57 protein-coding genes and 2 riboswitches (2 of these 59 only partly in view) are annotated in these 56,142 nt (G+C 62.6%); of the genes, 25 read left to right on the top strand and 32 right to left on the bottom strand.

Translation table 11 applies throughout. The features are described from left to right. On the top strand, positions 1 to 187 hold the final stretch of the coding sequence (gene cobJ / locus NCR93_RS17945) for a precorrin-3B C(17)-methyltransferase (protein ID WP_175979437.1). It extends 1,466 nt beyond the left edge of the window; the window shows 187 of its 1,653 coding nt (coding positions 1,467-1,653); the start codon falls outside the window, past its left edge; it ends in the stop codon at positions 185 to 187. A gap of 14 nt (positions 188 to 201) precedes the next feature. Here cobJ and NCR93_RS17950 read toward each other — a convergent pair whose 3' ends face one another. The 6 genes from NCR93_RS17950 to cobW form a co-directional block, all read right to left on the bottom strand. After that, positions 202 to 657 carry a type VI secretion system amidase immunity protein Tai4 gene (locus NCR93_RS17950; RefSeq protein WP_008353114.1) on the bottom strand — a complete coding sequence of 152 codons (456 nt, stop codon included), beginning with the start codon at positions 655 to 657 and terminating at the stop codon, positions 202 to 204. Between the two features lie 170 nt (positions 658 to 827). Beyond that, on the bottom strand, positions 828 to 1,154 hold the full coding sequence (locus NCR93_RS17955) for a T6SS effector amidase Tae4 family protein (protein WP_481968743.1): 327 nt from the start codon (positions 1,152 to 1,154) through the stop codon (positions 828 to 830). A 145-nt stretch (positions 1,155 to 1,299) separates the two neighbouring features. Then, the gene (locus NCR93_RS17960) at positions 1,300 to 1,869 is read right to left on the bottom strand and encodes a vWA domain-containing protein (RefSeq protein WP_175979438.1); all 570 of its coding nucleotides are present in this window, start codon (positions 1,867 to 1,869) and stop codon (positions 1,300 to 1,302) included. A 119-nt stretch (positions 1,870 to 1,988) separates the two neighbouring features. After that, positions 1,989 to 2,996, bottom strand: a complete 1,008-nt coding sequence (locus tag NCR93_RS17965) for a magnesium chelatase ATPase subunit I (RefSeq protein ID WP_175979439.1) — start codon at positions 2,994 to 2,996, stop codon at positions 1,989 to 1,991. Further along, a complete protein-coding gene (gene cobN, locus NCR93_RS17970; RefSeq protein WP_175979440.1) occupies positions 2,993 to 6,769 on the bottom strand; it encodes a cobaltochelatase subunit CobN in 3,777 nt (1,258 codons plus the stop codon). The genes NCR93_RS17965 and cobN overlap by 4 nt, the downstream gene beginning before the upstream one ends. A 5-nt stretch (positions 6,770 to 6,774) precedes the next feature. Then, positions 6,775 to 7,860, bottom strand: coding sequence for a cobalamin biosynthesis protein CobW (gene cobW / locus NCR93_RS17975; RefSeq protein ID WP_175979441.1), 1,086 nt, complete (start codon positions 7,858 to 7,860; stop codon positions 6,775 to 6,777). A gap of 121 nt (positions 7,861 to 7,981) precedes the next feature. Beyond that, a riboswitch (cobalamin riboswitch) is annotated at positions 7,982 to 8,239 on the bottom strand. A gap of 67 nt (positions 8,240 to 8,306) precedes the next feature. Here cobW and NCR93_RS17980 point away from each other — a divergent pair. From NCR93_RS17980 to NCR93_RS17995, 4 genes are all read left to right on the top strand, one after another. Beyond that, positions 8,307 to 8,711, top strand: coding sequence for a cobalamin biosynthesis protein (locus NCR93_RS17980; RefSeq protein ID WP_239294399.1), 405 nt, complete (start codon positions 8,307 to 8,309; stop codon positions 8,709 to 8,711). Positions 8,712 to 8,960: 249 nt separating this feature from the next. Continuing rightward, positions 8,961 to 9,563: a cob(I)yrinic acid a,c-diamide adenosyltransferase gene (gene cobO / locus NCR93_RS17985; protein WP_175979443.1), complete on the top strand. Its 603-nt coding sequence runs from the start codon at positions 8,961 to 8,963 to the stop codon at positions 9,561 to 9,563. Between the two features lie 3 nt (positions 9,564 to 9,566). Next, positions 9,567 to 10,865, top strand: a complete 1,299-nt coding sequence (locus NCR93_RS17990) for a cobyrinic acid a,c-diamide synthase CobB (RefSeq protein WP_175979444.1) — start codon at positions 9,567 to 9,569, stop codon at positions 10,863 to 10,865. Then, positions 10,862 to 11,107: a DUF1289 domain-containing protein gene (locus NCR93_RS17995; RefSeq protein ID WP_008353096.1), complete on the top strand. Its 246-nt coding sequence runs from the start codon at positions 10,862 to 10,864 to the stop codon at positions 11,105 to 11,107. The genes NCR93_RS17990 and NCR93_RS17995 overlap by 4 nt, the downstream gene beginning before the upstream one ends. 34 nt (positions 11,108 to 11,141) lie before the next feature. On the opposite strand, the gene NCR93_RS18000 is transcribed toward NCR93_RS17995, so the two are convergent. Together NCR93_RS18000 and NCR93_RS18005 are read right to left on the bottom strand one after the other, a co-directional pair. Continuing rightward, positions 11,142 to 11,924 (bottom strand): CbtA family protein, encoded by a 783-nt coding sequence (locus NCR93_RS18000; RefSeq protein ID WP_175979445.1) that lies wholly within the window; start codon positions 11,922 to 11,924, stop codon positions 11,142 to 11,144. 9 nt (positions 11,925 to 11,933) lie between these two features. After that, positions 11,934 to 12,167 (bottom strand): CbtB domain-containing protein, encoded by a 234-nt coding sequence (locus NCR93_RS18005; RefSeq protein ID WP_034471940.1) that lies wholly within the window; start codon positions 12,165 to 12,167, stop codon positions 11,934 to 11,936. 29 nt (positions 12,168 to 12,196) lie between these two features. Then, positions 12,197 to 12,323, bottom strand: a riboswitch (cobalamin riboswitch). A gap of 48 nt (positions 12,324 to 12,371) precedes the next feature. Here NCR93_RS18005 and NCR93_RS18010 point away from each other — a divergent pair. The 3 genes from NCR93_RS18010 to hmuQ are packed head-to-tail and all read left to right on the top strand — an operon-like array spanning position 12,372 to position 13,734. Continuing rightward, positions 12,372 to 12,938: a histidine phosphatase family protein gene (locus NCR93_RS18010; protein ID WP_175979446.1), complete on the top strand. Its 567-nt coding sequence runs from the start codon at positions 12,372 to 12,374 to the stop codon at positions 12,936 to 12,938. Positions 12,939 to 12,997: 59 nt separating this feature from the next. Further along, positions 12,998 to 13,369, top strand: a complete 372-nt coding sequence (locus NCR93_RS18015; protein ID WP_034471935.1) for a DUF1428 domain-containing protein — start codon at positions 12,998 to 13,000, stop codon at positions 13,367 to 13,369. 50 nt (positions 13,370 to 13,419) lie between these two features. Next, the gene (gene hmuQ, locus NCR93_RS18020) at positions 13,420 to 13,734 is read left to right on the top strand and encodes a heme-degrading protein HmuQ (RefSeq protein ID WP_175979447.1); all 315 of its coding nucleotides are present in this window, start codon (positions 13,420 to 13,422) and stop codon (positions 13,732 to 13,734) included. A 106-nt stretch (positions 13,735 to 13,840) separates the two neighbouring features. On the opposite strand, the gene NCR93_RS18025 is transcribed toward hmuQ, so the two are convergent. Further along, a complete protein-coding gene (locus NCR93_RS18025; protein ID WP_008353089.1) occupies positions 13,841 to 14,164 on the bottom strand; it encodes a hypothetical protein in 324 nt (107 codons plus the stop codon). 129 nt (positions 14,165 to 14,293) lie between these two features. Continuing rightward, on the bottom strand, positions 14,294 to 15,235 hold the full coding sequence (gene lhpI / locus NCR93_RS18030; protein ID WP_175979448.1) for a bifunctional Delta(1)-pyrroline-2-carboxylate/Delta(1)-piperideine-2-carboxylate reductase: 942 nt from the start codon (positions 15,233 to 15,235) through the stop codon (positions 14,294 to 14,296). A gap of 231 nt (positions 15,236 to 15,466) precedes the next feature. Between lhpI and ppk2 the strand changes: the two genes are divergently transcribed. Further along, a complete protein-coding gene (gene ppk2 / locus NCR93_RS18035) occupies positions 15,467 to 16,363 on the top strand; it encodes a polyphosphate kinase 2 (protein WP_008353084.1) in 897 nt (298 codons plus the stop codon). A gap of 20 nt (positions 16,364 to 16,383) precedes the next feature. On the opposite strand, the gene NCR93_RS32045 is transcribed toward ppk2, so the two are convergent. From NCR93_RS32045 to NCR93_RS18060, 5 genes are all read right to left on the bottom strand, one after another. Then, positions 16,384 to 16,767, bottom strand: a complete 384-nt coding sequence (locus NCR93_RS32045) for a hypothetical protein (protein ID WP_308196618.1) — start codon at positions 16,765 to 16,767, stop codon at positions 16,384 to 16,386. 1 nt (position 16,768) lies between these two features. Then, on the bottom strand, positions 16,769 to 18,268 hold the full coding sequence (locus NCR93_RS18045; protein ID WP_033537058.1) for an efflux transporter outer membrane subunit: 1,500 nt from the start codon (positions 18,266 to 18,268) through the stop codon (positions 16,769 to 16,771). A 5-nt stretch (positions 18,269 to 18,273) separates the two neighbouring features. Further along, positions 18,274 to 21,474: an efflux RND transporter permease subunit gene (locus NCR93_RS18050; RefSeq protein WP_008353078.1), complete on the bottom strand. Its 3,201-nt coding sequence runs from the start codon at positions 21,472 to 21,474 to the stop codon at positions 18,274 to 18,276. A gap of 31 nt (positions 21,475 to 21,505) precedes the next feature. Further along, entirely contained in the window at positions 21,506 to 22,702 is a 1,197-nt protein-coding gene (locus NCR93_RS18055; RefSeq protein WP_175979449.1) for an efflux RND transporter periplasmic adaptor subunit, read from the bottom strand. Between the two features lie 81 nt (positions 22,703 to 22,783). Further along, positions 22,784 to 23,602 carry an alpha/beta hydrolase gene (locus NCR93_RS18060; RefSeq protein WP_008353075.1) on the bottom strand — a complete coding sequence of 273 codons (819 nt, stop codon included), beginning with the start codon at positions 23,600 to 23,602 and terminating at the stop codon, positions 22,784 to 22,786. 217 nt (positions 23,603 to 23,819) lie between these two features. On the opposite strand from NCR93_RS18060, the gene NCR93_RS18065 reads away from it, so the two are divergent. From NCR93_RS18065 to NCR93_RS18080, 4 genes are all read left to right on the top strand, one after another. Continuing rightward, a complete protein-coding gene (locus NCR93_RS18065) occupies positions 23,820 to 24,830 on the top strand; it encodes a LysR family transcriptional regulator (RefSeq protein ID WP_008353073.1) in 1,011 nt (336 codons plus the stop codon). Between the two features lie 38 nt (positions 24,831 to 24,868). Next, on the top strand, positions 24,869 to 25,399 hold the full coding sequence (locus tag NCR93_RS18070; protein ID WP_008353072.1) for a GNAT family N-acetyltransferase: 531 nt from the start codon (positions 24,869 to 24,871) through the stop codon (positions 25,397 to 25,399). A 188-nt stretch (positions 25,400 to 25,587) separates the two neighbouring features. Continuing rightward, positions 25,588 to 25,959, top strand: coding sequence for a DUF4148 domain-containing protein (locus NCR93_RS18075; protein ID WP_008353071.1), 372 nt, complete (start codon positions 25,588 to 25,590; stop codon positions 25,957 to 25,959). 33 nt (positions 25,960 to 25,992) lie between these two features. Next, positions 25,993 to 26,142, top strand: coding sequence for a hypothetical protein (locus tag NCR93_RS18080; RefSeq protein ID WP_239294398.1), 150 nt, complete (start codon positions 25,993 to 25,995; stop codon positions 26,140 to 26,142). A 45-nt stretch (positions 26,143 to 26,187) separates the two neighbouring features. Here NCR93_RS18080 and NCR93_RS18085 read toward each other — a convergent pair whose 3' ends face one another. Further along, entirely contained in the window at positions 26,188 to 28,710 is a 2,523-nt protein-coding gene (locus NCR93_RS18085) for an adenosylcobalamin-dependent ribonucleoside-diphosphate reductase (protein ID WP_175979451.1), read from the bottom strand. A 181-nt stretch (positions 28,711 to 28,891) separates the two neighbouring features. Between NCR93_RS18085 and mobB the strand changes: the two genes are divergently transcribed. Beyond that, positions 28,892 to 29,416, top strand: a complete 525-nt coding sequence (mobB, locus tag NCR93_RS18090) for a molybdopterin-guanine dinucleotide biosynthesis protein B (RefSeq protein ID WP_175979574.1) — start codon at positions 28,892 to 28,894, stop codon at positions 29,414 to 29,416. Here the strand turns inward: mobB and NCR93_RS18095 are convergent. From NCR93_RS18095 to NCR93_RS18110, 4 genes are all read right to left on the bottom strand, one after another. After that, the gene (locus NCR93_RS18095) at positions 29,413 to 29,613 is read right to left on the bottom strand and encodes a DUF2783 domain-containing protein (RefSeq protein ID WP_175979452.1); all 201 of its coding nucleotides are present in this window, start codon (positions 29,611 to 29,613) and stop codon (positions 29,413 to 29,415) included. The genes mobB and NCR93_RS18095 overlap by 4 nt on opposite strands. 8 nt (positions 29,614 to 29,621) lie before the next feature. Beyond that, a complete protein-coding gene (locus NCR93_RS18100; RefSeq protein ID WP_175979453.1) occupies positions 29,622 to 31,301 on the bottom strand; it encodes an FAD-dependent oxidoreductase in 1,680 nt (559 codons plus the stop codon). Positions 31,302 to 31,589: 288 nt separating this feature from the next. Next, positions 31,590 to 32,372, bottom strand: coding sequence for an IclR family transcriptional regulator (locus NCR93_RS18105; protein ID WP_008353065.1), 783 nt, complete (start codon positions 32,370 to 32,372; stop codon positions 31,590 to 31,592). 61 nt (positions 32,373 to 32,433) lie between these two features. Beyond that, positions 32,434 to 32,943, bottom strand: a complete 510-nt coding sequence (locus NCR93_RS18110; RefSeq protein WP_175979454.1) for a cupin domain-containing protein — start codon at positions 32,941 to 32,943, stop codon at positions 32,434 to 32,436. An 88-nt stretch (positions 32,944 to 33,031) separates the two neighbouring features. Between NCR93_RS18110 and NCR93_RS18115 the strand changes: the two genes are divergently transcribed. Both NCR93_RS18115 and NCR93_RS18120 read left to right on the top strand, forming a co-directional pair. Further along, positions 33,032 to 33,763 carry an ABC transporter substrate-binding protein gene (locus NCR93_RS18115; RefSeq protein ID WP_175979455.1) on the top strand — a complete coding sequence of 244 codons (732 nt, stop codon included), beginning with the start codon at positions 33,032 to 33,034 and terminating at the stop codon, positions 33,761 to 33,763. 14 nt (positions 33,764 to 33,777) lie between these two features. After that, complete coding sequence (locus NCR93_RS18120; RefSeq protein ID WP_008353060.1) at positions 33,778 to 34,200, top strand: GNAT family N-acetyltransferase; 423 nt, start codon at positions 33,778 to 33,780, stop codon at positions 34,198 to 34,200. A gap of 50 nt (positions 34,201 to 34,250) precedes the next feature. Here the strand turns inward: NCR93_RS18120 and NCR93_RS18125 are convergent, their stop codons facing one another. Then, a complete protein-coding gene (locus NCR93_RS18125) occupies positions 34,251 to 34,940 on the bottom strand; it encodes a DJ-1/PfpI family protein (RefSeq protein ID WP_175979456.1) in 690 nt (229 codons plus the stop codon). 120 nt (positions 34,941 to 35,060) lie between these two features. Between NCR93_RS18125 and NCR93_RS18130 the strand changes: the two genes are divergently transcribed. Continuing rightward, positions 35,061 to 36,047 (top strand): GlxA family transcriptional regulator, encoded by a 987-nt coding sequence (locus tag NCR93_RS18130; protein WP_175979457.1) that lies wholly within the window; start codon positions 35,061 to 35,063, stop codon positions 36,045 to 36,047. Between the two features lie 176 nt (positions 36,048 to 36,223). Further along, on the top strand, positions 36,224 to 39,145 hold the full coding sequence (locus NCR93_RS18135) for a bifunctional diguanylate cyclase/phosphodiesterase (RefSeq protein ID WP_175979458.1): 2,922 nt from the start codon (positions 36,224 to 36,226) through the stop codon (positions 39,143 to 39,145). Between the two features lie 9 nt (positions 39,146 to 39,154). Here NCR93_RS18135 and NCR93_RS18140 read toward each other — a convergent pair whose 3' ends face one another. Then, positions 39,155 to 39,391: a hypothetical protein gene (locus NCR93_RS18140; RefSeq protein WP_008353052.1), complete on the bottom strand. Its 237-nt coding sequence runs from the start codon at positions 39,389 to 39,391 to the stop codon at positions 39,155 to 39,157. Positions 39,392 to 39,512: 121 nt separating this feature from the next. Here NCR93_RS18140 and NCR93_RS18145 point away from each other — a divergent pair, with 121 nt between their 5' ends. Both NCR93_RS18145 and pqqA read left to right on the top strand, forming a co-directional pair. Beyond that, positions 39,513 to 39,746, top strand: a complete 234-nt coding sequence (locus NCR93_RS18145) for a DUF2795 domain-containing protein (protein ID WP_008353051.1) — start codon at positions 39,513 to 39,515, stop codon at positions 39,744 to 39,746. Positions 39,747 to 40,214: 468 nt separating this feature from the next. Next, a complete protein-coding gene (pqqA, locus tag NCR93_RS18150; RefSeq protein WP_008353049.1) occupies positions 40,215 to 40,289 on the top strand; it encodes a pyrroloquinoline quinone precursor peptide PqqA in 75 nt (24 codons plus the stop codon). Positions 40,290 to 40,353: 64 nt separating this feature from the next. Here pqqA and NCR93_RS18155 read toward each other — a convergent pair whose 3' ends face one another. The 9 genes from NCR93_RS18155 to ehuR all read right to left on the bottom strand — a co-directional run bounded on the left by NCR93_RS18155 (position 40,354) and on the right by ehuR (position 50,050). Next, a complete protein-coding gene (locus NCR93_RS18155; protein ID WP_008353048.1) occupies positions 40,354 to 40,587 on the bottom strand; it encodes a hypothetical protein in 234 nt (77 codons plus the stop codon). A 121-nt stretch (positions 40,588 to 40,708) separates the two neighbouring features. Further along, entirely contained in the window at positions 40,709 to 42,127 is a 1,419-nt protein-coding gene (locus NCR93_RS18160; RefSeq protein ID WP_175979459.1) for an aspartate aminotransferase family protein, read from the bottom strand. 47 nt (positions 42,128 to 42,174) lie between these two features. After that, positions 42,175 to 43,653 (bottom strand): NAD-dependent succinate-semialdehyde dehydrogenase, encoded by a 1,479-nt coding sequence (locus NCR93_RS18165; RefSeq protein WP_250532269.1) that lies wholly within the window; start codon positions 43,651 to 43,653, stop codon positions 42,175 to 42,177. A 195-nt stretch (positions 43,654 to 43,848) separates the two neighbouring features. Then, complete coding sequence (locus NCR93_RS18170; RefSeq protein ID WP_175979575.1) at positions 43,849 to 44,328, bottom strand: Lrp/AsnC family transcriptional regulator; 480 nt, start codon at positions 44,326 to 44,328, stop codon at positions 43,849 to 43,851. A 4-nt stretch (positions 44,329 to 44,332) separates the two neighbouring features. Beyond that, positions 44,333 to 45,355: a N(2)-acetyl-L-2,4-diaminobutanoate deacetylase DoeB gene (gene doeB, locus NCR93_RS18175; RefSeq protein ID WP_175979461.1), complete on the bottom strand. Its 1,023-nt coding sequence runs from the start codon at positions 45,353 to 45,355 to the stop codon at positions 44,333 to 44,335. A 4-nt stretch (positions 45,356 to 45,359) separates the two neighbouring features. Next, positions 45,360 to 46,586, bottom strand: coding sequence for an ectoine hydrolase DoeA (doeA, locus tag NCR93_RS18180; protein WP_175979462.1), 1,227 nt, complete (start codon positions 46,584 to 46,586; stop codon positions 45,360 to 45,362). An 11-nt stretch (positions 46,587 to 46,597) separates the two neighbouring features. Beyond that, positions 46,598 to 47,602 carry a cyclodeaminase gene (locus NCR93_RS18185; protein WP_175979463.1) on the bottom strand — a complete coding sequence of 335 codons (1,005 nt, stop codon included), beginning with the start codon at positions 47,600 to 47,602 and terminating at the stop codon, positions 46,598 to 46,600. 4 nt (positions 47,603 to 47,606) lie between these two features. Beyond that, positions 47,607 to 48,572: a hydroxyectoine utilization dehydratase EutB gene (eutB, locus tag NCR93_RS18190; RefSeq protein WP_175979464.1), complete on the bottom strand. Its 966-nt coding sequence runs from the start codon at positions 48,570 to 48,572 to the stop codon at positions 47,607 to 47,609. Between the two features lie 80 nt (positions 48,573 to 48,652). Beyond that, complete coding sequence (gene ehuR / locus NCR93_RS18195; protein WP_175979465.1) at positions 48,653 to 50,050, bottom strand: MocR-like ectoine utilization transcription factor EhuR; 1,398 nt, start codon at positions 50,048 to 50,050, stop codon at positions 48,653 to 48,655. 226 nt (positions 50,051 to 50,276) lie between these two features. On the opposite strand from ehuR, the gene ehuB reads away from it, so the two are divergent. Genes ehuB through ehuA form a run of 4 tightly spaced genes read left to right on the top strand, consistent with a single transcriptional unit; the run spans position 50,277 to position 53,389 of the window. Next, positions 50,277 to 51,131, top strand: a complete 855-nt coding sequence (ehuB, locus tag NCR93_RS18200) for an ectoine/hydroxyectoine ABC transporter substrate-binding protein EhuB (RefSeq protein WP_175979466.1) — start codon at positions 50,277 to 50,279, stop codon at positions 51,129 to 51,131. A gap of 49 nt (positions 51,132 to 51,180) precedes the next feature. Next, positions 51,181 to 51,873, top strand: a complete 693-nt coding sequence (gene ehuC, locus NCR93_RS18205; RefSeq protein ID WP_008353030.1) for an ectoine/hydroxyectoine ABC transporter permease subunit EhuC — start codon at positions 51,181 to 51,183, stop codon at positions 51,871 to 51,873. 5 nt (positions 51,874 to 51,878) lie between these two features. Continuing rightward, positions 51,879 to 52,538, top strand: coding sequence for an ectoine/hydroxyectoine ABC transporter permease subunit EhuD (gene ehuD, locus NCR93_RS18210; protein ID WP_208456975.1), 660 nt, complete (start codon positions 51,879 to 51,881; stop codon positions 52,536 to 52,538). Positions 52,539 to 52,564: 26 nt separating this feature from the next. After that, positions 52,565 to 53,389, top strand: coding sequence for an ectoine/hydroxyectoine ABC transporter ATP-binding protein EhuA (gene ehuA / locus NCR93_RS18215; RefSeq protein ID WP_275445878.1), 825 nt, complete (start codon positions 52,565 to 52,567; stop codon positions 53,387 to 53,389). Positions 53,390 to 53,418: 29 nt separating this feature from the next. Here the strand turns inward: ehuA and NCR93_RS18220 are convergent, their stop codons facing one another. Beyond that, complete coding sequence (locus NCR93_RS18220; RefSeq protein WP_175979468.1) at positions 53,419 to 54,825, bottom strand: cytochrome c peroxidase; 1,407 nt, start codon at positions 54,823 to 54,825, stop codon at positions 53,419 to 53,421. Positions 54,826 to 55,026: 201 nt separating this feature from the next. On the opposite strand from NCR93_RS18220, the gene NCR93_RS18225 reads away from it, so the two are divergent. Continuing rightward, on the top strand, positions 55,027 to 56,142 hold the 5' portion of the coding sequence (locus tag NCR93_RS18225) for an FAD-dependent oxidoreductase (RefSeq protein ID WP_250532270.1). It continues 447 nt past the right edge of the window; only the first 1,116 of its 1,563 coding nucleotides appear in the window; its start codon is at positions 55,027 to 55,029; the stop codon falls past the right edge of the window.

Below are 56,142 nucleotides of genomic sequence, written 5' to 3' on the forward strand. Positions count from 1 at the left end.
ATATCGGGACTCGGACACGCCGGTCGTGCTGGGAAGAGATATCGGACGTCCGGCGGAGGCTTTGCGCGTCATTGAGCTCGGTGAACTGAAGAGCGAGCTCGTCGACATGAGGACGATGGTCATCGTCGGATCATCGATGACGCGTGTCGTCGGGGATTGGGTTTATACGCCGCGGTGGTATGACTGAGGATGCGTCGAGAGTCAATGCTTGCCCGCTTTTGAACGCGAACGTACCGTCCAGTCAGGGTGCGCTACCCGTCGTTTGACCAGCCGCTCCAATTCCTTGCTGTGGTACAGGTCGAGGCACTTGAGAAAATCGAAGCGAATGTCCGCTCCCTTCGCTTCGGCCTCGACAAGCGGATTATAGTAATCGCGCCGTAGATACTTGCGCACTAGCGCCTCCACTTCCGCGGGACTTTTATCGAGGTCGTAATAAGTCCAGTCTCTCAGTGCGCTCGCGCTACTTCCGGCATCGACGGCTGCGTCGTTACTGCCTTTGTACGCTGTGGCGACGCATATGGCCAAGACCATGTCCTTGTAATTCTGGGCGTAGGTGCGCGATGGCGCTTCCGGCGAGTTTTCGTTGGGGGGAATGGTCTGTCCGCTTGCCGTAGCGCACGCCAGCGCGAGAATCACCAGGCTCGTCCATCGCTTCATGACAGGCTCCAAAAATGCGCCTGGTCGGTCCTGTATCGAACCCCAGGTTCGTTGAAGTAACAACTGTCGTAGCAAACGATACCGTTGTACAAGGTGGCATGGCCTTGTGCGTCTCGCCATCCCGACGTTTCAAAGAGAATCACACCTTTTTTGCCTGCGAGCCTGCCGCCTCACGAGGGCGGATATTCAATCGTTTCCGGCTTGCCCCAACGCTGTTTGAGAAATTCGATGAGGTCCACCACGCGAAAGAAGTAGCGTCGACGATCAGCGCCTGAAACCGTCTTCCCATCGATGGCTGGAATGGTCACGCCCGAGTGATTCAAGATATAGCTCATTCGAACCGCGCATGTATTCTTCCACCTCGCTTCCGCACCCACCTCGTTGATGTTGGCGGCTACCTTCCCACCGATCACCGTCGCGACCTTCCCCTCGGAATTCGATGGATCGAAGATTTCCATGGATGCCGACCACGCGGCCGCAAAGCTTGGTCTGTACATTTGTTATCCTAATTATTCATAGCCAAACAACTCCGAAATATGCAGGCGATTATAAAGTCGATATGGCTCGCTGAATCGGCTGCAAGCCTGATCGCGCAAAATTCGGACAATCACCGTGGCAGTCGGCAATATTCGAATCGATTGCTCAACAATCCGAGATTCTTATCAGCGCATCCGCAAGCACATATCTCGCGCTCCACTCGCGCGCGAGCGCCTCGCCGCGCCCGACCCGAATCGCACCTTCCTCGAAATCGACGACGACGATCTCATCCGCTGCGTGAGGTGCTTGCGGTTGCTCGTTCGTTCGCCCGTCGGTGAGCACCCACAAGCAGCGCCGTTGCACTGGTCTGCGCCGAGCCGCTCTTTCGAGCACCGTTCCCGCGCTCGCCAGCCCAAGCGCGAGGGGCGTGCCGCCACCGCCGCCGATCGGCGCGACCCACCGCTCATTGAACCAATGCGCCGCGCCCGGCTGACGACGCACTTCCGCGCGTGCACCGCCGAAACATATCAGCGCAATCTCCGCCCGCTCACGATAAGCGCGATCGAACAGCGCGACGAGCATGCCCTTCGCGCGCGCAAGGCGCTCGCCGGCGAGCATCGAGCCGGAGCAATCGAGCAGAACACAATGCAGCACCGCACCGTCGCCCTGCGTGCGCCGATATCGCAAATGCTCCGTAGCAAAACGCGCGGAACGCTTTGCGCGCAATGTCGCCATCCAGTCGATCGACGCGCTGACTTCGCCCTCGCGCGTCGCGCTGCGGCCTTTCGCGAACGCTTCGTTCCATCGAAGACGATGCCTTGTGTCGAAGGCATTCGCGTCGCGCCTTCGATGGTTCAGGCTTTTTTTGCGGCGAGCGGCCTCACTTGCTTGACCTTCGCGGTTCCCGTCGGCTCCGGCGGCATGTAGCCCCAATCCGCTTGGTTCGAGCCTGCATCGGACGACGTCGACTCGCGGCCTGCCGGTTCGCGTGAAGGCGCTTCCCCTTCTCTTCGCCGATGCTTAAGCACCGCATCGGCGACGCGTTCGACGTGCGTGACGTTCACGCCCGCTGCTTCCTCCAACGCAGCCAGCGCACGCGCCGCGCGCAGCATGACGATGTCCGCACGCAAGCCGTCGACATGCGCCTCGATGCAAAGCTCGCTCACGCGCGCATGAACCGCATCATCGAAATCGAATGACGACAATGCCGCGCGCGCCGCGTGAATGCGCGATTCCAGCGAAGCCTGCTCGTCGCGATGCCGCGCGCGAAACGCATCAGGATCGGCATCGAATGCAAGACGCGCCTTGACGATACGTTGCCGCACGAGCGCATCGAAGCAATTGTTCATCTCCACGGCAAGACCGAAACGATCGAGCAATTGCGGCCGCAACTCGCCCTCTTCCGGATTCATCGTGCCGATCAGCACGAAGCGCGCGTCGTGCCGATGCGAAATGCCATCGCGCTCGACGATGTTCACGCCGCTCGCCGCGACATCGAGCAACTGATCGACGAGCGGATTCGGCAGGAGATTCACTTCATCGACATACAGCACGCCCCGATGCGCCTTCGCAAGCAGGCCCGGAGAAAACTTCACACCGCCGTCGCGCAATGCGCTTTGGATGTCGAGCGTGCCGATCAACTGTTCCTCGCTCGCGCCGAGCGGCAAGGTCACGAGCTTCCCTTCGGGCAGCAACTCCGCGAGTGCGCGCGTCGCGGTGGATTTCGCGGTGCCGCGCGGCCCGCTCACGAGCACGCCGCCGATCGAAGGATCGACGGCCGCGAGCAAAAGCGCCTGCTGCAAGGGCGCTTGTGCGACGAGCGCCGAAAAAGGAAACACGGCAGATGTGATGGATTCGTTCAAGAATGTCGGCCTTCGATGTGCTGTTCGACATCGAGCAGATGCCGTTCGACCTGCTCGCGATAGCCAGCGGGTTGCTGCCACAGACCGCGTTGCATCGCTTCGAGCAGACGCTCGCAGATCGATTGCAACGCGTGCGGATTGTGCTGCGCAATGAACTCGCGCGTGTCGGCATCGTTCACATAGGCATCGGTGACCAGCGCGTACTGATGATCCGACACGACGCGCGCGGTGGCGTCGTAGCCGAACAGGTAATCGACGGTCGCCGCGAGTTCGGACGCGCCCTTGTAACCGTGCCGCTTCACGCCATCGATCCACTTCGGATTGACCGCGCGTGAACGCACCACGCGCGCAATCTCTTCGTTCAGCGTGCGAACGCGCGGCGCAGCGGGATTGCTGTGATCGGCGTTATACGTCTGCGGCTGCACGCCCGACAGATAGCGCACGGCCGCGACCATGCCGCCCTGGAACTGGTGATAGTCGTTCGAATCGAGCAGATCGTGTTCGCGATTGTCCTGGTTCTGCACGACGACATCGAGCGTCGATAGCCGCGCGCCGAAGCTCGCGCGTGCTTCGACGCCGTCGCCCGATTGCGAATACGCGTAGCCGCCCGCGCTTTGATACGCGGCGGAAAGATCCGCATCGGTCTGCCATTGCTTTGCGTCGATCAGTTCCTGCAGACCCGCGCCGTATGCGCCCGGCTTCGTGCTGAACACGCGCCAGCCCGCTCGACGCCGCGCGTCCTTCGTCTCGATGCCGCGCGCGATCAGCTCGTCGCGCTCACGAAGGATGCGCGCGCGGATCGGGTTGACATCGGCGGGCTCGTCGTCCAATTCGGCGACGGCCTGCACCGCCGCATCGAAGAGATGAATGAGATTCGCGAACGCATCGCGGAAGAAGCCCGATACGCGCAATGTCACGTCGATGCGCGGCCGGTTGAAGATCGAGATCGGCAGAATCTCGAAGTCGGTCACGCGATGACTGCCCGCCGCCCACTTGGGCCGCACGCCGATCAACGCGAACGCCTGCGCGATATCGTCGCCGCCGGTCCGCATCGTCGCCGTGCCCCACACCGACAAGCCGATTGCCCGCGGAAAATCGCCGTGATCCTGCACATGGCGTTCGACCAATGCGTTCGCCGACTTTACGCCGAGCGACCATGCGGCTTGCGTCGGCAATGCGCGCGTATCGACGGAATAGAAGTTGCGGCCGGTGGGCAGCACGTCCGGTCTGCCGCGCGAAGGCGAGCCGCTCGGACCCGGCGGCACGAAACGGCCTTCGAGACCTCGCTTCAGTTGCGTCAGCTCTTGCGGGCCGCACGCATCGAGCCGCGCGAGCACATCGCCACGCAGACGTTCGAGCACGAGCGATGCACGCGGTCCGGGCGCGGCTGCGTCAGCATCGGACAATAGTTGCATCGCTAACGATTCGAGGCGCTCGCGCGTATCGCCTTGATGACGCCACGGCGCTTCACTCACATCGGCAAGTGCTTGCGGACGCGGGCCGGTCCACGGCGCGGCCCAATCCGCATCGAGCGGATCGAAGATATCGGGCAATTGCAGATCCCGTGTGATCGCGACGATCAGGCTCGCGTTCGCGCCCTGGCCGTCGCCGATCGGAAAGCGGCCGAGCGCGAGCAGCGTGTCGCGTCGTTGCACGCCTTGCGGCGAGACACCGAATACATGCAGGCCGTCGCGAATCTGCGCTTCCTTCAGTTCGCAGAGATAGGCATCGGCGCGCGTGAGCAACGCGTCTTCACCCACGGCATCGCGTGGCGCATCCAGCCCGAGTTCCTCGTGCAGCCGGTTCTCGACGATGTTCGCGAGAATCGTCTTGCGCAGCAGCTTCGCGCGGCGCACATCGACCATCAACGCTTCGTAGTATTCGTCGACCTGACGCTCGAGATCCTGCAATGGCCCATAGTTCTCGGCGCGCGTGAGCGGCGGCATCAGATGATCGATGATCACGGCCTGCGCGCGGCGCTTCGCCTGACTGCCTTCGCCCGGATCGTTGACGATGAACGGATAGAGATGCGGCATCGGTCCGAGAATCGCATCCGGCCAGCACGATGACGACAACGCGACGCTCTTTCCCGGCAGCCATTCGAGATTGCCGTGCTTGCCGACATGCACGAGCGCATCCGCCTGAAAGCGCAGACGCAGCCAGAAGTAGAACGCGAGATAGGAATGCGGCGGCACGAGTTCGGCATCGTGATAGCTCGCGTAATCGTTGCGCTGCCGCGAACGCGAGGGCTGGATGCCGATGAACACTTCCCCGCAGCGATAGCCCGCGATCATGAAACGGCCGCGTCTGATCGTCGGGTCGTCTTCGGGTGCGCCCCAGGTTTTTTCGAGCGCGGCGCGCGCATCGGCGGGCAGCGTGCGATACGCGTCGAGATAGTCATCGAGCGAAAGACTCTGCAACGCAGGGCGCATATCGCGGACGACGGGATCGTTGGTCACGCCTTCCGTCAACGCGGCGATGAGCGCATCGCCGTTCGCCGGCATGGTGCCGACGCGATAGCCTTCTCGCGCGAGCATCGACAGAATGTTGATCGCGGATGCAGGCGTATCGAGTCCCACGCCATTGCCGATGCGCCCTTCGCTCGCCGGGTAGTTCGCCAGCACGAGCGCGATGCGCTTCTGCGCGTTCGGCGTATGACGCAGCTTGGACCAACGCCGGCTCAGTTCGGCGACGAAGCGCACGCGCTCCGCGTCGGCCTGATAGCGCACGACATCCACCTGCGTATGCTTGCAGTGATATGCGAGCCCCTTGAAACTCACGGCGCGCGTGATGATGCGGCCATCGACTTCGGGAAGCGCGACATGCATGGCGACGTCGCGCGAATTCAGGCCGTGATTGTCCTTCTGCCAGTCATCGCGATTGCCGCCGCTCAGGATGACTTGCAGCACGGGCGCATCGCCCGCGAATTCGAATGCTTCGTCCTCGCCGATCACGCTCGCCGCAAAAGCCGTCGTGTTCAATACGAGCGATGCGCGATGCTGCGCGCACAAACGCTCGACCACTTCGCGGCTCACGCTTTCCTTGAGCGACGAAATCGCGATCGGCAACGGATTCATGCCTTCTTTTTCGAGCGCTTCGATGAGCGCATCGAACACGGCCGTATTGCCCGATTGCAAATGCGCGCGGTAAAACAGAATCGCGGCGACGCTCGCGCCTTCGGTCCAGCGCGCCTGCCAGTCGTCGATGACCGCGATATCGCGCTCGGGATGATAGATCGCGACGGCGGGCAGCGGACTCGGCGGCTGCGGCTCGCGCCCGAAGCCGAACGCGCGATGCGCGATCGCGCGTAGAAACTCCTCGGCATTGCGCGCGCCGCCTTCGCGCAGATAGCGCGACAGCTCGCGGCAAAACGCTGCATCGGCCGTGCTCTTGCCGATAAGATTCGGGTCCTCGGTGAGATCGCCCGAAAACATCGCGAGCATCTGCTTGCGCTCTTTCGCGAGCGCGACGAGCCGCTCGATGCCGTACGGCCAGTACGATTCGCCGCCGAGATGATCGACGATCACGACCTTCGCGTGACGCAATACATCGTCGACATAGAAATCGACCGATGCGGGCTGACGCAGAAACGATTGATTCGCGAGCCGCACGTCGGGAAAGCCCGGCTCGAGACGCGGAAACGCGCTCGCGAGCAACGCGAGCGTCGTATCGGCGGAGCTGAGCACGACGACCGGCGCGCTCGTCTGATCGATACGCATGACGCCCTGCGCGTCGTCGACGAAGCCTCCCGGCGTCGTGCGGAGCAGATGCATCGCGGTTACGCCTGCACGGGCGCGCTCGCGAGCGCGGCGTCGAACGCGCGTTGCAGCGTCGCGCGTTCGAGGTCTTCGCCGATCAGCACGAAGCGGCTTTGGGTATTCGCTTCGCCCGCTTCCCAGCGGCGGTCGAAGTAACTGTCGAAGCGTCGTCCGACGCCTTGCACGACGAGCCGCATCGCCGCGCCCGGCAACGCAGCGAAACCCTTCACGCGATAGATCGTGTGCTGCTCGACGAGCGCATGCAGCGCGGCCAGCGCCTGCTCGCGCGATTCGACGTTGCCATGCACGACGACCGAATCGAACTCGTCATGATGATGATCGGCGTGGCCTGCTTCATCGGGCGAACCGTGATGATCGTGCCGCAAATGAATCGTCTCTTCCGATGCCGATTCGAGACCGAGCAATGTATGCACATCGAGCCTGCCCATCTGCGCGGGCACGATCTTCACTTCGGGCGGAATCTCGGGCCGCACGAGCGCTTCGACCTTTCGCAGCGCTTCATCATCCATGAGATCGGTCTTGTTGACGATGACGAGGTCGGCAGACGAAAGCTGGTCCTCGAACAATTCATGCAGCGGCGATTCGTGATCGAGATTGGGATCGGCCTTGCGTTGCGCATCGACGGCGACGGGATTCGCCGCGAACTGACCGCTCGCGGCAGCGGGTCCATCGACCACGGTCACGACGGCATCGACGGTGAATGCGTTCTTGATCGACGGCCAGTTGAACGCCTGCACGAGCGGCTTCGGCAAAGCGAGACCGGACGTTTCGATCAGCACGTGATCGATGCTCTCGCGCCGCTCGACGAGTTGTTCCATGACCGGATAGAACTCTTCCTGCACGGTGCAGCAGAGACAACCGTTCGCGAGCTCGTACAGATTGCGGTCTTTGGAGCCGGCTTCATCGTCGCAACCGATGCCGCAACCCTTCAAGATCTCCCCGTCGATGCCGAGCTCGCCGAACTCGTTGACGATCACCGCGATGCGCTGGCCTTGCGCATTGGAGAGGATATGCCGCATCAGTGTGGTCTTGCCGCTGCCGAGAAAGCCGGTCACGACCGTGACGGGAATCTTGCGGGTTTGCATCGTCGCTCCGTGGCTTCGGTTGCATGCGCTTCATGTCGCGCGATGCCTGGCAACGCGGCTGGATGAAAGGGAAACGCACGCTTTTATGGATCATGGGCCGCGCCGCATCCCCGCGACAGCAAGCCCCGCTCAAAGTCTGGCCGGTATCCGGGCTGACGACGACGCCGCTTCGCCTTCCCGCGCGTTTCTCACGCGCAGTGGCTTCGAAGCCGGCTTCCCGTACACGCGATGAAAATGCCGTGCGCGGTGAATCGCTTACCGTTGCGGGGGCAGCGCAGGTTGACGTGCGTTCGACGAATCGAAAGGAACGCGCCCTGCTTCCCGTTTAACTGCGCACGAGAGAATCCGCGCGCGAGCACCAAAACTGCGTGAAAGTCTAGGCCCGGCGGGCGCGAGCGTCAAGAAAGGTGGTAAGGTCGGCGCACATGGAATCCGTCATCGCTCACATGAATCAGCCCGCTGTCACGCGTCTTGCCGTGGGGATCGGCTGCACGCGGGGCGCGAGCGCCGACGCAATCGAGCACGCCGTGCGCGGCGCTTTGGGCACGCTTGCGTTCGGCGACATCGCCATCATCGCGAGCATCGACGCGAAACGGCACGAGGCGGGACTGCTCGCGTTCTGCGAGCGTCATCGTCTGACATTGCGCTTCTACGGCGCCGATGAAATCGCGCAAGCGCCGCGCACGGCGATATCGCATCATGCAATGGCGCATATGAACGTCGATGGCGTATGCGAGCCTTGCGCGCTGCTCGCGGGCAACGCGCGAACGCTCATCGTGCCAAAGACGATCGATTGTGGCGTAACCGTCGCGATCGCAGCGATGCATGCGCCCCGCGCGAACGGAACATGAATACCGGTCTTGCGGTCGTGCGCGGACGCGGCGTTTCGGCGAGCGGCTTCGCCACGACCGGTTTGAACTTGTCGCGGCAAAGCCAGACGAGAACGCCAAGCGCGACGAGTTCCAGATAGAGATAGAGCGCGTCCATTTGCTTGCTCCTCAAGTCGGTGATTACGTTGATTGCATGATGCCTGCCGTCTGTTAGCGCAGAATTAAGCCGCCGCCTGTTGTACGATACGGCCGTCTTTCTCTGGAGCTCCCGTGAAAACCGATACCGAATCGCATCTGCGCATGACCCAGCGCCGCAAGGAAGGCCACGAGAAAAAGCAGGCCGCCGCCGATCACGAGAAAGGCCTTTTGATCGTGAATACCGGCAACGGCAAGGGCAAGACAACGGCCGCGTTCGGCATGGCGGTGCGCGTGCTCGGACACGGCATGAAGCTCGGCGTCGTGCAGTTCATCAAGGGCGCGCTGCATACATCGGAGCGCGATTTCCTCGGCGCAATCGCGCATTGCGATTTCGTCACCATGGGAGATGGCTACACCTGGAACACGCAGAATCGCGAAGCCGACATGGCCACCGCGCGCAAGGGCTGGAACGAAGCGCGCCGCATGATCGAGAGCGGCGAATATCAGATGGTCGTGCTCGACGAACTCAACACCGTGCTCAAGTACGAGTATCTGCCGCTCGATGAAGTGCTCGACGTGCTGAAGGCGCGGCCCGCGATGCTGCATGTCGTCGTGACCGGTCGCCACGCGCCCGATGCGTTGATCGAACTTGCCGATCTCGTCACGGAAATGCGGCTCGTGAAGCATCCGTATCGCGAGCAAGGCGTGAAAGCGCAACGCGGCGTCGAGTTCTGAGCGATGCCCGACTGCCCCGCTCTCTTCATCGGCGCGAGTGCGTCGCATCAAGGCAAGACCACGGTGACGGCGGCGCTTGCGCGTCATCACGCGCGCCGAGGCCTGACGGTACGCGTGTTCAAGACCGGCCCGGATTTTCTCGATCCGATGATTCTCGAACGCGCATGCGGCGCGCCCGTTTATTCGCTGCATCTGTCGATGGTCGGGCTCGATGCGTGCCGCGCGTTGCTCGCCAAGGCCGCGCGCGAGGCCGATCTCATTCTCATCGAAGGCGTGATGGGTCTCTTCGACGGCACGCCGAGCAGCGCCGATCTGGCCGCCACGTTCAACGTACCGGTGCTCGCGGTGATCGGCGCGCACGGCATGGCGCAGACGTTCGGCGCCATCGCGTTCGGGCTCGCGCGTTATCGCGAAGATGTGCCCTTTCATGGCGTGCTCGCGAACCGCGTTGCATCGGCGCGTCATGCGCAGATGTTGTCGGAGACTATCCCCGTCGACTTGCGTTATTGCGGCCATCTGTCGAATGCGGACGATATCGCCTTGCCCGAGCGTCATCTCGGTCTCACGCAGCCCGATGAAATCGCGGGCCTCGACGCACGGCTCGACCGCGCCGCCGATGCAATCGCGCAAACGACGCTCGCCGATCTTCCGCCGCCCGTTCATTTCGACGATGCGACGCTGCCCGCGCCGCCGCGTCTGCTCGACGGCGCGCATATCGCCATCGCTCGCGATGCGGCGTTCTCGTTCGTGTATCCGGCGAATGTCGATGTGCTCATCGCCATGGGCGCGCGCATCAGCACGTTTTCTCCGCTCGCCGACGAACCCGCGCCGCACGATGCCGACGCGCTCTATCTTCCCGGCGGCTACCCCGAACTGCATGCCGCGGCGCTCGCTTCGAACGAACGCGCGCGTGCATCGATCGTTGCGCACGTCGAGCGAGCGAAGCCCGTGGTCGCGGAATGCGGCGGCATGCTGTATCTGCTCGACACGCTGACCGACATCGAAGGCACGCGGCATGCGATGCTCGGCATCCTTCCCGGCGACGCGGCGATGCAACGCAAGCTGTCGCGCCTCGCGATGCAGCGCATCGACACGACGCATGGAGCGATGACCGGTCACACATTCCACTACTCGACGCTCGACACGCCAATGCAGCCGGCACTCAAGGCCGCTCATGCCACGACCGGCACCGAAGGCGAAGCGCTCTATCGGCATGGTTCGGTGTCGGCCACTTACATGCACGCTTACTGGCCGTCGAATCCGGCCGCGGCCGCTGCGCTCTTTCGCGGCGAATCACTATGACAACGACGCAAGACGATCTCGCTTTCACCATCGAACGCGCGAAAGCGCAGGAACCCATCGGCTCGCCATGCACCGATGTCTGCAAGCTCGATCAGGAAACGGGCCTGTGCCTCGGCTGCTTCCGAAGCCGCGAGGAAATCAAGACCTTCAGATCGATGGACGATGCCGCGAAGCTCGATCTGTTCGATGAATTGCTCAAGCGTCGTGCGGCGAAAGAGCAAACGAAAAGCCCGCGTTCCTGACGAAGCGCGGGCTTCATGAGCGACGCCGAACCGCTTACGCCGCAGCCATTCTTCTCACCGCCGGCCGCTCGAGTTCACGCGCTGCGAGCGCACCGAACACGAGACCGAGCGTCGTCCATAACAGCGCCTGCATGCCGATAGCGGCCACGCGGAAATTCCACAGCAGCGAAGCGGAGAAATCCGCGGGCACTTCATCGACGGACGGCAGCGCGACCTGCGCCGCCACGATCACGACGATATACGCAGCCGCCGCGATGAGCGTCGCGTTCCACCCGCCATGCCGCGCCACCATGCGCCGCTGCAAGCGCACGGCGAAGACGGCAGCCGCGATGGAAATCGCCACCATGCCGAAGAAAAGCGCCGTGCGCGGCCCGATGGTCTCGGCATTGCCGACAGCGGGCGGATTGGGCGGGTACTTGAGGAACGGCACGATGGCGACGCTCACGAAGCCGAACAGCGCGAGCAATGCCGACGTGCCGCGCGCGCGCAACGCGCCGAGCCGTCCATAAGCAAACGCGAACACGAGCGAGAAGAGACCGCCGAGCGCGGTGCCGAACACGGCGACGCCGGTCAGAAGGCCGAGGCCCGCTTGCGTATCGCGAGACACGAGCGCTTCGTCGCCGTGATCGTGCGAATGCGCTGGCGTGGCAGCCGCATCGGCATGACCGTGCTCATGTTCGTGTTCATGCTCGTGCTGTTCCTCGAACGCGATGGCGCGTGCCACCGACGGTTCACCGAACGCACGCGCGAAGCCGAAGCCGATCAGGCCCGCGACCAGTCCCGCGATCATGCCGCGTATCAGCAAAGTGCGAATCATGATGCTTCCTCAGTGGCACGGAAAGCCGAGCAAATGCCGGCCGTCATGCACGAATTCGTGGACGTACGTGCCCGAGAAAATCGACGTCGCGCCCTGTTCGGCGCCGACGAAATAGATTGCGATCAGCAGAATGAGGCCGATGAAGACGGCCCACGGCAACACTTCACGCACCGGAATGGGCACGGGTGCATCGAGTGACGGGGAAACCGGAGCGGAAAAGACCGGCGCGTTGGAAGCATTCATGGTGGTTCTCCAGGGAAAAGCGCGTCCCGATTGACGAAGAGCATGCAGCGGGGTCTGACTCGCGGCGCCGCGCTTTCGCGTTGACGTACCGCACACAGTGGCGCGACCGTGCCGGGTTTGCACCGGCTTCCTCGCACTGCAAGCTTGCCATTCTATGATGATCCGCTGCAAAGTAAAACGATTCCGATTCGACCGCCACCTGCCTTGGAACTCATTCTTCTCTGTCACGCCGCCACGCGCGCGATGAAAACCGGGCACTTTCCCACCGGCGACGAACCTCCCGAGCGCGATGCGCGCGCGCAGCTCGCGTCATTGCACGCCTTGCCCGACACGCGCGTGATTGCGAGTCCCGCGCGCGTCGCGCGTGAAACGGCGGCGTGGATCGCGGATGCATTCGAGATCGTTCCCGCGTTCGACGACATCGACTATGGCCGCTGGCGCGGGCATTCGATACGCGAAACGGGCGAGCGCGAACCGGAACATGTCGCTGCATGGCTCGCGGATCCCGATGCGCGTTCGCACGGCGGCGAAAGCGTCGCCATGCTCGCCGCGCGCGTCGCCGAGGGCTTCGCTTCGATCGACCGGCTCGACGCGGGGCGCTGCATCGTCGTCACGCATGCGATCGTCGTGAAAGTGGCGCTCGCGCATGCGCTTCGCCTGCCGCTCACATCGATCTATGGGATGAACTTCGCGCCGCTCTCGTCCACGGTGCTGGAACGCGCCTCGCCCGCCGATACGTGGACCGCCCTGAACTTCGCTCCATACGAATAGCTCAAAGCATACAGCGCATCGCGTGCGCGGTGCGCGTTCGACTCAACCAGGAGACTCAGATGGCGCATTACGTGGATGGATTCGTCGTACCCGTACCGATCGACAAGGTCGACGCTTATCGCCGCATGGCCGAAGCCGCCGGCAAGATCTGGCTGGAACACGGCGCACTGGAGTTCGTGGAAACCATCGCCGACGACGTGAAGCCCGGCAAGCTCACATCGTTTCCACAGAGCGTGCAGATGAAGGAAGGCGAGACCGTCGCGTTCTCGTATATCGTCTACGAATCGCGCGAGCAGCGCGATAGCGTCAACGCCAAAGTGATGGAAGACCCGCGCCTCAAAACGATGATGGAATCCGGCGAGACGCCGTTCGATCCTCAACGCATGTTCTTCGGCGGCTTCACGACCATCGTCGAACTCGGGCGCGACTGATCGTTCTTATCCGCTCAATCGAGTCACTACTTCGAAGGAACCGCATCGACATGTATATCGCCATGAACCGCTTCAAGATCGTGCCCGGCGCCGAAGCCGACTTCGAACGTCTGTGGACGAGCCGCGATACGCATCTGAAGGATGTGCCCGGGTTCGTCGAGTTTCATCTGCTCAAAGGGCCGATGAAAGACGATCACGTTCTGTATTCGAGCCATACGATATGGGCGAATCAGGCAGCCTTCGAAGACTGGACGCGTTCGGACGCGTTTCGCGCCGCGCATCGCAATGCCGGCGGCGAGACGCGCCAGCTTTATCTCGGTCATCCGGAATTCGAGGGCTTCGAAGTCATTCAGACCGTCAAATAGAGCGGTCAAGGCGCAACCGAACGTTCGCGCACTTTTCGGCGAGCACGCGCGTTTTACACACGTGTGAAAAAACGCGCTTCGCCGAAGCTGTCTTTTCAGACGTGTTCTAGGCCTTTGCGCCGCGCGCCATGCGCTGCAGCGTCGATGAATCGATCGCCGCCGCGCAGATTCGCACCGCTTCCTTCAGCGTGCGCGGACGCCCCGCACCGAATTGCGATTCCAGCATCGCGACGGCGCGCAGACGCTCGTCATTGCCGAGTTTCTCGCCCGTCGCAAGCTCAAGAACCGAGATGAAATAAGCCGCAGGCGGCGCCGCGCTCGCATGCGGAGTCGTCTGGCGTTCCCCGTCCGCCGCGCCACCCGCGCCCTCACGTCCGTCGTCGCGCGCCGGAATCCACGGGTGCCACTTGCTGTCGTATCGACTTTTCATGGGTTAGTTCGCTGGCTCGATTGCTGTGGCGCACCTTGGCGCCGTTTGTCATGTGACGCTTATGGCGTCTCTGTCATTAAAGAGACGTACAGCAAGTACCGTTCCAAGCTGGCGTTCCCCTTGCACGGCCTAGCGCGCCGCGACGCTTTCCTCCGACAAAACCGCACGCGCGACGCGACATGCCGCAAGATCCCAAGCCGCGCAGCCGACCGATTTGAACAGCACCGGTTGCAATGCATCAACGGCTTTGGACGGCGCCGCGAGCGCGACCGCCAATGCGTGCACATCGTTCCATTCGACGCCCGCGAGAATGAAATCGCCTGCTTCGTGACGCGCGCCCGCAGGGTCGTCGACGTAAAGCGCGCTTGCATGCACGGTCGCGGCGGCGATCTCGGCGGCATCGGCGGTGAATGCGCCCACGCCGATCACGAGGCGGCCCGCGCGCGCGGGCAACGTATAGACCGGCGTCTTGCTCGTGGTCGCGGCGATGACGACATCGATCGAATCGGGAATCGTGGACTCGTCGAGCGCGGCAAGCTGCTTCGAAAGCGATGCATGCGCCGCACAGAACTCGCGCGCCCGCCCGGGACGGGAGCCTTGCACGAGGATGCGCGCATCGGGATAAATAGCGGCGAGCGCCTCGACGTGATACGCAGCCTGCTTGCCCGTACCGATGACGAGCACCTCGCGCGGCGCGGCATCGTGAAGCGCGCGGATCGCGAGCATCGATACCGCCGCCGTGCGCCGGCCCGTCACCGTCGGGCCATCGAGCATGAATTGCGGCACGCCTGTCATGGCATCGTAGGCGGTCACCTGACCGTGGATCGTCGGCAGGCCGAGCGCGCCGTTGCCCGCGCAAACGTTCACGAGCTTGTGCATCGCGAGATCGGCGGCGCTCGCGGGCATCGACAACATCACGCCGCCTTCGATCGGCACCACCATGCGCTCTGGACTCACGATGCGTCCCGCCGCGTAATCGAGCATCGTCGCGGCGAGGGTGTCGACGAGCCGGTCATACGGCACGAGGCGCGCGGTTTGAGCTTCGTCGAAACTATGGATCGTTGCGGTCATCGCGTTCGCTCGCTTGATATGGGGAAGATGAAATCGAACTTCAAAATGCCATCGAAGTGCCGGAACATTCTAACGGCGCGCGACGCCGCGTCATAAAGCAGCGAATCGCTCGCTAGAATGAACGAATCAGCCGCTGTCATGTGACTGCCATCGAATGTCGTCACAATCGGCCGTCCCGCGCCGCGACCGTCATCGCGACGGCGGCAGCCCAAGAACGCCACGGAGCCCCTCATGAACACGACGGAAAAGCAGCGCCGTTTCCACGCCGACATCATCGACAGCTACGACGAAGAGTTCGAGATGGAGATCGACGATCGCTTCCTGGACGGCGAATCGACTTTCTCCGATGAAGAGCGTCAGTTACGCAAGACCTATTTTCGCGAGCTGTTTCGCTTGCAAGGCGAACTCGTGAAGCTGCAGGACTGGGTCGTGCACGAGGGACATCGGCTCGTGGTGCTGTTCGAGGGACGCGATGCGGCGGGCAAAGGCGGCGCGATCAAGCGCATCACGCAACGGCTGAATCCGCGCGTGTGCCGCGTGGCCGCCCTGCCCGCGCCGAACAATCGCGAGCGCACGCAATGGTATTTCCAGCGCTACGTGTCGCATTTGCCGGCGGCGGGCGAGATCGTGCTGTTCGATCGAAGCTGGTATAACCGCGCGGGCGTCGAGCGCGTGATGAACTTCTGCACGGACGAAGAGTATGAGGAATTCTTCCGCTCGGTTCCCGAGTTCGAGAAGATGCTCGTGCGAAGCGGCATTCAGATCGTGAAGTACTGGTTCTCGATCACCGACGACGAACAGGAAGTGCGCTTCCAGGCGCGTATCGAAGATCCTTTGAAGCAGTGGAAACTGAGCCCGATGGACCTGGAGAGCCGCCGCCGATGGGAGGCCTACACGGCGGCCAAGGAAGTGATGCTTCAGCGCACGCACATTCCCGAAGCGCCGTGGTGGGTCGTGCATGCCGTCGACAAGAAACGTGCGCGCCTGAACTGCATTCATCACTTGCTGAGTCAGGTGCCGTATCACGATGTCGAGCATCCGCCGATCGAACTGCCCGACCGCGTGTTCAATCCCGATTATTTGCGCCAGCCCGTGCCGGATGAGATGTACGTTCCCGAAGTGTATTGAGGTCGATAGCGCGGCGCGCGTCAGCAGCAGTTGTTGCAGGGCAGATGCTTCACGCTCGCGCCATTGCGCTGACGCGAAACCGCATGACGCAGCGCGAACTGATATGCGTGCTGCGAACCTCTCAATACCATTACGAACATGACTTGCGCGAGATTGAAGTCGAGCGTGACCATCAGGCGCGTCAACAGTAGCAGTGGCAACACCACCGCCGGCTGATACAGTTGTTTTGCGATCAAGTCTTTCATCATCGGCTCCCTATCCCATGATTGAAATTCTATGGATTCGAGCCGTGCGGATAAACGCCCCGCAGGTGAAGACATATGTTCCGGGAGGCGAACAATCGAGCTGTCATCGATGCGCGCCCCGAGAAAAAATGGCCCTGCGCGATGCAGGGCCATCTTCATGCTACTTCTGCGCGAGACTCGGCTCGGGCACCGGCGTGGGCTTCGCATCGCCCCAGCCGCCGCCCAGTGCGCGGATCAAATTCACCGTCGATACCGCCTGCGTGCCCCGCAACTGCACCGAGGCGCGCTGCGTCTGCAATACGGTGCGCTCCGCATCGATCACGTCGAGGTAATTCACCGCGCCTTCGGTGTACTGCGTGCGCGACAACTGCGCGGCACGCACCGACGCCTTCACTGCATCGTCCTGCGTCGCGGTCTGATCTTCGAGGATGCGCAGATCCGACAGATTGTCCTCGACCTCGCGGAACGCAACGAGCACCTGCTGACGATAGTTCGCCGAATCCTCTTCATATATCGCGCGCGCATTCGCGAGATTGCCCTTGCGACGGCCGCCATCGAAGATCGGGATATTCAGCGCCGTACCCGCGAACGGCCCGAGCAGGAATGTGCGGCTCGACCACTTGAAGAGATCGCCGAGCGTCGCGGATTCGAAGCCGCCCGAGCCCGTCAACGTGAGCGACGGGAAGAACGCCGCCTTCGCCACGCCGATACGCGCATTGGCCGCAGCCATCGCGCGTTCCGCCGCCGCGACATCGGGACGACGTTCGAGCAGCGCCGAAGGCAAACCGGGCGGCACGCGCACCGTTACCGGCTTGAGCGGATTCGCGGCCATCGTGAATTCGGCGGGCGACTTGCCGAGCAATACCGCGAGACTATGTTCCGATGCCGCGCGCAGACGTTGCACCGTCATCGCATCCGAACGCGCTGTCGCGAGCTCGGACTTCGCGCGGGCCACGTCGAGTTCGCTGATATCGCCTTCGGTGTAGCGGCGTTGCACGAGCTTCAACGCTTCCTCGCGTAGCTGCACGGTGCGCGTGAAGACATCGCTTTCCGCATCGAGCTCGCGCAGATTGAAGTAGTTCTGCGCGACGTCAGCCTGCAATGCCAACTGCACCGAACGGAACAACGCCTCGCTTTGCTGCGTGTCCGCGTTCGCGGCTTGCACCGAGTTCGACACGCGGCCGAACAGATCGACTTCATACGACACGCTCGCCTGCGCGCGCCACAGCGTTTGCGCAGGCACGTTGCCATCGGCGGGCAGGAACTGCGATGCCGGCGAGAACTTCTCGCGCGTCGGGCCGAAGCCCGCATCGAGCGTCGGGAACAAGCCCGCCCGCGCCGTCTGGTTGATCGCGCGCGCTTCCTTCACGCGCGCGGCCGCCGCCTTCAGGTTCTGGTTCGCGTCCTGCGCCTGCTTTTCCAGATCGTTGAGCGTGGCGTCGTCGAAGATCGTCCACCATTCGCCCCGCATCATCTCTTCGGACGGCTGCGCGGTCTTCCACGTACCCGCTTCCGATGCATCGAGCGTCTTTTGCGGCGTTTCCTTGTAGGCGGACGGCGCATTGACGTCGGGCTTCTCGTAGGTCGGCGCGAGCGAGCAGCCCGCGACCAGCAACAACGACGCCATCAGACTCGATAAAACATGCAGCTTATTCATCATTCACCTCACTGCGCTTCGACCGAAGCACCAATACCGCGCATCTGCGGATGCGTGCCGTGCTTGTCCGTTACGTGCTCGGTGCGCGAGAGCTTGCGCAGGATCACGTAGAACACCGGCGTCAGCATCAGGCCGAAGAGCGTCACGCCCAACATGCCGAAGAACACCGCCACGCCCATTGCATGACGCATTTCCGAACCCGCGCCCGTCGACAGCACGAGCGGCACCACACCCATGATGAACGCGATGGACGTCATCAGAATCGGGCGCAAACGCAGGCGGCTCGCTTCTATCGCGGCCTGCACGATCGTGCGTCCTTGCATCTCCAGTTCGCGTGCGAACTCGACGATCAGAATCGCGTTCTTCGCCGACAAGCCCACGAGCACCATCAAACCGATCTGCGTGAAGATGTTGTTGTCGCCATCGGTGAGCCATACGCCGACCAGCGCGGACAAAATACTCATCGGCACGATCAGAATGACCGCGAGCGGCAGCGTCAGGCTTTCATACAACGCGGCGAGCACGAGGAACACGAGCAGCACGCTGATCGGGAAGACCCACAGCGCAGCGTTGCCCGCGAGGATCTGCTGATACGTGAGATCGGTCCATTCGAACTTGATCCCGCGCGGCAGCACTTCGGCCGCGATGCGTTCCGCCGCCGCCTGCGCCTGGCCCGATGAATAGCCGGGCGCAGGACCGCCGTTGATATCGGCGGCGGTATAGCCGTTGTAGCGCACGACCATCTCCGGACCATACGTCGGCGTCACCTTCACGAGCGACGACAAGGGCACCATGTCGCCATTCGCGTTACGCGTCTTCAGCAAGCCGATGTCTTCCGGATTCGCGCGGAACGGCGCATCCGCCTGCACGCGCACCTGATACACCCGTCCGAAGCGATTGAAGTCGTTCACGTAGAGCGAGCCGAGATACACCTGCATCGTGTCGAACACGTCCGTCACCGAGACGCCCAGCTGCTTCGCCTTCACGCGATCCAGATCGACGTTCAACTGCGGCACGTTGATCTGATAGCTCGAGAACGTCGGTCCAAGCTCGGGCGTTTGCGATGCGCGCTTGATGAACGCCTGGGTCGCATCGGCGAGTGCCGCATAGCCGAGCGCGCCGCGATCTTCGAGCTGCATCTTGAAGCCGCCGAGCGTGCCGAGACCGAGCACCGGCGGCGGCGGGAACACGGCGATGAACGAGCCCTTGATGCCCGCGTACTTCTGATTCAGCGCGCCGGCAATCGCGCCTGCGGACAGCGCCTTGTCATGCACGCGCTCCTTGAAGGGCTTCAGCGTGACGAACACGATGCCCGCGCTCGACGAGTTCGTGAAGCCATTCACCGACAAGCCCGGAAATTCCACCGCGCTTTCCACGCCCGGCTGCTTCAGCGCGATATCCGACATCTGACGGATCACGCCTTCCGTGCGATCGAGCGATGCGCCGTTCGGCAACTGCGCGAAGCTGATGAGGTACTCCTTGTCCTGCGCGGGCACGAAGCCGCCCGGCACGATCTTGCCCATCAGCACCGCGCCGCCGAGCAGCACGGCATACACGACCATCATCAATGCCTTGCGGTTGATGACGCTCTTCACGCCCTTGCCGTACGCATCCGAACCGCGATGAAAGACCTTGTTGAAGCCGCGGAAGAAGCCGCCGAACACGCGGTCCATGCCTCGCGTGAGCCAGTCCTTCGGCTCGTCGTGGCCTTTCAGCAGCAGCGCGGCGAGCGCCGGCGACAGCGTCAGCGAGTTGAAGGCCGAGATCACCGTCGAGATGGCGATGGTCATCGCGAACTGCTTGTAGAACTGGCCCGTGAGACCCGACATGAACGCGAGCGGCACGAACACGGCAACGAGCGTCAATGCAATCGCGATGATCGGCCCGCTCACTTCGCGCATCGCCTGATACGTCGCTTCTCTCGCCGATAACCCCGCTTCGATGTTGCGCTCGACGTTCTCGACGACCACGATCGCATCGTCGACGACGATACCGATCGCAAGCACCATCCCGAACAATGACAACGCGTTGATCGAGAATCCGAATGCAAGCAGCAGCGAGAATGTGCCGACGATCGACACCGGCACCGCGAGCAGCGGGATGATCGACGCGCGCCACGTTTGCAGGAACACGATCACGACGAGCACCACCAGCGCGATCGCCTCAGCGAGCGTGTGAATCACGGCTTCGATACTGGAGCGCACGAACTGTGTCGGGTCATAGACGATCTCGTATTCGAGACCCGCGGGCATGTCCGCCTTCAGTTCCTTCATCGTCTTGCGGACTTCGTCGGAAATCTGCAGCGAGTTCGCGCCCGGTTGCTGATTGATTGCGATTGCAACTGCCGACTTGTTGTCGAGCAACGAACGCAGACCATATTCCGATGCAGCCAGCTCGACGCGCGCGACATCGGAGAGATGCGTGACCGCGCCATCGGGCGACGTCTTCAGCACGATGTCGCGAAACTCCGACTCGTTCTGCAAGCGGCCGCGCGCATTCACGTTCAGTTGCAGCGGCACGTTCGGCAGCGTCGGCGATCCGCCGATCACGCCCGCCGCGACCTGCACGTTCTGCTCGCGGATCGCGTTGACGACATCGGTCGCGGTCATGCCGCGCTGCGCGACCTTTTGCGGATCGAGCCACACGCGCATCGAGTAATCGCCCGAGCCCCACAGCTGCACTTCGCCCACGCCCGCGATGCGTTCGAGCCGGTCCTTCACGTTGATCAGCGCGTAATTGCGCAGATACGTCATGTCGTAACGACCGTTGGGCGAATTGAGGTGAACGACCATCGTCAGCGTCGGCGACGATTTGATCGTCGTCACGCCGAGACGCTGCACGTCCTGCGGCAGACGCGGCAATGCCTGGTTCACGCGGTTCTGCACGAGCTGCGTGTTCTTGTCCGGATCGGTGCCGAGCTTGAACGTTACGGTCGTCGTGAGATTGCCGTCGCTGTTCGCTTGCGACTGCATGTAGAGCATGTCCTCGACGCCGTTGATCTGCTCTTCGAGCGGCGAGGCCACGGTCTCCGCGATCACCTTCGGGTTTGCGCCGGGATACTGCGCATGCACGACGACCGAAGGCGGCACGACTTCCGGATATTCGGAGATCGGCAGCTTGAACATCGCGATGACGCCCGCCAGCAGCACGACCACCGATAGCACGCCCGCAAAGATCGGGCGATCGATGAAAAATTTGGATATGTTCATGACGAGTTCTGTCTGTTGCGGATGACGCGCATCACTGTGCGGATGCCGTCTTCACGGCGGGCGCTTTGTCGTCGTCATTCATCGCGACGTTGTTGGCCTTGATCACATCGTTGGGACGCACGCGCTGCAGGCCGTTGACGACGATGCGCTCGCCCGGCTGCAAACCCTTCGAGATCACGCGCAGGCCTTCATGCGTCTGACCCAGCGTGACTTCGCGATACTGCACGCGGTTGTCCTTGTCGACGACCATCACGTACTTCTTGTCCTGATCGGTGCCGATCGCTTCGTCTTCCACGAGCACGGCCGGATGCGGCGAGCCGCCGCCGACCTTCACGCGTGCATAGAGCCCGGGCACGAGCGTGCCGTCGGGATTGTTGAAGCGGGCACGCACGCGGATGGTGCCGGACGTCGTATCGAGCCGGTTATCGACGGAATCGACGACGCCTTCGCGCGAATAGCCATCTTCGTTCGCGAGACCGAGCGACACCGGCACCGTGCTGCCCGCATCGCGGCCGAGATAGCGCAGATACGTTTGTTCATCGACATCGAAGGATGCGTAGATCGGCGATACGGAAACAAGCGTCGTGAGCAAAGGCGCATTCGCCCCCGTCGACACGATGTTGCCCACAGTAAGTTCCGCGCGCGACACGCGGCCCGACACCGGCGCGACGATATGCGTGTACGCGAGATTGATCTTCGCGGCTTCGAGCGCAGCCTGCGCGGCCTTCAGGTTGGCGACGGCCTCGCGCGCAGCGTTCTGTTTCTCGTCGTAGTCGCGCTTGGCGATCGCGTTGTCGGCGAGCAGGCGTTCGGCGCGCGCCGCATCCGTCGACGTATAACCATTGCGCGCCTGCGCCGCCGCGAGCTGCGCCTGAGCGCGGTCCACTTCGGCTTCGTAAGGACGCGGATCGATCGTAAAGAGCGCATCGCCCTTCTTCACGAGCTGGCCGTCCTTGAAATGCACCGCGACGATCGTGCCGGGAACGAGCGGACGAATGTCGACGTGATCGACCGCTTCGAGCCTGCCCGAATAGCTTTGCCAGTCGGTGATGGTCTTCGACACGACCGCTGCGACGTCCACTTCCGTTGCAGTCGGGCTGTGCGCGGCGGCTTTGGCTTCGTTGATCGCCGAATCGCCGTGGCCGCGCAAGGCGGTATAACCGCCCGCGCCGGCGACGATCAGCACCGCGCCTAGCGCGGCGTAGATGCGTTTGCGAGTGAATGACATGGTGAAGGCTCCGGTTAGCGTTGAGATTGTTGTTGTGTGATGCGTGGCTGGCGTGCCGAATCTTGCGGTTATCTTTCGCGCTTACTTCGCGCGTGCGAGGCGCTTCCTGAAGAACGCGACGACATCCGCGAGCGCTTCGGGATGCGCGGCGAGCGCCTGGTGCGAGGTCTTGCAATGACGCGTGACTTCGGTCGGCACACCCGCTGCGATCAATTCGCCCGCGTATTTCTCGGCCTCGATATGCAGCAGATCGTGCTCGGCGCTCGCGATCATCGCGGGCGGCAATCCGCCGAGACGTCGCGATTCGAGCGGCGCGGCGTACGGATGCAGACGTTGCGACGGATTCGGCAGATACGCGCGATACCACTGCGCGCATTCGCATGCTTCGAAATCGGGGCACAGCACTTTGCGTTCGTCGGCGAGGCGCGTCATGCTCGGGTCGAGCAACGGCGCGAGCAGCGCTTGCGCGGACATGCGAATATCGCCGCGATCGCGCGCGATGGCCGCGACGCAGGTCGCGAGATTGCCGCCCGCGTCATGGCCCACGACGCCGATGCGCTGCGGGTCCGCGCGCTGCGAACGCGCATGCGCGACGGCCCATTGCGCGGCGCGATAGCCGTCTTCGGGCGCGGCGGGAAACGGAAACTTCGGCGCGAGCGAATAGCCGACGGACACGACCCACGCGGGTGTATCGCGCGCGATCGTCGCTGCTGCGATATCCGCGTCGTCGAGTCCGCCACGAATGAATCCGCCGCCGTGGAAGTAAAGAACGATGGGCAGGATCGTGCCGTCCGATGCGGGACGATAGCTGCGCAGCGTGATCGGCTGCGCGTGTCCCGTGATGTGCACATCTTCGATGCACAAGCGCGGACTCGACTCCAGATCCAACAGTGTTGCCATGGTTATTCTCGGTGCGAGGCCCATGCTGCAAGGCCTTCACGCATAAGTTGCGATGCTGCGAATTCTGGAGGCCGCGCCTTTTTTAATAAATGCCTATAATCCGGCAACACAATTCGGTCGCACCGAACAATCGTGGTTATCCCTCGCGATTGTTCTTCCGTCATTCTTTAGCGCGCGCTTAAATAGTTGCATCGCTAAGTAAAGAAGGTGAGAGAACATGGATCGGCTTCAGGCAATGCAGGTCTTCACTCGCGTCGTCGACACCAACAGCTTTTCCCGCGCAGCGGACACGCTCAATCTGCCGCGCGCCTCGGTCACGACGATCATCCAGAATCTGGAAGCGCATCTGAACGTGCGGCTGCTTCAGCGCACGACGCGCAGGCTCAATCTCACGCCGGACGGCGCAGCGTATTACGAGCGCTGCGTACGCATCCTCGCGGACATCGAAGAAGCGGAAGGCTCGTTTTCGAACAACGGGAAAGGCCCGCACGGCAAGTTGCGCGTGGACATGCCCGGCGCGATCGGGCGGCTCATCGTGATGCCGCAGCTATGCGATTTCCACACGCGCTATCCGGAAGTCGAACTGATGATGGGCTTCGGCGACAAGCCGGTCGATCTGATTCAGGAAGGCGTCGATTGCGTGATTCGCGTGGGCACGCTGCAGGATTCGAGTCTCGTCGCGCGCCGCATCGGCGTGTTTCAGGGCGTGACGGTGGCCGCGCCCCAATATCTGGAACGCAACGGCACGCCGAAAACCATCGACGATTTGCAGAATCACACGGCGGTGAATTATTTTTCTAGCCGCACGGGCCGCATCATGGACATGGATTTCGTCGTCGACGATGAAACCATCGAAGTGAAGATGCGCGGCATGATCGCGGTGAACGACGCCGAAGCGTATCTGAGCTGCGGCCTGAAGGGCGTCGGCATCATCCAGGTGCCGCGCTTCATGGCGCTGCCGCATCTGCGCGCGGGCGAGCTCATCGAAGTGCTGCCGCAATGGAATCCGCTGCCGATGCCTATTTCCGCGGTGTATCCGCATAACCGGCATCTGTCGCCGAAGGTGCGCGTGTTCGTCGACTGGGCCGCGGAGTTGTTCGAGCGCTGCCCGTTGCTGCAAGGTCAGAAGGATGCAGAGGAACGCTGCCTGCCGACGAGCACGCCGTCGCCGACCATCGTGCGGCATGGCACGCCGGAAGTCGCGGGCACCGAGGACATAGTTGCATAGCTAAGCATCTGCCGAGAGGCGGCCACGGAAAACAAATCATGAACAATGAGATTACCGTGCGCCGCCTCGGCGCGAATGAAGTCACGCGGTATATCGAAGCGCTGGCGGACGTGCTCATCGATTGCGTCGAAGGCGGCGCGTCGGTCAGTTTCATGTTGCCTATTTCGCGCGCGACCGCCGTCGAATTCTGGACGCGCGTCGCCAATGGCGTCGTGCGCAACGAACGCATCCTGCTCGTTGCAGAGAGCGCGGACGGGCATGTGCTCGGCACGGTGCAGGTCGTCATCGATCAGCCGGAAAATCAGCCGCATCGCGCCGATATCGCGAAGATGCTCGTCGCGCGCCGCGCGCGACGCCGTGGCATTGCACAGCATCTGATGAGCGCCGCCGACGATGCCGCGCGTGCAGCCGGCAAGTCCGTTCTCGTGCTCGATACCGTCACCGGCGGCGATGCAGAACGTCTCTACCAACGCGCCGGATGGCAGCGTGTCGGCGTCGTGCCGAACTACGCCTTGATGCCCGACGGCACGCTCTGCGGGACTACGTTCTTCCATAAGCAGCTTGCCTAGCGCGCCTGCAAACGCCCACGCATCAAGCCTCTGCGCGATTATTCGCCGAAATCGATAAATCTATTCGCTGATACGGCATTTATCCGCCGGTGTCGCGCGGCTACATTCAATCCCAACGCAGCACGCTCAACGCCGAATGCAATCCGCATTTGCCCGCACGCTGCATCGGAATGAAAGGAGTCGCAAGCATGAAACAACTCATCACGGGGTTTTCTCTCGCAGCCATCTCCGCCGTCGTCACGACGACCGCTTTCGCGGAGAGCGGCCAGGGCATCGGCCACGCAGGCACGTATCAGGTTCAGACGCAAACTCAGGCCAATGCGAGCGATACGCCCAAGACACGAGCGCAAGTGCGTGCCGAACTCGCGGCCGCGTACTCGAACGGCTCGTTGCCGGCATTGAATCGCAACACGTATCCGGATCGCAGCATGTGGGGCGATGCCATCGCCGCGCAAAGCGATCAACGCGCACGCGATGCGGCGCAAGCGGAAGCGCGCAATCGCGGGATCGTCGAATACGCCAATGGCTCGGCGACGCAAGGCAACGTGATCGCGCGTTGATTGCGCGATCGGCAAAAGAATCAAGAGGTCATCATGTTCGAAAACACGTCGCTCGATCAGTTCTCGCTTCTCGACGAACTGCCAACGCTCACGCCGGTGTGGCATCCGTTCACGCAGCACAGCGCGCATGAACCGGGCGTTGCACAAGATACGAAGCAGGACAGCACTGAACGCTCGCATTGAGCGTGACAGGAAGGCGCGGACGAATGCCCGCGCCTTTTTTTCAACTCAACCGCACGCGCCGATTTCGCCGCATGCCGTGCAGAAGTCGCAGCCGTCCTTGCGGATCACTGCATTGGCGCCGCAGGTCGCGCATTTACGGCCGTGCATCAGGGGCAGGCTATGTGGATCGATTTCGCCTTGCGCGGCACCTTCGGATATGTCATCGCGTTCATCGGCTACAGCTACCGGATGCGGCGCGCGATCGGCGCCCTTGCGCGCAAGCACGCGCGACGGTACCTGGTTGCCTTCTGCATCGAGAAAACCGCGTCGATGAAGAATCTGCTGGATCGCATACGCTAGCGCGGCCACTTCCGAATCGTGCCAGCGCGGACTGCGATGTCCGTCGAGCCTTTCGACATCGCCGAGACGCACTTGTCCGCGATCCCACGACACTTTACGCATGTCCTGAAGCGTGCGCGCCGCGAAGCCGCCGCGCGCGGCCAGCGAGATCGAACGCATCGTCGCCGTGATCCATTGCTGTGATTCGTCGCGCTGCCCCGTGGGAATGAAGAACTCGATGGGCCGTTCGATCGTCACGTCCTCGCCGCCGATGCGCCCCGTCACTTCGATGAACGACACCGCCAGATAGAGCGACTTCTTGCCCGCCTGCGTCAGATACTCGACCTTCTCGATGATCGCAGGCAGCTCTCCTTTGGGCCGATGATCGATCGCGATGCGCAACGGATCGAGATCGAGCTCGGGGTCCGGCGAATCGCTCGGCGTTTCGGCAGGCGCGACGGACAGCACCGCGCCCAGCGTCTCGTTGGGCCGATACGTTGCAAGCCCTTTCAAGCCGCGCCGCCACGCTTCGAAATAGAGATCCTGAAACTTGTCGAACGGATAATCGGCGGGCACATTGACGGTCTTCGAGATCGACGTATCGACGAAAGGCTGCACCGCCGCCATCATTTCCATGTGATCGTGCGCGGACATGTCCAGCGCGCTCACGAAGTAGTCGGGCAACGCATTCACATCGCCGCCCATCTCGCGATACAGCCGGTATGCGTGATCTTCGACAGCGAAGGTCTGACGCGAACCGTCGGCCATGCGCTTCGTGCGCTGATACGTCCACGAGAACGCGGGCTCGATGCCATTCGATGCGTTGTCCGCGAACGCGAGGCTCACGGTGCCTGTCGGCGCGATCGAAAGCAGATGGCTGTTGCGAATGCCGTGCTCGCGAATCGCACGCTTGATGTCGTCCGGCAAGCGCGAGGCGAACGTGCCCTCTTGCAGATAATGCTTCGCATCGAAAAGCGGAAACTTGCCGCGCTCCTTCGCGAGCTCGACGGATGCGCGATATGCTTCGTCGCGCATCGTGCGTGCGACGCGCGTAGCGAAATCGCGGCCTTCCTGCGCGTCATAGCGCAAACCGAGCATCACGAGCGTATCGCCGAGGCCCGTAAAGCCCACGCCGATGCGCCGCTTCGCCGCCGCTTCGCGCGCCTGTTCTTCGAGCGGCCAGAGCGTGACGTCGAGCACGTCGTCGAGAAAACGCACTTGGGTGCGCGTCGTGCGCGCGAGGCCGTCCCAGTCGAACGACGGCGCGCCGCCACGGATCTGCGCAAACGGATCGTGCACGAAGCGCGTGAGATTGAGCGGGCCGAGATTGCAGCAACCGTATGCGGGCAGCGGCTGCTCGCCGCATGGATTGGTCGCGCGGATCGACTCGATCGCGCGCAGGTTGTTGTCATCGTTCATGCGCGACATGAACACGACGCCCGGCTCCGCGACATCGTAGGTCGAGCGCATGATCGTGTTCCACACTTCGCGCGCCTGCACTTCGCGATAGACCCACAAGCCATCATCGCGCTGATGCATGTCCGCGGCTGCGCGTTGCGCGGGCGATGGCTCGGCCTTGTGCACGAGCTGCCACGACGCGTCGTCGGCGACGGCCTGCATGAACTCGTCCGTCACCGCGATCGATACGTTGAAATTGTTCCAGCGCCCTTTCGTGTGCTTCGCCGCGATGAATTCGAGCAGATCGGGATGCGTGCAGTCGAGAATGCCCATTTGCGCACCGCGCCGCGCGCCGGCGCTTTCGACCGTGCGGCACGATGCATCGAATACATCCATGTAGCTGCATGGGCCTGACGCCGCCGATCCGGTTGAATGCACACGCGCGCCTCGCGGACGTATGGCGGAAAAGTTATAGCCGACGCCGCCGCCGCGACGCATCGTCTCGGCCGCTTGCAACAGCGCGACGTAGATGCCCGGCAAGCCGTTGCTATCGACGCCCTGTATCGCATCGCCGACCGGCTGCACGAAACAGTTGATGAGGGTCGCATCGATGCCCGCGCCCGCCGCGCTCATGATGCGCCCCGCGCCTAGCGCGCCGCGCTTGAAGTTATCGACGAACTCCGCTTCGATCTTCGCGCGCGTTTCTTCAAGCTCGGCCCGCGCGACACCGCGCGCCACGCGGCGATAAATATCGTCGACGCGAGTCTCGTCGCCCTTGGCGTATTTTTCGAGCATCACGTCGATGGAAAACTGCTGCGGTGCGATAGCGGTGCTGGGATTGTCTTCGGCCATGTCGGTTCCTTGAATCACTGAGGCGGCAGGCGTCGGGGTCGGAAACCCGCTATGCGCCGACGCGTTCCGCCGCAAAGGCAATGCCCGACGATAGCGCGATTTCTCCCCGCTCGCCATCGAGCCGTTAAACTCGCTTGATCGAAACCAGAACAATCAGCCGACCATTCGCATGAACTCGCGCATGAACTCGCGTCATCCGCCGCTCTTCGGCATCTCGGGCCGCTCGGGCCAAGGCAAGACCACGTTGATCGAAGCGCTTCTGCCGTGGCTGCGCGCACGCGGCGTCACCGTCAACGTCATCAAGCACAGTCATCATTCGATCGAGCTCGAACCGCCCGGCAAGGACAGCGCGCGCTTTCGTCGCGCGGGCGCGGGAGAAGTGTTGATCGCATCGCCGTACCGCTATGCGATCGTGCGCGAGTTGAATGGCGACGCAGAGCCGCCGCTGAGCGAACTGGCCGCGCGACTCAGTGACGCGGACCTCGTGATCGTCGAAGGATTCGCGCGCGAAACAATGCCGCGCCTCGAAGTCGTGCGGCCCTCGGCGGGCCGCGATCCGCTTTACAAGAGCGATGTGAAGATAGTTGCAATCGCAACCGATGATGCCGCCGCCCTCGATTCAAACTTGCCGAAGCTCGATCTGAACGACATCGCGAGCATCGGCGCGTTCATTTGCGAGCGCATGGGCATCGCGCTGAACGACTAGTTCGCGGCGAGGCCCTGACGCGCCACGGCGAGCGCTTCTTTCAACACTTCGTTATCGCCGATGTGATTCGCGAGCAGCAACACGAGCTTCGCGTTGAGCATGTGGCTGGCTTCGTCGGAGAGGCCGTTGTGCGTGTCGATGAGGCGCTCGTAGAACGCATCGTGATCGGCGATATTCAGTTCGAGATTGAGCTTCATACGATTCATCATCCGTTGCAGGTTGCACGCTTGACCGCAGCCGTCACCGATGCGGCATCGAAGGCACGCCAGCGCGCGCATACGTGCTGATCGGGACGCAGCAGATAGAACGTGCCGGGACGCGCGTCGAAGCGATGCGCGACCATGCCTTCCACATCTTCCACGACCGTCACGCCGGGCACGGTACACATCATGCCTCGCGGCACGACGACGAGCGCATGAACCGGAAGCCGCCCGTTCGACAAAGCAGCCAGGCTTTGCGCGCAGACTTCCGGGCCGTGTCCGAGCCCGCAGAAATAGATGCCCGTGAATGCGCTGCCGTGCGTCTGCGGCAACAGCCATGCGTCGCGGTCATCGACGCGCACGGGCGCATCGACGCACGGCGCGCCGGGAATCATCGCGCAATTGAAGGCGTCGCCTTCCTTGTCGGGCGTATTGAGTGTCGAGTCGCGCAGCACCGCGGGCACCGAGAGCCGTCCACTGTTCGCCATGCGTCTTGCGAACGCGCAGTCCCTCGCGAGATTGAGCGTCGCATCGCGAAAGAGCCTCGAAACGGCGCTCTTCGGCGTGATGAAGTCGGTGGCGCGCGTCGAGTTGAGGATGTTTTCGTCGGCGGCGTATTCGCGCTCGGATGCGTAGGTGTCGAGCAGCGTATGCGGCGCATCGCCGTTCACGACCAGCTTCAGTTTCCAAGCGAGATTGTCCGCATCCTGCACGCCGCTGTTCGCGCCGCGCGCACCGAACGGCGACACGCCATGCGCGGAATCGCCCGCGAAGATGATGCGTCCGTGCCTGAAGTCGTCCATACGCAAACAGGAGAACGTGTAGACGCTCACCCATTCGAGTTCGAATTCGGCGTCTTCGCCAAGCAACGCCTTCACGCGCGGAATCACACGCTCGGGCTCTTTTTCCGCGACCGGGTCCGCGTCCCAGCCGAGCTGAAAATCGATGCGCCATACATTGTCCGGCTGACGATGCAGCAGCACCGACTGATTGCGATGGAACGGCGGATCGAACCAGAACCAGCGTTCGGTCGGGAACGGCGCCTTCATCTTCACGTCGGCGATCAGGAAGCGGTCCTTGAACGTGCGGCCGTGGCTGTCCAGACCGAGAAGCTTGCGCATCGCGCTGCGAGAACCATCGGCGGCCACCACGTAGCGCGCCTTGAGCGGATACGCGCCATCCGGCGTTTCGACTTGCAGTTCGACGTGATCCTCGTGCTGCGTCACGCCGGTCACGTTGCTCTTCCAGCGCAGTTGCAATGGCTCCAGTTGCATCGCGCGTTCGGCGAGAAAGCCTTCGACGTAGTACTGCTGCAGGTTGATGAACGCGGGTCGCGAATGGCCGGTTTCCGGCAGAAGATTGAACGTGTAGACAAGCTCATCCTGCAGAAATACCTTGCCGACATTCCAGCTCACGCCCTTCTCGATCATCCTGTCGCCGCAGCCCAGACGATCGAAGATTTCCAGCGTGCGCTTGGCGAAGCAGATCGCGCGCGAGCCGCTCGACACGGTGTCGTCGTTATCGAGCAGCACGGTACGCACGCCCTGCTGCGCGAGATCGATGGCCGTGGCCAGTCCGACCGGACCTGCGCCGACTATCGCAACGGGATAAGGCGACGACGCGGGCGCATCGTGATCGGGCGCGCGTTCATATTCGAAGCGCAGAGAGGCGTAGTTCACGGACATTCGGTCGTCTCCATCGTCGAGTCGCTTTCGTCTGACAGGACTCGGTCGGCTCGGGCGCGAATCACTTCGCTTTCGGTTAGTTGTTCATCATTGTACAAGCCGTTTTACACTGTTGAATTTAGGTTTACCCGAATGCCACGGACGAGCGCTTGCATCCGCTTACGGTTTCTTCAAGGTATGCCCGTTCACGGGAATGCGGCGTGCAAACGCAGCAAAGCCCATATGGACTTCAGAGGATGAAAAGTGAATGCCGGGGCACTGGCGCCCCGTTTGATCGCGCGACTTCGATCAGACTGCGACGAAGCCGAGCATCTTCGATACGCGCTGCGCGCACGCGTGCAGCGCCGTCGCGATGTCGCCGTTCCACGCGCCGTCGAACGATCCGCTCGGGCCGATCGCCGTGATCGCGAGCACGATATTGCGCGTGTGATCGAAGACCGGCGCGCTCATCGCGCTGATGCCCGCGACGGGCTCGTCGATCGCCCGCGCGATGCCGTGCTCGCGCACTTCGGCGAGCATCGCGTCGGTTTGCGCACGCGTGTAGTCGCGCCGTTGCGCGCCGACCTGCAACGCGCCCGCACGCTCGATGGCGACGAGCGCATCGACGGTCATCGGCGGCAGATAAGCCGCGAATGCGCGGCCCGTCGCCGTCTGCAGCAACGACATCACCGTGCCCGTACGCATCGTGACGTGGATGGGCACGCTCGCCTGCTGGATGTGAACGATGGTCGGTCCATAGCTGCCCGCAGTCGCGAGCGCGACGGTATGCTCGATGCGGGGCGTCACGTTCGCTACTTCCGCAATCGCGAGGCGCACCGGATCGACGCGCTGCAGACTGATCAGACCCATTTGCAGCGCGAACGGCCCGAGTTCATAGCGGCCCGTCGCGGGATCCTGCTGAATCAGGCCGAGATTGCCGTAAGACACGAGATAAGGATGCGCCTTCGCCGACGGCATGCCGGCTTTCTTCGCGAGATCGCCGAGCAGCATCGGGCCGCCGTGGTCCACGAGCGCGCGCAAAAGCGCTCCGCCTACTTCGATCGATTGAATCCCGCGGCGCACTGCGCTCATGCCTGACCTTGTGTTGTTGTCCACGATGCGCGCGATGATAACCGCACTCACGTGCGTACCGTCATACTTCGGGGTTCAGGCGCTGTATCAATTCGCGATGTTGCGGATAGCGCGCCTCCAGCGTGCCCGGCACGGCCAGTTCGAACTCGCTGAACTCGAAACCCGGCGCCACCGTGCAGCCGACGAGCGATACGCCTTCTCTATCGTGACATTCCGCCGCGAACCAGTCGCCCGCTTCGACGACGGTCTGAAACACGGCATCGGCACGATCGAGCGCATTGCCGAGCCGATGCGTGACTAGCGTTCCGTTCGCTTTGAGCACATGCACGTCGATCGGATCGCCTGCGTAGAAGTGCCAGACTTCATCGGAGCGAATGCGATGCCATGCCGAATGCGCGCCATCGCAAAGCAAAAAGTAGATCGCGGTGGACGCCGAACGCGTTTCGCGTTCGTTCTCGCGCACGACGTTGCCGCTCGCGCGATACGTCTCGCGAAAGAAGCCGCCTTCGGGATGCGGCTCGAGCTTCAGACGCCGAATGATTTCGCTGCTGTCGATGCGTTCGCGTTGCATGTCGTTCCTTTGGCAGAGCGGTTGCGGTTCGCGTATTCTGCATCGGATTGCTCGTATCGCCATGCTCTTCAACTCATCGACCAACACCATGACTCTTTCTTCTTCCTTGCTCAACGCTTTCGCGCCGACCGGCACGCTGCGCGCGTCGATCAATCTCGGCAATCCGATCCTCGCGCATCGCACCGACAGCGGCGAGCCGGGCGGCGTATCGGTGGACATCGCGCGCGAGCTGGCGTCGCGGCTCGGCGTGCCTGTCGCCTTCACGTCGTTCGACCGGGCCGCCGAATCGGTCGAAGCCGTCACGAACGAAAGCGCGGACGTCGGCTTCTTCGCGATCGATCCGCTGCGCGGTGCGGGCATCGCGTTCACCGCGCCGTACGTGCTGATCGAAGGCTGTTATCTCGTGCGCGAGGCATCGCCGCTCACGCGCAATGAAGATGTGGATCGCGAAGGCAATCGCATCATGGTCGGCAAGGGCAGCGCGTATGACCTCTTTCTCACGCGCGAGATCAGGCATGCGCAGATCGTACGCACGGCGTCGTCGCAGGCCGTCGTCGAAGCCTTCCTGCGTGACGGCCTCGAAGTCGCCGCGGGCGTGAAGCAGCAACTCGAAGCCGACGCGTCACGCACGCCCGGACTGCGCCTGCTCGACGGACGCTTCATGGTGATCCAGCAGGCGATGGGCTTGCCGAAGCGCCGCGGCGACGAAGCCGCGCTTTATCTGCGCGACTTCGTGGAGGATTTGAAGCGCTCGGGCTTCGTCGCCGCTGCGCTTGCACGGCACGGTATCAAGGGGGCATCGGTTGCCCCGGCAGCGTAATCGCTCACGCGTCGATGAACGCCGGCGTCACGCTCGCCATCACCGACTGGATCGACGCGACGTTCGAGCGCGACGTCGCGGGCGGGCTTGCCGCGTTCAATCGCGCGCAACTCGGGCCGAGCCATCAACGCGATCTGGCGGTGTCGCTCTATCGCGATGACGACTTTCTGGGCGGGCTCGCAGGCTACACGGCGTGGGACTGGCTCTTCGTGAAATGGCTGTGGATACGCGAGGACGCGCGCGGCGCCGGACTCGGCGCACGCGCGCTCGAAGCCGCCGAAAGCGAAGCGAAAAAACGAGGATGCCGCGCCGCGTGGCTCGATACGGTCAACCCCGCAGCGCGCGCCCTCTACGCGCGCTGTGGTTACGAGCTTTTCGGCGAACTCGCGGATTTTCATGCGGGTCAGCCGCGCTACTTCATGCAAAAGCGCTTCTAGTCATTTGGCGTTTTGCATTTCGCATGCATGAGACCAAAGCGCATTTTGAATTAAGCATGCGATTTCAGCCGTTCCGCGACACGCGCCGTGATCGCACTGCGCGCGGCCAGCGACGGCGCGCAACGCTCGCGCACATCGTTCGCGACCGCGGCGGGCGCGCGCGCCGGATCGCCCGAGTCGAACGGCGGCGCCGGCGCGTATTCCATCTGCAATTGAATCGCCTGCGCTTCGTGCTCGCCGACGAGTTCGGCCGCGAGCGTCAGCGCGAAATCGATGCCCGCCGTGATGCCGCCGCCCGTAAACAGGTTGCCGTCGCGCACCACGCGCTCGTGCACCGGAATCGCGCCCAAATCCCGGAGCAGATCGTGGTACGCCCAGTGCGTCGTCGCACGCTTGCCGCGCAAAAGCCCCGCCGCGCCGAGCACGAGCGAGCCGGTGCAAACCGAGGTCACGTAGCGCGCGCCCGCCGCCTGTTCGCGGAGAAAGGCGAGCGTTTCCTCGTCTTCCATCAGATCGCCGACGCCTGAACCGCCCGGCACGCACAGCACATCGAGCACGGGGCAATCCGCGTAGGTCACGTCGGGCGTCAGAATCATGCCGGCGCTCGACCGGACGGGCTCGCGCGTCTTCCAGACGAGATGCACCTTCGTGTCGGCCATGTGCGCGAACACGTCGTAGGGGCCGGTCATGTCGAGTTGCTGCACGCGAGGAAACAGCAACAGGCCGATATGTAGCGTCATCGTTTTCTCCTTGATCGAGCGTGTTTTTCGTGTGGACGAACCGATGCTACGCCGCTACGCTATGGCGAACTCGACACATAACCCACGTTTTACGCCAACTTGTCTTTCGTGGAAAACGCCATGCGAACCATCGACGTGCTCGCCTTCCCCAACGTGCAGTTGCTCGACGTCGCGGGCCCGTTGCAGGTGTTCGCGTCCGCCAACGACCTGGCGGTCGCGGCGGGCTTGCAGCGGCCGTATCAGCCGCGCGTGGTTGCGCGGGGCGGCACGGTGAACGCGTCGGCGGGACTGGGGCTCGTCGGCGAGGCATTGCCCGATGCGAGCGAAGCGTGCGACACGCTGATCGTCGCGGGCGGCTGGGGCGTGCACGAAGCGGTGCACGACCGTGAACTGGTCGATTGGGTGCGCGCGCGTTCGGCGCACGCGCGGCGCACGGCGTCCGTTTGCACGGGCGCGTTTCTGCTTGCCGCCGCCGGCCTTCTCGACGAACGCCGCGCCGTGACGCACTGGACGCGCTGCGGGGAACTCGCCACGCGCTTCCCGGCGATCCACGTCGAGCCCGATCCGATCTTCATCCGCGACGGCGACGTATGGACATCCGCGGGCGTCACGGCGGGCATCGACCTGTCGCTTGCGCTCGTCGAAGACGATCTCGGCCGCGCGCTCGCGCTCGACGTCGCGCGCCATCTCGTCGTGTTCCTCAAGCGCCCCGGCGGGCAGGCGCAGTTCAGCGCGGCGCTGTCGTTGCAGAAGTCGGGCGAACGTTTCGGCGAGCTGCATGCGTGGATCGCTGAAAATCTCGCGGCGGATCTTTCGGTCGGCGTGCTTGCCGCGCGTGTCGGCATGAGCGAGCGCAGCTTCGTGCGCCATTACCGCGCGCAAACCGGCATGACGCCCGCGCGCTCGGTCGAACGCATGCGCCTCGAAGCCGCGCGCCGCCTGCTCGGCGATACGGCGCTTCCCGTAAAGCGCATCGCCGCGCGCTGCGGATTCGGCACCGAGGAAACGATGCGGCGCGGTTTTCTGCGTTCGCTGGGCGTGTCGCCGCAGGCGTATCGCGAGAGATTTACCGGGCACGATCGCGTCCAAACCGCGCATCCGGCATGAATGCCCGTATGCATTCCGGTACGAGCGGCTTTTTTTGAACCGCATGCTCAAGGCTGTATGCTCCGTGCCGTTACCCATATAGAGCCTTTGCTTGTTACGCGCGCCCGGAGCAGCGTGCGAGCGCAGTCGCTGAACGAGACCCGCCCGACGTGGCGGCAATATGGCCTGGAGCGCCGATGAGTGTGTTTCCCGCGTACGACGCGCAGGTTGCCCGCGCAACCGCGGTCGAGCCTGCAACCGTGGCGGCGACCGATGAAAAGATTTTCGCGAGCGTGGCGTCATCGATCGACGCATTGCTGCGCGAGGCCGCCGCGATGGGCTGCCCGCAGCAATGGGCGTGGTATCGCGCGGGCGAGCAGTTGCATCTCGAGCGGCGCGGCGATGCAGCGCTTCCCGATGCGCAGGAATGGCCGCATGGCATCGCCGAGGAACGCCTGACGGAGGTGTGCATCGATAACGGCTGGCACTGCTGGCCGACCGGACGCGGCGAGAGCGTGCTCGGCTGGCTGCTCGCGCCGGTCACGCATCGCGACGACGCGCATCTCGCCGAACTCGCGCGCACGCTCGGCGAGCGCGTGCAGGCCGATGCCCTCGCACGCGCGCAACTCACGCAGCGCGTGCTTTATGAAATCGCCTATCTGGCGAGTTCCGTGCCCGAGCGCGCCGATTTTCTGCGCGGCGTGCATGAACGGCTCGGCACGCTCATCGACGCGGAGAACTTCTATCTCGCACTCTACGATCGCAAGACGGGCAAGATCACGTATCCGTATTATGTCGACGTCATCGATACCGACGTCGTCGCGGCCGAAAACTACGACATCCTGAATCCGGAACGTCTTTCGATGACGGGTCGCGTGCTCACGAGCGCGCAGCCACTTTTCATCACCGCCGCGGATATTTGCGCGGCGGAGCGCGCGGGCCATTTCTATTGCATCGGCGACCGCCCCGAGTTCTGGATGGGCGCGCCGCTCAAGAATGCGAGCGACGAAGTATTCGGCATGCTCGCGATGCAGGTCTATGACGTATCGCGCATTTATACCGTCGAGGACCGCGCGCTCTTTCTGGTCGTCGCACGACATGTGGCGATGGCGCTCGACCGCATCCTGCATCGCGCCGATCTCGAAGAGCAGGTCGCGCACCGCACGTCCGAACTGTCGAAGCTCAACGCGGCGCTGCGTCACGGCATCGCCGAGCGCGAACGATCCGAGCATCTGCAAGCTGCGCTCTACCAGATCGCAGAATTGTCGAGCCGTCCCGGCGACATGATGGAGTTCTTGCGCAGCCTGCATGGGATCGTCGGCGAATTGCTTTACGCGCGCAATTTTTATATCGCACTCATCGAACCGGAAACGGACGAAGTGTCGTTCCCGTATTACGTCGATGAAATCGTGCAGGAGCGCCCCGCGCCGCGACGCGGACAACGCGGCCTCACCGAATATGTGATCCGCGAGCGGCGCGCGCGGCTGATCGATCATGCGGAGGCGCTGCGTCTCATCGAAGAAGGCGCGTTCGAGATCGAGCATAGCGAAGTGCGTCTGCGATCGTGGCTCGGCATTCCGCTCTTCGATGGCGATGTCGTGCGCGGCGTGCTCGCCGTGCAAAGCTATTCGCCGCTCGTGCGCTATTCGCTGCGCGATCAGGAACTGCTCACCTTCGTGTCGCGGCATATCGATACGGCGCTTTCGCGTCGGCGCGATGCCGAAGCGCTGCATGCCGCGAACCTCGAACTTGAAGCGCGGGTCCAGGCGCGCACGCGCGAACTCGACGATGTCAACGCACGCCTGCTTTATGAGAACTCGCACGATTCATTGACGGGCTTGCCGAATCGAAGCCATCTGATGCACAAGCTGCGCTGCGCATGGCAGGACTATCAGACGCGCGGCGACCAACTCTCGGTGATGTTCATCGACCTCGACCGATTCAAGGTCGTGAACGACAGCCTCGGCCATCACTTCGGCGACATGCTGCTGGTTCAGGCCGCGGCGCGCTTGCGCGATTGCCTGCGTTCGACGGATCTGCTCGCGCGCCTCGGCGGGGACGAATTCGCCGTGCTCTCCCCGGATGCACACGTTCGCGATGCGGTATCGATCGCCAAGCGTATTCTGGCCGCGTTCGATCTGCCCTTTCACATCGAAGAGCATGTCGTGTTTTCGTCGTGCAGCATTGGCATCGTGAGCGCGGACAGCCAGTTCCATACCGAGCCCGCCGACCTGTTGCGCGACGCCGATACCGCGATGTATCGCGTGAAAAATGCGGGACGCGACAGCTTCGTCGTGTTCAATCAGGAACTGCGACGTCAGGTGTCGGACCAGGTGGAACGTGAGGGCGCATTGCGCAATGCGATCAAGCGCGATGACGAACTGCTGCCTTATTTCCAGCCTATCGTCGACGTAAAGAGCGGTGAGATCGTCGCGCTCGAAGCGTTGATCCGCTGGCATCAACCCGATGGCCATATCGTCGGGCCGGGTGAATTTCTTCCTTCGGTCGAAGGCTTGAGGCTCATCGGCAGACTCGATCTATACATGCTCGAACGCGTTGCCGCGATTCTCTCGAATGCGCGCTTCGCGCACTGGCCGCCGGTGCATGTGAACTGCTCCAGCTATAGCATGACGCGCCCCGAATTCGCCGATGACGTTCTGGCGCTATTGCGTCGCTATCGCGTCTCGCCGTCGCGCGTGTGCCTCGAGCTTACCGAAGGCGCGCTCGTAGCCGAGCCCGATCTCGCGCGGCGCACCATGCAGCGACTGGCCGACAACGGCATGTCTGTCGTGCTCGACGATTTCGGCGCGGGTTTTTCGTCGCTCAGTTATGTGCATCAATACCAGTTCACCGGCCTCAAGATCGACAAGTCGTTCATTCTCGAACTGACCGAAAGCCCGCGCAGCCGTGCGATCGTGCGCGCGATCGTGCGCATGGCGGAATCGCTCGATCTGACGCTCGTCGCGGAAGGCGTCGAAGATGCGGCGACGCTCGCCGTGTTGCGCGACATGGGCGCGGCGCAGGCGCAGGGCTATTTCTTCGACAAGCCGCTGCCGCTCGACGCGCTCACACGCACCGCGCTCGCTCCGCGCGCGACGACGGCAAGCGCGGCACTGTAGCCGCGTGCATCAAGGCATGCCGCCCAGCGACGGTGAAATGATGCTGCCCGGCTCGCCCTTCGGCGCACCGCTCTCATCGGCCACGGCGCGTGTCGACACCGGCGCGTGGTTCTTCGCGCAGGTCTCGACCGAGTCGCTGCCGAGGCATTGCTGAAAGCCATCGGCAGTTGCCTTGGTGTCGAAGCTATAGATGATCTCGCCGACCTTGACTTCGGTGTCGGAGATGCGGTCTGCTGCAATAGCCATGTTATGTCTCGCCTCGATTTCGGTTGGAACGTATCGACAATTCAGCATCAACCGATCCCGGTGACGGGTACGCGCGTTGCTGAATCGTCAGGGTTATCGTCGAATCGAAAAGGAGGCGGAAATGGCACAGCATCCCGCGCATTCGCAGAATCACCGGCATCCGGATGAGCCGCGCCCGGAAGAAATCGCGCGCGTGCTGAAGGGCGCCGACTATCCGATGGGCAAGGAAAAACTTCTGACGCTCGCGAAAAGCAATGGCGCGGACGGCGAGGTCTTGGCCGTGCTCAACAAAATGACCGATCGCAATTTCGACAGCGAAGATGCGGTGCTGCGCGAAGCCACGCGCGTCGAGTAACAGCGACATAACTTTCGCTTATTCCGCAATGCGGCATTCAATCCTGCCGCCCCACGCTTTCGATCTTTCCGCAAGGCACGTATTTGACGAGGAAAATGTAATGGCCGAAAAACCCGCAGCTCCCGATACGCACGACAAGCCGCGTGCGCCCGGAGGCAATAATCTGAGCAATATCGACCCTGCTGAAGCAGACCGGGTAATCCCTCGGCCGGGAGAGGCAATGGAACCCGACCCGGTCCATGATCCTGACAAGATCGGCACGACACCTGACGATTCGGGCAATCGCCCGAGACCGCTATAAAAAATTTAAATGAACGCCGGTGCAATTTCCAATCGTGTCATACCTGTTCTCGCGCTAGCATCTAAAGTGCGTCGAGTTGGGATGCGCGGCTTTGCACGGCGCCTGCAGCAGAAGAACCGCGCAATGGCCCGGCATCCGTCTGGCCAATCATTGCACAAGGAGGCTCTATGAAGTGGGAAACCCCGAGTTTCACGGATATGCGCTTCGGCTTTGAAATCACGATGTATATCGCGACGCGCTAATCGGAAATGACAAAACGGCCACCTGAGTGGCCGTTTTGTTTTATGGGCGCGTCGAATCGATGCGTCAATCTTTGCCCGGCGTCCTGGATTGTTCGTTCGCGGGATCGGGAAGATCTGCGTTCTGTGCGTCAAGCCCGCCCTTTCCTGCAATTTCCGGCTCATTGCCCGATCCATAAGGCACTTCCGCCGTCTGATGCGGATGCTGATCGAGCCGACGGTTCTCCGGTTCGATCTCCGCTGCATTCGGGTGAGGCGCGGAATGCGGTTGCTGATGGCGTTTCTCTTCGCTCTCGCTCATCGTGAATCTCCTTTCGATGGGGCACCGAAGATTACTCAGCAACGCACGTTCCTTCAAAAAGGGCCCGCAATGCTTCGCGAGCCTCTGCCAACACAACTACCCATACCGCTACTCAAGAGAATCAGATCGCTTGCGTAGCGAGTGCCGAGCCGATAACTTCGTTCGCCACCGCATCCACGGCCTGCTTCACGATGCCGACGATTTCGTCCGCTTCTTCACGCGTCGTGACGAGCGGCGGCGCGAAGCCGAGGATATCGCCATGCGGCATGGCGCGCGCGATCACGCCGCGTTCGAGTGCTGCCGCCGATACCTTCGGGCCGACCTTCAGCGCGGCGTCGAACGGCGTGCGCGCGTCCTTGTCGGCCATGAATTCGAGCGCCGCGAGCATGCCTGCCCCGCGCACTTCGCCGACGAGCGGATCCGAATCGAAAGCCGTGTGCAATTGCTGCTGGAAATACGCGCCGACATCGGCGGCATTCTGCGTCAGGTTTTCGCGCTCGAGAATATCGAGGTTCGCGATAGCAGCAGCCGCGCAAATGGGATGCCCCGAATACGTCCAGCCGTGTCCCATCGGACCATGTTCCCGCGAGCCCTTCTCGATCACGTCCCACACCTTCTCGCCGACGATCACGCCCGACAGCGGCGCATAGGCGCTCGTCAGGCCCTTCGCGACCGTGATGAGATCGGGCTTGATGCCGAAGTGCTGCGCGCCCATTTTCGAGCCGAGACGGCCGAAGCCGCACACGACTTCATCGGAGATCAAAAGAATGTCGTGCTTCCGCAGAACATCCTGGATAGCTTCCCAATAACCTTGCGGCGGCGCGATGATACCGCCCGTGCCCATGACCGGTTCGGCGATGAATGCAGCGATCGTATCCGCGCCTTCTTTCGCAATCAGCTTTTCGAGTTCATCGACGCAATACGCGGTGAATTGCGCTTCGCTCATGCCGGCGGGCGCCTTGCGATACCAGTGCGGACAAACCGTGTGCTTTACGCGGTCGATCGGCAGATCGAAGTTCTGATGAAAGCTCGGCAGACCCGTGAGACTGCCCGTCACGATGCCCGATCCGTGATAACCGCGCTCGCGCGAGATGATCTTCTTCTTGTTCGGACGGCCGAGAACATTGTTGTAATACCAGACGATCTTGATCTGCGTTTCGTTCGCATCCGATCCCGACATGCCGTAATACACCTTTTTCATGCCCTCGGGCGACCAGTCGATGATGCGCGACGACAGCTCGATGATCGTATCGGTCGAGTGACCGACATACGTGTGGTAATACGCGAGCTTCTTCGCCTGCTCATAGATTGCGTCGGCTACTTCGGTGCGGCCATAGCCGATGTTCACGCAATAGAGGCCCGCGAATGCGTCGATATAACTTTTACCTTGATGATCCTGAATGCGGATGCCCTTCGCGCCCGTGACGATCTTGCCGGGCAGCGCGCCGCTCGCGTGATCGTGTGCATGCGTGGACGGATGCATGAAGTGCGCGCGGTCTTCGGCGAACAGTTGCTCGAGCGATTGATTCTGCTGGGTCATGTGCTTCTCCTTGATATGCGGTACTGCGTGTCTCTGAGGATAGGTCTTCAGGCCGCGCTCGTGAGCGGCAGGCCGAGATTGCCGAGGCAAAAGTATTTCGTTTCGACGAAGGGCTCGAAGCCTTCCGCGCCGCCTTCGCGTCCGAGGCCCGATGCCTTCATGCCGCCGAACGGAATCGGCGCGCCGGTGAACTTCACGCCGTTGACCGACACCATCGCGAAATCGAGTCGGCGCACGAGCTGGAAGATCGTGTCGATGCGCGTCGCACAGACGTAGGCGGCGAGGCCGTATTCGGTGTCGTTGGCGCGCGTCACGGCTTCGTCGAGCGTATCGAACGGCGAGACCGCGGAGATCGGCGCGAAGTTCTCTTCGTCGTAGATACGCATGCCCGGTCTGGCATCGGCGACGACGGTCGGTTCATAAAACCAGCCACCGAGCGCATGAGCTTTGCCGCCGACGGTGATGCGCGCGCCTTGCGCCTTTGCATCCTCGACACGAGCGACGGTCGCATCGAATGCGGCCTGATGCATGAGCGGACCGACATCGACATTTGCTTCGAAGGCCGTCCCTACTTTCAGCGCTTTCACTGCTTCCGTGTAGCGTTCGACGAACCGTTCATAAAGCGGACGCGCGACGAGAATGCGGTTCGCAGCGCAGCAATCCTGCCCCGAGGTTTGAAACTTCGCGCCCACTGCAACGCGCACGGCATGTTCCAGGTCCGCGTCTTCCGTCACGATGAAAGGCGCGTTGCCGCCCAGTTCCAATGCGAGCTTCTTGATGCCCGCCTGCGCTGCCGTCTTCGCAACGAGACCGCCGACGCGCGTCGACCCCGTGAAGCTCACGGCGCGCACGTGCGTATCGCTGACGAGCGTTTCCATCGCCATGTGTGGCTCGCCGATGACGACGTTGAACACGCCCGGCGGAAAGCCTGCTTCTTCGGCGAGTTGTGCGAGTGCGATCGCGGAGAACGGCGTTTCATGCGCGGGCTTCACGACGACGGTGCAGCCCGCGGCAATCGCGGCGGCGGCCTTGCGCGTGATCATCGCGACGGGGAAATTCCACGGCGTGATCAATGCCGCGACGCCGACCGGTTCCATCACGGTGCCGAGATGCGCGCCATCGATATGCGTCGGAATGGTGCGGCCCGCCAGGCGTTTCGCTTCGTTCGCGAACCATTCGACGAAGCTCGCCGCATAGGCGATTTCGCCTTTGGATTCCGCGAGCGGCTTGCCTTGCTCGAGCGACAGAATGCCGGCAAGGTCCGATTGATGACGCATGATGAGTTCATGCCAGCGCAGGAGCAGCGCACTGCGCTTTTGCTGCGGCATCCAGCGCCATGACTGGAATGCGCGATCGGCGGCATCGATCGTCGCGACGATTTGCGCCTGATCGAGCATCGGGACATGGCCGATGACGTTCTGATCGGCGGGATTGGTTACTGCAATCGATGCGGCGCTGTCGCTGTGAATCCAGCGGCCGTCGACATAACAGAGGGATTTGAATAGAACGGGATGGCCCAGCAGCATGTTCGTCTCCTTGCTCAAAGCGTGCTTGATTTGCATGGTTCGATGGGTCCACTTTAAGGGCGTTGCCGCGATGGAGTTTTTTGTTATTGCCCTCGGGCGGTGGGTGTTTTTTCTGTTTTTTCTGTGCTTCTTTTTGCGTTTTTTTTGGGCTTCCCCGAGCCGACACAAATACGGGATCCGGCAACCAAAAAATAACTAAACCACATCGTCAACCCAATCCGGCGGCCCTTCCGTACTATTCTTCACGACTTTCGTAACGATATAAGTGAAGTACCGCTCGATACCCAACTCTTCGACGAGCAAAGAATCGATGAACCGCTGATAGTGATCGATATCCCGCGACACGACGTGCAGCACGTAATCCACGCCGCCGCCGGTGGCATAACACTGCACGATCTCGGAAGCCGCCGCGATGCGCTCCTCGAAGCGCCGCATATCTTGCGCGGTATGACGCGAAAGCGTCACCTCAACGACGATACGGCTGCCCTTGAAAGCAGCCGTCCAGTCGATATCCGCGCGATAGCCCTTGATAAGCCCGCTGTCTTCGAGTTTCTTCACACGCTCCCACGCGGGCGAGATCGACAAATTGACCTCTTCCGCAAGGCGCGATTTCGTTATGCGGCCATCCCGCGCAAGAATGCGCAGAATGGCCAGATCGTAGCGGTCGAGCTTGATCAACTTACACGCTCACGGCAATGTTGCGTTCGACGATATCCGCGACCACGGCCACGGTGTCGCCCATCTGCACGAGGCCCGGAAAATGCCGCGCCGCAAGCAGTCCGTCACGCTTCGCGCGATATTCAACCGGCGTCGCGCCCGTGCGCGTAACGTCATACACGCGCGCAAGCACATCGCCCGCTCTCACCATGTCGCCGAGATCGCGGCACATTTCGAGCAGGCCTGTATGCTCGCTCGTCGTGTAGCAGGAACCATCCGGCATGTCGAGCAACGTCGTCGTGCGCGCTTCGCCGCGAACCACCTCCTTCTCGATGATGCCCGCATACGCGATAAAGCCGTACACGCCGCGCTCCGCCACCGCGACGCTCTTCGCCGTCGACGAACCGCCACCGCCCAGTTCCGTCGAGACGAACACCTTGCCCGCTTCCTCGGCCGCGCTGTCATACAGACCGATGCTGTCGAGTTCGAGCATCCGCATCGAATACGGCGCGCCGAATGCACGCATCGCGGCTTCGCAACGCGACTGCTGCGTCCCGTCGTTCAATACATGAATGGCCGCAAACGGCAGAAAATCGAGCGTGCGGCCGCCCGCGTGGATATCGAGCACGTAATCGGCGAGCGGCAACAGATGACGCTGAAAGTAATCCGCGATCTTTTCCGTCACCGTGCCGTCGGGCTTGCCCGGAAAGCTGCGATTCAGATTGCCCGCGTCGATCGGCGAAGTGCGCGAACCCGCGCGAAACGCCGGATAGTTCATGAACGGCACGATGATCACGCGGCCGTTCACGTCGCTTGCCTTCAACGTCGATGCGAGCTTCGCCAGCGCGATCGGCCCTTCGTATTCGTCGCCGTGATTGCCGCCCGTGAGCAGCGCGGTCGGTCCGTCGCCGCGCTTGATCACGGTGACGGGAATCATCACGGCGCCCCACGCGGAATCGTTGCGCGAATACGGCAGCTTCAGAAAGCCGTGCTGTTCGCCCTCTGCATCGAAGTCGACGGTCGGGCTGATCGGTGACGCGCGCATCGTGCTACTCCTTCACGAACAATTTGCGAGGCGTGTTGCAGAAGGTCTCGACGCCGGTGTCCGTAATCAGGATGCTCTCCGTGATTTCGAGGCCCCAGTCGTCGAGCCACAGCCCCGGCATGAAGTGGAACGTCATGCCGGGTTCGAGGACGGTCTGGTCCCCGGGACGCAGGCTCATCGTGCGCTCGCCCCAGTCCGGCGGATAGCTCGCGCCGATCGGATAACCGCAACGGCTATCCTTCTCGATGCCGAACTTGCGCAACACCGCGAAGAAAGCATTGGCGACGTCCTCGGTCTTGTTGCCCGGCTTCGCCATCGCGAGACCCGCCTCGATGCCTTCGACGACCGCCTTCTCGCCTTCGATGAAATGCTGCGGCGGGCGGCCGAGATACACCGTGCGCGAGAGCGGGCAGTGATAGCGCTTGAAGCATCCGGCGATTTCGAAGAACGTGCCCGCATTCGCCGTGAACGTCGAGTCGTCCCATGTGAGATGCGGCGCGGCGGCGTCGGAACCCGTCGGCAATAGCGGCACGATCGCGGGATAGTCACCGCCATAACCTTCGACGCCCGTGATGCCCGCTTCATAAATCTGCGCGACGAGATCGCTCTTCTTCATGCCCGGCTCGACCGTGTCGAGAATGCGCGCATGCATCTTCTCGACGATGCGCGCCGCGACGCGCATGTACTCGATCTCGCGCTTCGACTTCACTGCGCGCTGCCAGTTGACGAGCGCGGTCGCATCGACGAACTTCGCGTTCGGCAGATGCTTCGTCAGCGACGCATACGCCTTCGCGCTGAAGTAATAGTTGTCCATCTCCACGCCGATGCGCAACGTGTCCCAGCCACGCACGGCAATTACTTCGGATGACAGATAATCCATCGGATGGCGCACCTGCGACTGCACATAGTGATCCGGGTAGCCGACGATATCGTCGTGCGACATGAACACCGTGCGCTTCGCGCCGTTCGCGTCCTGGCCGCGGCCGTACCAGACCGGATCGCCGTGCATCGCGAGCAGCACGCATTGATGCACGTAGAACGACCAGCCGTCGTAACCGGTGAGCCACGCCATGTTGGTCGGGTCGGTCACGATCATCAGATCGATGCCCGCTTTCTCCATCGCGCGCCGTGTCTTCGCGATTCGCGCGTCGTACTCGCTGCGTTCGAACGGCAGGCGTACCACGGGCGCCCCACGTTCATCCAGCTTCTTCTGTTGCGTGATTTCGGACATCGTCCCCTCTATCAAGCGGTCACATCGTTGTGGAAAATGGTTCCTGCCTGTGCCGCGCGCGCTCGCTGAATGGCGAGCGTCGCGATCGCGGTGTCTTGCGCGCCGGTGCCGGTCAGATCGCAGACGGTGATCTCGTCATCGCTCATACGGCCTTGAGCCTGTTGCGCGATGACTTCGCCAAGCTCGGCAAAAGATGCATCAGCATCCGTCACGCCCGCTTCGATCGCATGATGCAGCTCGCCGAGCACGCGCACTTGCTGAAGGCGGTCGCACACATAGCGCGCTTTGGCGAACACGTCCGGAGCGATTTCATTCTTGTGCTCCGCATCCGATCCCATCGCGGTGATATGCAAGCCCGGATGCAGATCGCGTGCGTGTATCAATGGCTCGCGGCTCGGCGTCGTCGTGATGGCGATATCGGCGTGCTTCAACGCCTGGTTCACGCTGTCGGCGACATCGCATGGCAAGTCTTCGCAGTCACGCGCGAACTGCTGCGCGCTCTTCGGATCGCGCGCCCATACGGTCACATGCCCGATGTCGCGCACGAGCCGCAACGCCTTCAATTGCAGACGCGCCTGCTCGCCCGCGCCGATAATCGCGACGCGCTTCGCATCCTTGCGCGCGAGCCAGCGCGATGCAACCGCGCCCGCCGCAGCGGTACGCACGGCGGTGAGATAACCGTTGTCGAGCAACACGGCTTCCGTGAGACCGGTGCGCGCGGACAGCACGAGCATCAGGCCATTGAGGCTCGGAAGTCCGAGCGACGGATTGTTGAAGAAGCCAGGGCTCACCTTGATCGCGAAGCTCGGAAAGCGCGGCAAATAAGCGGTTTTCACGTCGACTTCGCCGGCGTGCTCGGGAATGTCGAGACGCAGGATCGGCGGCATTGCGACGGCTTCGGTCGCGAGCGACTTGAACGCGGCTTCGACTTGCTCGATCGCGTCGAGGTCGAGCGGCACGAGCTTGCGCAATTGCGCCTGCCCGAGCAGCACGGTGGAGGTATCGATGTTGGACATGGGTTCAGGCCGCTCCGATGAGTCGACGATGCGTTGCGATATCGATGTTGCTGCCGCTCACGACGATGACGATCGGTCCGTTCGCGGCTCTAATCGCGCCGTCGAGCAAAGCCGCGATGCCGACCGCCGCCGCGCCTTCTACAACGAGCCGCTCTTCGCGATACGCGTGCACGATGCCGCGCGCGATCGACACTTCATCGAGCAGCACGACATCGTCGATGAGATCGCGCGTCATCGCGAACGTATGTCTGTTATCGAGGCCGATGCCGCCGCCGAGCGAATCGGCGAGTGTTTCGAGTTCATCGACGAACACCGGCTTGCCTGCCGCGAGACTCGCATGCATCGCAGCGCCGCGTTCCATCGACACGCCGATCATCTTCACGTCGGCACGAATGCTTTTCGCCGCGAACGCGACGCCGCTGAATAAGCCGCCGCCCGACAAGGGCACGACGATGCTCGCCGCATCGGGCAGCGCTTCGAGAATTTCAAGGCCGATGGTGGCTTGCCCCGCGATCACGCGTTCGTCGTCGAAGGGCGGCACGAATGCATAGCCTTCTTCGCGCACGAGACGTTGCGCTTCGACCTGTGCATCGTCCTGACTCTTGCCGACGATGACGACACGCGCGCCGAGCGCGGCCACCGCATCGACCTTGTTCTTCGGCACGAGCGACGACATGCACACTGCAGCTTCGATGCCGAGCGCGCGTGCCGCGTGTGCAACCGCGCGGCCATGATTGCCCGTCGATGCGGTGACGACACGCTTGCAGCCTTGCTCCGCGATCTGTGCGAGCGCATTGGTCGCGCCGCGCAGTTTGAAGCTGCCCGTAGGTTGCAGCGTTTCGAGCTTCAGATGAACGGGCACGCCCGCGATGCGCGAGAGCGACAGCGAATGAACCAGCGGCGTGACGAGCGCGCGGCCTTCGATGCGCTGGCGGGCGCGGTAGACATCGGCGAGCGTGAGTGCGGACATGTGCGGCTGAATTGCGTTTGAGCTAACCATGCAACTCAGTCTAATGTCCTAAAAAATCGTTTTCGATTGTCCTAGTTCATTTAGTTGAAGTCATGCACATGCGGGTACTGACCGAAAACTTCGCGCATCGTTTCGACCGCGCTGCGAAACGTGCTTTCGCCGACTTCCGCGCCCACGCATAGCCGCACCGCATTGGGCCGGTCCGCGCCGCGCACGAGAAACGGATCCGGCGACGTCACGGCGATATTGCGATTGCGCAATTCACGCGTGATGCGCTCCGCTTCCCATTCGTCGGGCACACGCAGCCATACCGAAAGCGCGTTCGGATGACTGCCGAGCACGTATTCGCCGAGCACTTCGCGCACGACGCCCTGGCGTGCCGCGAGCCGCTCGCGCTGAATCTCCACGAGACGTTGCGCGGTGCCATCCGTGATCCAGCGCGCGGTGACTTCCGCGATGGGCGACGTCGCCATCCAGCAACTGACGCGCAGCACGCTTTCCGCACGCAACGCAAGACGCCGCGGCACCGTCATGAAGCCCGTGCGCAAGCCGCTCAATACGGACTTGGTCATGCTCGTGCAGTAGAAAGCGAGTTCCGGAATGAGGCTCGCGATAGGCGTCTGCGTTTTCGCGGGCAACGCGCCATAGACATCGTCCTCGATCACATAGACGCCATAGCGTTCCGCGATGCGCGCAATCGCGCGGCGGCGCGAGTCGGGCATCATCGCGACCGTGGGATTGTTGAGCGTCGGCGTGCAGACGAGCGCGCTCACGCGTTCGCTGTCGCAGACTTCCTCGAAGTGCTCAGGGCGAATGCCGTGCTCGTCGATCTCAAGACCTTTGAGCGTAAACCCCAACACGTTCGCCGATCCGATTACGCCGTGATCGGTGAGGCTTTCGCACAGCACCGTATCGCCCGGCCCGACGATGCTCGCCAGCGCAAGGAAGATGCTATGCGCGACGCCGTTGGTGACGAGCAGCGTCTCGACCTTCGCGGGCATGTTGAGCGAAGCGAGCCATTCCACGCCCGCCTGTCGATGACTGTCGAAGCCCGCAATCGGCCGGAACGCGCGTATCCACGGCTGATCGTCGATGGTCGAAAGCGTCGCGCAGACCTTGCGCCACATCGCGTCATGCTCGGGCGTATGGACGATGCGCGCGATCGAGAAATCGACGACCGAGCGCTCGGCGGTGTCGAGCATGTAATTGGACATCGTTTCGGTCACGCGCGCGCTGACGAAGCTCCCGCGTCCGACCTCGCATCGAATCAGCCCTTGCCGTTCGAGTTCCTTGTAGGCATTGGTGACGGTCTGCACGCTGATCGCGAGATCGGCGGCGACTTCGCGTTGCGGCGGCAACCGTGCGCCCGATGCGAGCGCGCCGCTTTCTATATCGGCGGCCATCGCCTTGACGAGCCGCTTGTACTTCGACTGCACGCCCTGCACGGTACGCACGGCGTCGCGCCATCTTTCATTCACTTGCTGTTCCTCGCATGCCTGGTTCCATGCGCAATAGTGGCCCAAAAGCGCGCGCGAAAATAATTGTCCTAGAGCAATCGGAACAAATATATGGCTTTGTATTCTGCGTCGGTGGCTATGCGGCGAGTGACTCCAAAGCCCCTTGGAGTAAGGGTTTTCCTCGGTCTCTCACATGCAGCGCCGCCCCACTCGACCACGCTTGAAGAACCATTACTACGGGAACGATATGAACACGAAGCGACTGTCTGGAATGCTGGCGGCGGCGTGCGTCGCGGCAGCGAGTCTTGCCGCCTATGCCACGAGCGCGAACGCGGAAACCACCTTGCAGCGCATCCAGCGCACCGGCGAGGTGCGTATCGGCTATGCGAACGAAACGCCCTTCGCCTACACGACGCCCGATGGCACCGTAACCGGCGAATCGCCCGAGATCGCGAAGAAGGTGTTCGCCAAGCTCGGCGTGAAGAAGGTCGATGCGGTGCTGACCGAATGGGGCGCATTGATTCCGGGCCTCAAAGCCGGCCGCTTCGACGTGATTGCAGCGGGCATGTACATCACGCCCGAGCGTTGCAAGCAAGTGGCGTTCGCCGATCCGCAATATCAGATTCCCGACACGCTGCTGACGATGAAGGGCAATCCGAAGAACCTGCACAGCTATGCCGATGTCGCGAAGCAGCCGGACACGAAGCTTGCTGTGATGGCAGGTACGGCGGAACTCGGTTATGCGCGCGCGGCGGGCATCAAGGACGACCAGATTCTTCAGGTTCCGGACACGACCGCGCAATTGCAGGCCGTGCGCGCGCGTCGCGCCGACGCGGCTGTCGGCACCGCATTGACGATGAAGGGCCTCGCCGAAAAAGGCGGCTCGTCGGTCGAGGCGATCAAGCAGTTCAACGACGATCCGAAGCACACAGGCTATGGCGCGCTCGCGTTCCGACCCGAAGACACCGATCTGCGCGACGCCGTCAACAAGGAGCTGCATCAGTGGCTCGGCACCGACGATCATCTGAAGACGGTCGCGCCCTTCGGCTTCGACAAGTCCAACGTGACAGCGAAGAAAGCGCCGGAACTGTGCGCCGGTTGAGCATCGATGCATCGCGACGCGCAGCTTCATCTACTAGCGAGGAACCGTCATGAGTGACCTCCGTGAGCTTCTGCCCTTGATGATGAAGGGCACGCTCGTCACGATCCAGATCGCCTTCATCAGCATCCTGCTTGCGATCGTCATGGCGGGCGTCGCGACGGCGTTGCGCGCCGCGCCATACCGTGTCGTGCGATGGATCGGCAACGTGTATGTCGAAGTGTTTCGCGGCACTTCGCTGCTCGTGCAGTTGTTCTGGCTCTTCTTCGTGCTGCCGCTGCCGCCGTTCAACGTGCAACTGACGCCCTTCACGGTCGCCATCGTCGGGCTCGGGTTGCACTACGGCGCGTATGGCTCCGAGATTCTGCGCGGCGCGCTGCGTTCGGTGCCGGGCGGACAGTACGAAGCGGCGCTCGCGCTGAACATGCCGGCCACGGCGCGGCTGCGTCGCATCGTGCTTCCGCAGGCGATGATCAACGCGCTGCCGCCCGCGACGAATCTGATGATCGAACTGTTGAAGGGCACATCGCTCGTCTCGCTGATCACGCTGTCGGATCTCACGTTCCGCGCGCGCCAGCTCGACGAAGCGACCTTCAAGACAGCGGAAATCTTCGGGCTCACGCTGCTCATCTACTTCGTGCTCGCGCAGGTGATCGTCGCCGTGATGCGCGTGTTCGAGCGGCGCGTGAGCAGTCATGTCGCGATCCGTCGCGCGAGCCGCACCTTACCGGGGGCCGCATCATGACGTCGCTGGGTCAACTCTTCGATGTGAAATACGCGCTGCACATCCTGCCGGAACTCGCGCGCGCGGCGACTTATACGATCGGCATCACGCTCGTCGGGTTCGCCATCGCGCTCGTGCTCGGCCTCGTTCTCGCCATCATGCGGCGCAGCGATTTCGCGCCGCTCGCGAAGACGACTGCGTTCTTCATCGAGTTCATACGCAGCACGCCGCTGTTGATTCAGGTGTACGTGCTCTTCTATGTCGCGCCGCTTTACGGCTTCACGATGTCGGCGTTGACGGCGGGCACGCTCGGCATCGCGGTCCATTACGCATGCTACGTGTCCGAGGTGTATCGCGCGGGACTCAACGGCGTTGCACGCGGACAATGGGAAGCATCGTGCGCGCTGTCGCTCCGGCCGTGGCGCACCTATACCGGCGTGATTCTGCCGCAAGCGATCCGCCCGGTGATTCCCGCGCTCGGCAACTACCTTGTTGCGATGTTCAAGGACACGCCGGTGCTCTCCGCGATCACCGTCGTCGAACTGATGCAGCAGGCGAAGAACATCGGCTCCGAGACCTTTCGCTATCTCGAGCCGATTACGATGACCGGAATCTTCTTTCTCATCATCAGCGTGACGTTCGCTTCGGGCGTGCGTCATATCGAACGGCGCGTGAGGCTGCCATGACCGCGACTCAATACCAGGAGCAGCAGATGAAACGGGATTTCGACCCCGCGCTCGGCCGCGCAGCCGACGCCAGCGCGAACACGCCGATGGTGCGCTTTCGCAACGTCACCAAACGCTACGGCGCGCTGACCGTGCTCGACGGCCTCGATCTCGATGTCGCGCCGAACGAGAAGGTGGCGATCATCGGGCCGAGCGGCTCGGGCAAGTCCACGCTATTGCGCGTACTGATGACGCTCGATCCGCTGACCGATGGCGTCATCGAAGTGGACGGGCAGCCGCTCACGCACGAAATGCGCGGCGGCAAGCTCGTGCCCGCATCGCCGCGGCATGTTCGTCAGGTTCGCAGCAAGATCGGCATGGTGTTTCAGAGCTTCAATCTCTTTCCACACATGACCGCGCTCGCGAATACGATCGAAGCGCCAATGAGCGTGCTCGGATTGTCGAAGAAGGAAGCGACCGAGCGCGCGCGCGAACTGCTGTCGCTCGTCGGCCTCGCGGAGAAGTGCGAGCATTACCCGTCGCAATTGTCGGGTGGACAGCAGCAGCGCGTCGCGATTGCGCGAGCGCTCGCCATGCGGCCGAAGATCATGCTGTTCGACGAAGTGACATCCGCGCTCGATCCCGAACTATGCGGCGAAGTGCTCAACGTGATTCGCCGTCTCGGCGAAGAACACAACCTGACGATGCTGATGGTCACGCACCAGATGGGCTTCGCGAAAGAGTTCGCCGATCGCGTGTGTTTCTTCTCGCAAGGCAAGATCATCGAACAGGCGCCGCCGCAGCAGTTCTTCAGCGCACCGCAGCATGAGCGCACGCGGCAGTTCCTGCGTGCGGTGACCGAGGCGCTTTGATTCGTTGCTGCGCGCGGCGCGGGTGCGGCTTACTGCGTGCTCGCCGCCAGCGGCGTATAGGTTCCCGTGAGTGCCTTGAGGAACGCGACGATCGACTCGACATCCGCTTCCGATAGCTTCGTTCCCACTTCGTACTTCGCCATGTCGCGAACGGCCTGATGCAGGTCGTTCACGTTGCCGTCGTGGAAATACGGCGCGGTCAGCGCGACGTTGCGCAGTCCCGGCACCTTGAAGCGATGCAGATCGCCCGGATCGCGTGTCACGTTCGCTCGGCCTTTGTCCGCATCCGTCAATGCAACGCCGCGCGCCGCGAAGTAATCGCCGGCAAGTCCCATCCGTTCATACGACTGGCCGCCGAGATTCGCGCCGACGTGACAGGTCGCGCAACGGTTCGCCTTGAATAGCTGATAGCCGCGCAATTCCTGCTCGTTGAGTGCGGTCTTGTCGCCGCGAAGATAAGCGTCGAAACGGCTCGGCGTGAGCAAGGTCTTTTCGAATTCGGCGATGGCGTCCGTGATGTCGTCGCCCGACCAGCCGCGTTCATACACACTCGTGAAGGCGCGCGTGAACTCCGCATCCTTGTTCAGCTTCCCGATGATCTGATCCCACGAAACCGAAGCCATCTCGACCGGATTCAGCGGCGGCCCGCCCGCCTGATCCTGCAGCGTCGCGGCACGTCCGTCCCAGAACTGCGCGTGATTCAGCGCCGCGTTGAACACGGTCGGCGCGTTCACGCCGCCGAGTTGACCGCCCACGCCGAGCGATAGCTTGCGGTTGTCGACGCCGCCGGTTCCGAGGCCATGACAGCTCGCACAGGAGATCGAATTGTCAGACGACAGGCGCGGATCGTGGAACAGGCGCATGCCGAGCGCGACCTTGCGCGCATCGACGGGCAGCGATGCCGGCAAGGGCTGCACCGGCTCGTTCGCGAATTCGTCGCTTACGCCGTGCGTCGCATAGTTCGCTTTGCGGACATCGGCGATCCATTCGAGCAGCATGTCGCGATCATCCTGCGTCAGGCCCGTGCTCCAGTGCACGGCGCGGAACGCAGCGGGCGGCATCGTGCCGTCTTTCACGACTGTTTCGAGCTTGGCGATATCGGCTTCAGGCGCGGGCGTGCCGTCTTCGAGAGCGTTGTACAGCGCGTCGATACGGAAATGACGCAGCCCTTTCTCGACGTCATGCTTCGATAACTGCGCGATGCCAGGCCATGTCGAATACGACGGCAATTCGGCCTTCGTCGAATGGCAGTAATAGCATGCGTTGCGGTTCAGCACGTTGCGAATGGAACCCGCTTGCGCCGACGACACCGGTCCTTCTGCGGCCTTGCTCGCATACGCCGTGTCGTGCAGATACGCATAACCCGACATGCCCAGATATCCTGCAATGACGACCCCCGCGACCGCTAACAACGACTTCTTCAACATGTTTGACATCGACTGGCTCTAGCTTTCGAATTAGTTGGCTAGCGATGCTAACGAACGCGGCCGGAATCGTGGTTGAGAGCCGTCAACGTTCTTTCCCGGACAACTTGTCGCGCTTGATGCGTGGCGTCGAATGCCGTGCGCCATGGCGTCGCATGAGCGTCGAGGACCGTTTATTGCTTCCCGCTCATTCGATGACCACCGGAGAGTGCGATGCCCCCCACCCTGCATAAAGTCGCGCGTTTCGCGGATCTGTCCGCCGGGCGCGGCACGCGCGTGTGCGTCAAGAGCGAAGACAAGGACGCGAAGGACATTCCGATCCTCCTCGTGCGCGACGGAGAGAATGTGCGCGCGTACACCGCCAAATGCCCGCATGCGGGCGGGCCGCTCGACGAAGGCGCGATTTGCAACGGACGCATCGTGTGTCCGTGGCACAAAGGCACGTTCGATGTCGGCGACGGCAGTCTCGTCGAGCCGCCGCCTTTGAAGGCGTTGACGCGCTATGAAGCGATGCTCAAGGACGGCGATGTGTATGTGTCCGCGCAACCCGTGGAGAGCGGCGACGTATCGCAGAAGCAGATCAACGATAGCCGGACCATGCTCATCGTGGGCGCGGGCGCGGCGGGCGCGGCCGCTTGTTCGGCGTTGCGCGAAGCCGGTTTCGGCGGACGCATCGTGTTGGTCGGCGGCGACGCGCGCGAGCCGTACGATCGCACCTCGCTCAGCAAGTTCACGCTCGCGGGCGACATGCCACCCGACGACGTTCCGCCCCTGCTCGACGACGATTTCTTCGCGAAGCACGACATCGAACGCAACGAATCGCCTGCCGTTCATCTCGACGCGAAGAACCGGCGCGTCGAACTCGCAAACGGGCACAAGATCGATTACGACGCCGCGCTCGTCTGCACCGGCGGCGTGCCGAAGCCGCTCACGACGCCCGGCGCAAACCTCGCGCATGTACATCTGCTGCGCACTCGCGACGATGCGCGTGCGATCCTCGGATCGCTCGAACAGCACAAGCGCGCGGTGATCGTCGGGGCGAGTTTCATCGGGCTCGAGGCGGCTTCATGTCTGAGGAAGCGAAACGTCGACGTGACCATCGTCGCGCCGGGCAAGGTGCCGTTCGCGAAGCAATTCGGCGAGCGCATCGGCGAGATGTTCAGAAAGCTGCACGAGAAGAACGGTGTGACGTTTCATATGAATGCACGCGTAAGCACTTTGAGGGGCGGCAACGCGGTGAGCGAAGTGACCCTCGATTCCGGCGAGAAGATCGCAGCCGATGTCGTGCTCGCGGGCACGGGCGTCGATCCCGCCACGTCGTTTCTTGCG

The sequence above is a fragment of the Caballeronia sp. ATUFL_F1_KS39 genome (assembly GCF_023630985.1).
GTDB classification, from domain to species: Bacteria; Pseudomonadota; Gammaproteobacteria; order Burkholderiales; family Burkholderiaceae; genus Caballeronia; species Caballeronia zhejiangensis.

Bases quoted from the DNA above. Each gene is read 5' to 3' on its own strand.
- NCR93_RS18065 (WP_008353073.1), top strand. From the start codon at position 23,820: ATGGATCGGCTTCAGGCAATGCAGGTCTTCACTCGCGTCGTCGACACC.
- NCR93_RS18165 (WP_250532269.1), bottom strand. From the start codon at position 43,653: ATGCTGCTGGGCCATCCCGTTCTATTCAAATCCCTCTGTTATGTCGAC.
- NCR93_RS18025 (WP_008353089.1), bottom strand. From the start codon at position 14,164: ATGAAAAGTCGATACGACAGCAAGTGGCACCCGTGGATTCCGGCGCGC.
- eutB (WP_175979464.1), bottom strand. From the start codon at position 48,572: ATGTCCGCACTCACGCTCGCCGATGTCTACCGCGCCCGCCAGCGCATC.
- NCR93_RS17990 (WP_175979444.1), top strand. From the start codon at position 9,567: ATGCCCGACTGCCCCGCTCTCTTCATCGGCGCGAGTGCGTCGCATCAA.
- ehuB (WP_175979466.1), top strand. From the start codon at position 50,277: ATGAACACGAAGCGACTGTCTGGAATGCTGGCGGCGGCGTGCGTCGCG.
- NCR93_RS17980 (WP_239294399.1), top strand. From the start codon at position 8,307: ATGAATCAGCCCGCTGTCACGCGTCTTGCCGTGGGGATCGGCTGCACG.
- NCR93_RS18100 (WP_175979453.1), bottom strand. From the start codon at position 31,301: ATGTCCGTGAACTACGCCTCTCTGCGCTTCGAATATGAACGCGCGCCC.
- NCR93_RS18120 (WP_008353060.1), top strand. From the start codon at position 33,778: ATGAACGCCGGCGTCACGCTCGCCATCACCGACTGGATCGACGCGACG.
- NCR93_RS18055 (WP_175979449.1), bottom strand. From the start codon at position 22,702: ATGTCATTCACTCGCAAACGCATCTACGCCGCGCTAGGCGCGGTGCTG.
- NCR93_RS18105 (WP_008353065.1), bottom strand. From the start codon at position 32,372: ATGAGCGCAGTGCGCCGCGGGATTCAATCGATCGAAGTAGGCGGAGCG.
- NCR93_RS18060 (WP_008353075.1), bottom strand. From the start codon at position 23,602: ATGGCAACACTGTTGGATCTGGAGTCGAGTCCGCGCTTGTGCATCGAA.
- NCR93_RS18160 (WP_175979459.1), bottom strand. From the start codon at position 42,127: ATGACCCAGCAGAATCAATCGCTCGAGCAACTGTTCGCCGAAGACCGC.
- NCR93_RS32045 (WP_308196618.1), bottom strand. From the start codon at position 16,767: ATGAAGATGGCCCTGCATCGCGCAGGGCCATTTTTTCTCGGGGCGCGC.
- NCR93_RS18130 (WP_175979457.1), top strand. From the start codon at position 35,061: ATGCGAACCATCGACGTGCTCGCCTTCCCCAACGTGCAGTTGCTCGAC.
- NCR93_RS18095 (WP_175979452.1), bottom strand. From the start codon at position 29,613: ATGAAGCTCAATCTCGAACTGAATATCGCCGATCACGATGCGTTCTAC.
- cobW (WP_175979441.1), bottom strand. From the start codon at position 7,860: ATGCAAACCCGCAAGATTCCCGTCACGGTCGTGACCGGCTTTCTCGGC.
- cobN (WP_175979440.1), bottom strand. From the start codon at position 6,769: ATGCATCTGCTCCGCACGACGCCGGGAGGCTTCGTCGACGACGCGCAG.
- NCR93_RS18085 (WP_175979451.1), bottom strand. From the start codon at position 28,710: ATGGCCGAAGACAATCCCAGCACCGCTATCGCACCGCAGCAGTTTTCC.
- NCR93_RS18220 (WP_175979468.1), bottom strand. From the start codon at position 54,825: ATGTCAAACATGTTGAAGAAGTCGTTGTTAGCGGTCGCGGGGGTCGTC.
- NCR93_RS17995 (WP_008353096.1), top strand. From the start codon at position 10,862: ATGACAACGACGCAAGACGATCTCGCTTTCACCATCGAACGCGCGAAA.
- NCR93_RS18155 (WP_008353048.1), bottom strand. From the start codon at position 40,587: ATGAGCGAGAGCGAAGAGAAACGCCATCAGCAACCGCATTCCGCGCCT.
- NCR93_RS18075 (WP_008353071.1), top strand. From the start codon at position 25,588: ATGAAACAACTCATCACGGGGTTTTCTCTCGCAGCCATCTCCGCCGTC.
- NCR93_RS18070 (WP_008353072.1), top strand. From the start codon at position 24,869: ATGAACAATGAGATTACCGTGCGCCGCCTCGGCGCGAATGAAGTCACG.
- NCR93_RS18135 (WP_175979458.1), top strand. From the start codon at position 36,224: ATGAGTGTGTTTCCCGCGTACGACGCGCAGGTTGCCCGCGCAACCGCG.
- NCR93_RS18080 (WP_239294398.1), top strand. From the start codon at position 25,993: ATGTTCGAAAACACGTCGCTCGATCAGTTCTCGCTTCTCGACGAACTG.
- NCR93_RS18050 (WP_008353078.1), bottom strand. From the start codon at position 21,474: ATGAACATATCCAAATTTTTCATCGATCGCCCGATCTTTGCGGGCGTG.
- mobB (WP_175979574.1), top strand. From the start codon at position 28,892: ATGAACTCGCGTCATCCGCCGCTCTTCGGCATCTCGGGCCGCTCGGGC.
- doeA (WP_175979462.1), bottom strand. From the start codon at position 46,586: ATGTCCGAAATCACGCAACAGAAGAAGCTGGATGAACGTGGGGCGCCC.
- doeB (WP_175979461.1), bottom strand. From the start codon at position 45,355: ATGCGCGCGTCACCGATCAGCCCGACCGTCGACTTCGATGCAGAGGGC.
- lhpI (WP_175979448.1), bottom strand. From the start codon at position 15,235: ATGACCGCAACGATCCATAGTTTCGACGAAGCTCAAACCGCGCGCCTC.
- NCR93_RS18110 (WP_175979454.1), bottom strand. From the start codon at position 32,943: ATGCAACGCGAACGCATCGACAGCAGCGAAATCATTCGGCGTCTGAAG.
- NCR93_RS18185 (WP_175979463.1), bottom strand. From the start codon at position 47,602: ATGTCCAACATCGATACCTCCACCGTGCTGCTCGGGCAGGCGCAATTG.
- NCR93_RS18145 (WP_008353051.1), top strand. From the start codon at position 39,513: ATGGCACAGCATCCCGCGCATTCGCAGAATCACCGGCATCCGGATGAG.
- NCR93_RS18045 (WP_033537058.1), bottom strand. From the start codon at position 18,268: ATGATGAATAAGCTGCATGTTTTATCGAGTCTGATGGCGTCGTTGTTG.
- ehuC (WP_008353030.1), top strand. From the start codon at position 51,181: ATGAGTGACCTCCGTGAGCTTCTGCCCTTGATGATGAAGGGCACGCTC.
- NCR93_RS17955 (WP_481968743.1), bottom strand. From the start codon at position 1,154: ATGTACAGACCAAGCTTTGCGGCCGCGTGGTCGGCATCCATGGAAATC.
- hmuQ (WP_175979447.1), top strand. From the start codon at position 13,420: ATGTATATCGCCATGAACCGCTTCAAGATCGTGCCCGGCGCCGAAGCC.
- NCR93_RS18005 (WP_034471940.1), bottom strand. From the start codon at position 12,167: ATGAATGCTTCCAACGCGCCGGTCTTTTCCGCTCCGGTTTCCCCGTCA.
- NCR93_RS18015 (WP_034471935.1), top strand. From the start codon at position 12,998: ATGGCGCATTACGTGGATGGATTCGTCGTACCCGTACCGATCGACAAG.
- ehuA (WP_275445878.1), top strand. From the start codon at position 52,565: ATGAAACGGGATTTCGACCCCGCGCTCGGCCGCGCAGCCGACGCCAGC.
- ppk2 (WP_008353084.1), top strand. From the start codon at position 15,467: ATGAACACGACGGAAAAGCAGCGCCGTTTCCACGCCGACATCATCGAC.
- NCR93_RS17950 (WP_008353114.1), bottom strand. From the start codon at position 657: ATGAAGCGATGGACGAGCCTGGTGATTCTCGCGCTGGCGTGCGCTACG.
- NCR93_RS18115 (WP_175979455.1), top strand. From the start codon at position 33,032: ATGACTCTTTCTTCTTCCTTGCTCAACGCTTTCGCGCCGACCGGCACG.
- NCR93_RS17960 (WP_175979438.1), bottom strand. From the start codon at position 1,869: ATGGCGACATTGCGCGCAAAGCGTTCCGCGCGTTTTGCTACGGAGCAT.
- NCR93_RS18000 (WP_175979445.1), bottom strand. From the start codon at position 11,924: ATGATTCGCACTTTGCTGATACGCGGCATGATCGCGGGACTGGTCGCG.
- NCR93_RS18125 (WP_175979456.1), bottom strand. From the start codon at position 34,940: ATGACGCTACATATCGGCCTGTTGCTGTTTCCTCGCGTGCAGCAACTC.
- NCR93_RS18140 (WP_008353052.1), bottom strand. From the start codon at position 39,391: ATGGCTATTGCAGCAGACCGCATCTCCGACACCGAAGTCAAGGTCGGC.